This window comes from Streptomyces sp. BF23-19 (assembly GCF_041106355.1).
Taxonomy (GTDB): Bacteria; Actinomycetota; Actinomycetes; order Streptomycetales; family Streptomycetaceae; genus Streptomyces; species Streptomyces virginiae_A.
Genome location: NZ_JBGBPT010000075.1, coordinates 1 through 47,597, shown reverse-complemented (window position 1 = coordinate 47,597; position 47,597 = coordinate 1). Strand labels below are relative to the sequence as shown.

At 72.5% G+C, this 47,597-nt stretch carries 47 protein-coding genes, 1 tRNA gene and 2 pseudogenes; 18 read left to right on the top strand and 32 right to left on the bottom strand.

What is annotated here, in order from left to right:
- Both AB8A24_RS32765 and AB8A24_RS32760 read right to left on the bottom strand, forming a co-directional pair.
- The coding region (locus tag AB8A24_RS32765) for a DEAD/DEAH box helicase (RefSeq protein WP_369478305.1) at window positions 1-1,528 on the bottom strand (1,528 nt) is incomplete at its 3' end.
- 101 nt (window positions 1,529-1,629) lie between these two features.
- Window positions 1,630-1,833 carry a cold-shock protein gene (locus AB8A24_RS32760; RefSeq protein ID WP_030010141.1) on the bottom strand — a complete coding sequence of 68 codons (204 nt, stop codon included), beginning with the start codon at window positions 1,831-1,833 and terminating at the stop codon, window positions 1,630-1,632.
- Between the two features lie 436 nt (window positions 1,834-2,269).
- Between AB8A24_RS32760 and AB8A24_RS32755 the strand changes: the two genes are divergently transcribed.
- The gene (locus AB8A24_RS32755) at window positions 2,270-2,911 is read left to right on the top strand and encodes an SIMPL domain-containing protein (protein ID WP_266390426.1); all 642 of its coding nucleotides are present in this window, start codon (window positions 2,270-2,272) and stop codon (window positions 2,909-2,911) included.
- Window positions 2,912-2,923: 12 nt separating this feature from the next.
- Here the strand turns inward: AB8A24_RS32755 and AB8A24_RS32750 are convergent, their stop codons facing one another.
- The 4 genes from AB8A24_RS32750 to AB8A24_RS32735 are packed head-to-tail and all read right to left on the bottom strand — an operon-like array spanning window position 2,924 to window position 5,681.
- Complete coding sequence (locus AB8A24_RS32750; protein ID WP_328963737.1) at window positions 2,924-4,081, bottom strand: acetyl-CoA C-acetyltransferase; 1,158 nt, start codon at window positions 4,079-4,081, stop codon at window positions 2,924-2,926.
- Between the two features lie 26 nt (window positions 4,082-4,107).
- On the bottom strand, window positions 4,108-4,737 hold the full coding sequence (locus tag AB8A24_RS32745; RefSeq protein WP_266390432.1) for a TetR/AcrR family transcriptional regulator: 630 nt from the start codon (window positions 4,735-4,737) through the stop codon (window positions 4,108-4,110).
- 15 nt (window positions 4,738-4,752) lie between these two features.
- Entirely contained in the window at window positions 4,753-5,535 is a 783-nt protein-coding gene (locus tag AB8A24_RS32740) for an SDR family oxidoreductase (RefSeq protein WP_328963736.1), read from the bottom strand.
- The gene (locus AB8A24_RS32735; RefSeq protein WP_266390438.1) at window positions 5,532-5,681 is read right to left on the bottom strand and encodes a hypothetical protein; all 150 of its coding nucleotides are present in this window, start codon (window positions 5,679-5,681) and stop codon (window positions 5,532-5,534) included. Before AB8A24_RS32735 ends, AB8A24_RS32740 begins: the two co-directional genes overlap by 4 nt.
- A 38-nt stretch (window positions 5,682-5,719) precedes the next feature.
- Between AB8A24_RS32735 and AB8A24_RS32730 the strand changes: the two are divergent.
- From AB8A24_RS32730 to AB8A24_RS32720, 3 genes and pseudogenes are all read left to right on the top strand, one after another.
- Window positions 5,720-5,824, top strand: a pseudogene (locus AB8A24_RS32730) (enoyl-CoA hydratase); the annotation flags it as partial.
- Window positions 5,824-6,969, top strand: a complete 1,146-nt coding sequence (locus AB8A24_RS32725; protein WP_328963734.1) for an acyl-CoA dehydrogenase family protein — start codon at window positions 5,824-5,826, stop codon at window positions 6,967-6,969. The pseudogene AB8A24_RS32730 and the gene AB8A24_RS32725, both read left to right, overlap by 1 nt.
- The gene (locus AB8A24_RS32720; protein ID WP_369478304.1) at window positions 6,969-7,964 is read left to right on the top strand and encodes an acyl-CoA dehydrogenase family protein; all 996 of its coding nucleotides are present in this window, start codon (window positions 6,969-6,971) and stop codon (window positions 7,962-7,964) included. Before AB8A24_RS32725 ends, AB8A24_RS32720 begins: the two co-directional genes overlap by 1 nt.
- Here the strand turns inward: AB8A24_RS32720 and AB8A24_RS32715 are convergent.
- Together AB8A24_RS32715 and AB8A24_RS32710 are read right to left on the bottom strand one after the other, a co-directional pair.
- The gene (locus tag AB8A24_RS32715; protein ID WP_328963732.1) at window positions 7,945-8,670 is read right to left on the bottom strand and encodes a class I SAM-dependent methyltransferase; all 726 of its coding nucleotides are present in this window, start codon (window positions 8,668-8,670) and stop codon (window positions 7,945-7,947) included. The genes AB8A24_RS32720 and AB8A24_RS32715 overlap by 20 nt on opposite strands.
- Window positions 8,671-8,739: 69 nt before the next feature.
- Window positions 8,740-9,288: a hypothetical protein gene (locus AB8A24_RS32710; protein ID WP_328963731.1), complete on the bottom strand. Its 549-nt coding sequence runs from the start codon at window positions 9,286-9,288 to the stop codon at window positions 8,740-8,742.
- 42 nt (window positions 9,289-9,330) lie between these two features.
- Here AB8A24_RS32710 and AB8A24_RS32705 point away from each other — a divergent pair.
- Window positions 9,331-9,404 (top strand) — tRNA-Ser (locus tag AB8A24_RS32705).
- Here AB8A24_RS32705 and AB8A24_RS32700 read toward each other — a convergent pair.
- The 3 genes from AB8A24_RS32700 to AB8A24_RS32690 all read right to left on the bottom strand — a co-directional run bounded on the left by AB8A24_RS32700 (window position 9,359) and on the right by AB8A24_RS32690 (window position 12,177).
- Window positions 9,359-10,156: an alpha/beta hydrolase gene (locus tag AB8A24_RS32700; RefSeq protein ID WP_369478308.1), complete on the bottom strand. Its 798-nt coding sequence runs from the start codon at window positions 10,154-10,156 to the stop codon at window positions 9,359-9,361. The genes AB8A24_RS32705 and AB8A24_RS32700 overlap by 46 nt on opposite strands.
- A gap of 155 nt (window positions 10,157-10,311) precedes the next feature.
- Window positions 10,312-11,043: a glucose 1-dehydrogenase gene (locus AB8A24_RS32695; protein ID WP_328963730.1), complete on the bottom strand. Its 732-nt coding sequence runs from the start codon at window positions 11,041-11,043 to the stop codon at window positions 10,312-10,314.
- A 3-nt stretch (window positions 11,044-11,046) separates the two neighbouring features.
- A complete protein-coding gene (locus tag AB8A24_RS32690) occupies window positions 11,047-12,177 on the bottom strand; it encodes an LLM class flavin-dependent oxidoreductase (protein WP_369478303.1) in 1,131 nt (376 codons plus the stop codon).
- Window positions 12,178-12,290: 113 nt separating this feature from the next.
- Between AB8A24_RS32690 and AB8A24_RS32685 the strand changes: the two genes are divergently transcribed.
- The 3 genes from AB8A24_RS32685 (at window position 12,291) to AB8A24_RS32675 (ending at window position 14,241) form a co-directional block, all read left to right on the top strand.
- Window positions 12,291-12,896, top strand: a complete 606-nt coding sequence (locus tag AB8A24_RS32685) for a helix-turn-helix transcriptional regulator (RefSeq protein WP_328963728.1) — start codon at window positions 12,291-12,293, stop codon at window positions 12,894-12,896.
- 65 nt (window positions 12,897-12,961) lie between these two features.
- Entirely contained in the window at window positions 12,962-13,690 is a 729-nt protein-coding gene (locus AB8A24_RS32680) for a VWA domain-containing protein (RefSeq protein WP_328963727.1), read from the top strand.
- A 35-nt stretch (window positions 13,691-13,725) separates the two neighbouring features.
- Window positions 13,726-14,241: a pyridoxamine 5'-phosphate oxidase family protein gene (locus tag AB8A24_RS32675; RefSeq protein ID WP_266390471.1), complete on the top strand. Its 516-nt coding sequence runs from the start codon at window positions 13,726-13,728 to the stop codon at window positions 14,239-14,241.
- Window positions 14,242-14,255: 14 nt separating this feature from the next.
- Here AB8A24_RS32675 and AB8A24_RS32670 read toward each other — a convergent pair whose 3' ends face one another.
- The 4 genes from AB8A24_RS32670 to AB8A24_RS32655 form a co-directional block, all read right to left on the bottom strand.
- The gene (locus AB8A24_RS32670; RefSeq protein ID WP_369478302.1) at window positions 14,256-15,560 is read right to left on the bottom strand and encodes a DUF1906 domain-containing protein; all 1,305 of its coding nucleotides are present in this window, start codon (window positions 15,558-15,560) and stop codon (window positions 14,256-14,258) included.
- A gap of 243 nt (window positions 15,561-15,803) precedes the next feature.
- Entirely contained in the window at window positions 15,804-16,838 is a 1,035-nt protein-coding gene (locus AB8A24_RS32665; protein ID WP_369478301.1) for an ABC transporter permease, read from the bottom strand.
- Window positions 16,835-17,728 carry an ABC transporter ATP-binding protein gene (locus tag AB8A24_RS32660; protein ID WP_328963724.1) on the bottom strand — a complete coding sequence of 298 codons (894 nt, stop codon included), beginning with the start codon at window positions 17,726-17,728 and terminating at the stop codon, window positions 16,835-16,837. Before AB8A24_RS32660 ends, AB8A24_RS32665 begins: the two co-directional genes overlap by 4 nt.
- A complete protein-coding gene (locus tag AB8A24_RS32655) occupies window positions 17,725-18,132 on the bottom strand; it encodes a GntR family transcriptional regulator (protein ID WP_328963723.1) in 408 nt (135 codons plus the stop codon). The genes AB8A24_RS32660 and AB8A24_RS32655 overlap by 4 nt, the downstream gene beginning before the upstream one ends.
- A gap of 251 nt (window positions 18,133-18,383) precedes the next feature.
- On the opposite strand from AB8A24_RS32655, the gene AB8A24_RS32650 reads away from it, so the two are divergent.
- Window positions 18,384-18,800 carry a hypothetical protein gene (locus AB8A24_RS32650; RefSeq protein WP_328963722.1) on the top strand — a complete coding sequence of 139 codons (417 nt, stop codon included), beginning with the start codon at window positions 18,384-18,386 and terminating at the stop codon, window positions 18,798-18,800.
- Window positions 18,801-18,893: 93 nt separating this feature from the next.
- On the opposite strand, the gene AB8A24_RS32645 is transcribed toward AB8A24_RS32650, so the two are convergent.
- The 5 genes from AB8A24_RS32645 to AB8A24_RS32625 all read right to left on the bottom strand — a co-directional run bounded on the left by AB8A24_RS32645 (window position 18,894) and on the right by AB8A24_RS32625 (window position 27,235).
- Window positions 18,894-19,094 (bottom strand): DUF397 domain-containing protein, encoded by a 201-nt coding sequence (locus tag AB8A24_RS32645; protein WP_328963721.1) that lies wholly within the window; start codon window positions 19,092-19,094, stop codon window positions 18,894-18,896.
- Window positions 19,079-19,915 (bottom strand): Scr1 family TA system antitoxin-like transcriptional regulator, encoded by an 837-nt coding sequence (locus AB8A24_RS32640; RefSeq protein WP_369478300.1) that lies wholly within the window; start codon window positions 19,913-19,915, stop codon window positions 19,079-19,081. Before AB8A24_RS32640 ends, AB8A24_RS32645 begins: the two co-directional genes overlap by 16 nt.
- A 223-nt stretch (window positions 19,916-20,138) precedes the next feature.
- On the bottom strand, window positions 20,139-21,599 hold the full coding sequence (locus AB8A24_RS32635) for a glutamate synthase subunit beta (RefSeq protein ID WP_328963719.1): 1,461 nt from the start codon (window positions 21,597-21,599) through the stop codon (window positions 20,139-20,141).
- Window positions 21,592-26,130 carry a glutamate synthase large subunit gene (gene gltB, locus AB8A24_RS32630; RefSeq protein WP_369478307.1) on the bottom strand — a complete coding sequence of 1,513 codons (4,539 nt, stop codon included), beginning with the start codon at window positions 26,128-26,130 and terminating at the stop codon, window positions 21,592-21,594. The genes AB8A24_RS32635 and gltB overlap by 8 nt, the downstream gene beginning before the upstream one ends.
- A 373-nt stretch (window positions 26,131-26,503) precedes the next feature.
- Entirely contained in the window at window positions 26,504-27,235 is a 732-nt protein-coding gene (locus tag AB8A24_RS32625; protein WP_369478299.1) for a VIT1/CCC1 transporter family protein, read from the bottom strand.
- 259 nt (window positions 27,236-27,494) lie between these two features.
- Here AB8A24_RS32625 and AB8A24_RS32620 point away from each other — a divergent pair, with 259 nt between their 5' ends.
- The 6 genes from AB8A24_RS32620 (at window position 27,495) to AB8A24_RS32595 (ending at window position 34,925) form a co-directional block, all read left to right on the top strand.
- Window positions 27,495-28,481, top strand: a complete 987-nt coding sequence (locus AB8A24_RS32620) for an ADP-ribosylglycohydrolase family protein (protein WP_328963718.1) — start codon at window positions 27,495-27,497, stop codon at window positions 28,479-28,481.
- A 311-nt stretch (window positions 28,482-28,792) separates the two neighbouring features.
- A complete protein-coding gene (locus AB8A24_RS32615) occupies window positions 28,793-29,962 on the top strand; it encodes an ADP-ribosylglycohydrolase family protein (RefSeq protein WP_328966022.1) in 1,170 nt (389 codons plus the stop codon).
- Window positions 29,963-29,969: 7 nt separating this feature from the next.
- Window positions 29,970-31,115 (top strand): ADP-ribosylglycohydrolase family protein, encoded by a 1,146-nt coding sequence (locus AB8A24_RS32610; protein WP_369478298.1) that lies wholly within the window; start codon window positions 29,970-29,972, stop codon window positions 31,113-31,115.
- Window positions 31,116-31,246: 131 nt separating this feature from the next.
- Entirely contained in the window at window positions 31,247-32,824 is a 1,578-nt protein-coding gene (locus tag AB8A24_RS32605; protein ID WP_369478306.1) for an ADP-ribosylglycohydrolase family protein, read from the top strand.
- Window positions 32,821-33,732: a ribokinase gene (gene rbsK / locus AB8A24_RS32600; RefSeq protein ID WP_266357928.1), complete on the top strand. Its 912-nt coding sequence runs from the start codon at window positions 32,821-32,823 to the stop codon at window positions 33,730-33,732. Before AB8A24_RS32605 ends, rbsK begins: the two co-directional genes overlap by 4 nt.
- Window positions 33,729-34,925 carry a CaiB/BaiF CoA transferase family protein gene (locus tag AB8A24_RS32595; protein WP_369478297.1) on the top strand — a complete coding sequence of 399 codons (1,197 nt, stop codon included), beginning with the start codon at window positions 33,729-33,731 and terminating at the stop codon, window positions 34,923-34,925. The genes rbsK and AB8A24_RS32595 overlap by 4 nt, the downstream gene beginning before the upstream one ends.
- Here the strand turns inward: AB8A24_RS32595 and AB8A24_RS32590 are convergent.
- Window positions 34,894-36,183 (bottom strand): transposase, encoded by a 1,290-nt coding sequence (locus AB8A24_RS32590; RefSeq protein ID WP_328963714.1) that lies wholly within the window; start codon window positions 36,181-36,183, stop codon window positions 34,894-34,896. The two genes, AB8A24_RS32595 and AB8A24_RS32590, sit on opposite strands and share 32 nt — an antisense overlap.
- A 50-nt stretch (window positions 36,184-36,233) precedes the next feature.
- Here AB8A24_RS32590 and AB8A24_RS32585 point away from each other — a divergent pair, with 50 nt between their 5' ends.
- Together AB8A24_RS32585 and AB8A24_RS32580 are read left to right on the top strand one after the other, a co-directional pair.
- Window positions 36,234-36,392 carry a toxin-antitoxin system HicB family antitoxin gene (locus AB8A24_RS32585; protein ID WP_328963713.1) on the top strand — a complete coding sequence of 53 codons (159 nt, stop codon included), beginning with the start codon at window positions 36,234-36,236 and terminating at the stop codon, window positions 36,390-36,392.
- Window positions 36,393-36,476: 84 nt separating this feature from the next.
- Window positions 36,477-37,292, top strand: coding sequence for a CoA ester lyase (locus tag AB8A24_RS32580; protein WP_328963712.1), 816 nt, complete (start codon window positions 36,477-36,479; stop codon window positions 37,290-37,292).
- Window positions 37,293-37,489: 197 nt separating this feature from the next.
- On the opposite strand, the gene lgt is transcribed toward AB8A24_RS32580, so the two are convergent.
- The 11 genes and pseudogenes from lgt to hisI all read right to left on the bottom strand — a co-directional run bounded on the left by lgt (window position 37,490) and on the right by hisI (window position 46,675).
- The gene (gene lgt, locus AB8A24_RS32575; RefSeq protein ID WP_328966020.1) at window positions 37,490-38,482 is read right to left on the bottom strand and encodes a prolipoprotein diacylglyceryl transferase; all 993 of its coding nucleotides are present in this window, start codon (window positions 38,480-38,482) and stop codon (window positions 37,490-37,492) included.
- Window positions 38,483-38,804: 322 nt separating this feature from the next.
- Window positions 38,805-39,596, bottom strand: a pseudogene (locus tag AB8A24_RS32570) (DsbA family protein); the annotation flags it as partial.
- A gap of 108 nt (window positions 39,597-39,704) precedes the next feature.
- Window positions 39,705-40,520: a tryptophan synthase subunit alpha gene (trpA, locus tag AB8A24_RS32565; RefSeq protein WP_328963711.1), complete on the bottom strand. Its 816-nt coding sequence runs from the start codon at window positions 40,518-40,520 to the stop codon at window positions 39,705-39,707.
- Complete coding sequence (gene trpB / locus AB8A24_RS32560; RefSeq protein WP_161288391.1) at window positions 40,517-41,758, bottom strand: tryptophan synthase subunit beta; 1,242 nt, start codon at window positions 41,756-41,758, stop codon at window positions 40,517-40,519. The genes trpA and trpB overlap by 4 nt, the downstream gene beginning before the upstream one ends.
- Before the next feature lie 205 nt (window positions 41,759-41,963).
- Entirely contained in the window at window positions 41,964-42,173 is a 210-nt protein-coding gene (gene trpM / locus AB8A24_RS32555; protein WP_030724550.1) for a tryptophan biosynthesis modulator TrpM, read from the bottom strand.
- 8 nt (window positions 42,174-42,181) lie between these two features.
- Window positions 42,182-42,991, bottom strand: a complete 810-nt coding sequence (trpC, locus tag AB8A24_RS32550; RefSeq protein WP_030012837.1) for an indole-3-glycerol phosphate synthase TrpC — start codon at window positions 42,989-42,991, stop codon at window positions 42,182-42,184.
- 172 nt (window positions 42,992-43,163) lie between these two features.
- The gene (locus AB8A24_RS32545) at window positions 43,164-43,664 is read right to left on the bottom strand and encodes a DUF2752 domain-containing protein (RefSeq protein ID WP_328963710.1); all 501 of its coding nucleotides are present in this window, start codon (window positions 43,662-43,664) and stop codon (window positions 43,164-43,166) included.
- A gap of 84 nt (window positions 43,665-43,748) precedes the next feature.
- A complete protein-coding gene (locus tag AB8A24_RS32540) occupies window positions 43,749-44,000 on the bottom strand; it encodes an HGxxPAAW family protein (RefSeq protein ID WP_328963709.1) in 252 nt (83 codons plus the stop codon).
- A 111-nt stretch (window positions 44,001-44,111) separates the two neighbouring features.
- The gene (locus tag AB8A24_RS32535) at window positions 44,112-44,786 is read right to left on the bottom strand and encodes a TIGR02234 family membrane protein (RefSeq protein ID WP_369478296.1); all 675 of its coding nucleotides are present in this window, start codon (window positions 44,784-44,786) and stop codon (window positions 44,112-44,114) included.
- A 14-nt stretch (window positions 44,787-44,800) separates the two neighbouring features.
- Complete coding sequence (locus AB8A24_RS32530; protein ID WP_328963707.1) at window positions 44,801-46,291, bottom strand: anthranilate synthase component I; 1,491 nt, start codon at window positions 46,289-46,291, stop codon at window positions 44,801-44,803.
- Window positions 46,292-46,306: 15 nt separating this feature from the next.
- Window positions 46,307-46,675, bottom strand: coding sequence for a phosphoribosyl-AMP cyclohydrolase (gene hisI, locus AB8A24_RS32525; protein WP_030724538.1), 369 nt, complete (start codon window positions 46,673-46,675; stop codon window positions 46,307-46,309).
- A gap of 91 nt (window positions 46,676-46,766) precedes the next feature.
- On the opposite strand from hisI, the gene AB8A24_RS32520 reads away from it, so the two are divergent.
- A complete protein-coding gene (locus AB8A24_RS32520; protein WP_328963706.1) occupies window positions 46,767-47,399 on the top strand; it encodes a TIGR03085 family metal-binding protein in 633 nt (210 codons plus the stop codon).
- Window positions 47,400-47,597: the final 198 nt, after the last annotated feature.

Genomic DNA, 47,597 nt, shown 5'->3' with positions numbered 1-47,597 from the left:
CCGAACCGGAAGCCGCCGGGGCCTGCCCGGAGGAGGCGCCCCCACCGGTACGACGGCCGCGACCGCCGCCCGCCGGAGCGCCGCCCGTGGCGGAACCCGTGCGCGGCCCGCCGCCCGAGCGGCGGCGCGCGCCGGAGCCCGAACCGGAGCCGGAGCGCTGCTTGGGCGCGGTCGGCTGCGGAACCTCCAGCACCACCGGGATGCCCGAGGGCTCCTTGGCGCCGGTCAGTCGGGCCAGTTCCTCGTCGGAGGACTTGATCTGCGCGGTGCGCGGGGAGATCCCGGCGTCCGACATCAGGCGGGTCATGTCCCGCTTCTGGTCGGGGAGCACCAGGGTGACCACGCTGCCGGACTCACCGGCACGGGCGGTACGGCCGCCGCGGTGCAGGTAGTCCTTGTGGTCGGTGGGCGGGTCCACGTTGACCACGAGGTCGAGGTCGTCGATGTGGATGCCGCGCGCCGCGACGTTGGTGGCGACCAGCGCGGTGACCTCGCCCGTCTTGAACCAGTCGAGGGTGCGGTTGCGCTGCGGCTGGGAGCGGCCGCCGTGCAGGCCGGAGGCGCGTACGCCGTCCGCGAGGAGCTTCTTGACCATGCGGTCGACCCCGCGCTTGGTGTCGACGAACATGATCACCCGGCCGTCGCGAGCGGCTATACGCGTCGCCACGGCCTTCTTGTCGGTCTCGTCCATGACGTACAGGACGTGGTGCTCCATGGTGGTGACCGCGCCGGCCGACGGGTCGACGGAGTGGCCGACCGGGTCGGTCAGGAACATCTTGACGAGCTTGTCGATGTTCTTGTCCAGCGTCGCCGAGAACAGCATCCGCTGGCCGCCGGCCTCGACCTGCTTGAGCAGCGCCGTGACCTGCGGCATGAAGCCCATGTCGGTCATCTGGTCGGCCTCGTCGAGGACGGTGATCGAGACCTGCGAGAGGTCGGCGTCACCGCGGTCGATGAGGTCCTTCAGCCGGCCGGGGGTGGCGACGAGCACCTCGGCGCCGCGGCGCAGGGCGCCGGACTGCCGGTTGATCGACATGCCGCCGACGACGGTGGCGATGCGCAGGTTGACGGCCGTGGCGTACGGCGCCAGGGCGTCGGTGACCTGCTGCGCGAGCTCACGGGTCGGTACGAGGACCAGCGCGAGCGGCGCCTTCGGCTGCGCGCGGCGGCCGGCGGTACGGGCCAGCAGCGCCAGGCCGAAGGCCAGCGTCTTGCCGGAGCCGGTACGGCCGCGGCCGAGCAGGTCACGGCCGGCGAGGGAGTTCGGCAGCGTCGCGGCCTGGATCGGGAACGGCTCGGTGACGCCCTGGGCGGCGAGGGTCTTCAGCAGCGCCTCGGGCATGTCCATGTCGCCGAACGACTCGACCGGCGGCAGCGCCGGGGCGATCGGCTCGGGCATGGTGAATTCCTGGGGCCGGGCGACGGGCGCGGACTTCTGCCGTCCCGCGCCAGACTTCGGACGCCCCTGGGCCGCACCTCGACCCCGGGTGGGGCGGCGGCTGGGTCGTGCGGAGCTGGAGCTGGTCATGCGAGAAAGCCCTCCTGAAACCGACAGGTAAAACAAAGGTCGAAACAGCAGACAAGCCGGGGCCCGCACCTCGCGGTGCGGACCCCGGCATGCTGAAGAACTTAGGCGGGGATGATGTTCTCCGCCTGGGGGCCCTTCTGGCCCTGGGTGACGTCGAAGGACACGCGCTGGCCCTCCTGGAGCTCACGGAAGCCCTGGGTGGCGATGTTCGAGTAGTGGGCGAAGACGTCCGGGCCGCCACCGTCCTGCTCGATGAAGCCGAAGCCCTTTTCCGAGTTGAACCACTTCACGGTGCCAAGTGCCATTTTAAATCTCCTGAATAGGCGGCAAAGGGCCCCATCCGGAGATTCCGGCAAAACAATAAAAGCGCCTGCGGAGCATTCCCGTCAGGCGCACATAAAGTTCATGGGTACCACAACTGCAACGAGCTCTAAGCTAGCACACCTCGCTGCGGGGAGTCCCGGGGCGAAGGGTGTGACCTGCGCCCTCCGTCGCGTCGGCGGGTGGTGCGCCGACCTGCCCGGTAGGGCCGTCGGCGGGCCACAGGCCCCGTCCCCCTTGGGTCGTGGGCGGTCCCGGCCGCTCCGGGCGCTCACTCCGCCCCGGTGGCCCGCCTCCGCCCAGGGCGAAAAGATTCATCCCTAGGGGTCGGACCGGGCCGGCCGGCACGGGCGACCACGGGCGACCACGGGCCGGCGGAAGTCCCTGGCGGCCCCCCGCCCCAGCTGGTTTGATCATGGAATGGCAGCGATCAAGGAGCCCTGGGGGCTCAGTGTGCTCGGTGCGGGCAGTGTGTCCGCCGAACCCCGACTCGCCCACGTGGACCTGGCGGTCGATCTTCTCGCCCCGACCCCGAAGGCGGCCTTCGCCGAGGCGGGCACGGCCGTGACGCGGCTGCGGGGCGTCCTGCGCGAGCACGGCATACCGGACTCCGACGTGTCCGGCTCTCGGCTGCAGCTCACCTCGCAGTACCGGGGCTACGGCGCCGACCGGACCTTCCACGGCTACGCCTGCGTGGCCACGTACACGGTGCGGACGGAGGCGCTGGCCGGGCTGGAGCTGCTGATCGAGGACGCGGTCACGGCCGGCGCGAACCGCGTCGACGCCGTGCGGTTCGAGGTGGACGACAAGCCCGCGATGCGCGACGAGGCCCGGCGCCGGGCGGTGGCGGCCGCCCGGCGCAAGGCCGAGGTGTACGCGGAGGCGTGCGGACTGCGGCTGGGGCCGGTCGTCCACATCGAGGACGTCGACCCGGAGTCGGTGGGCGGCCACAGCCACGGCCGCCGCACGGGCGGGGACCCCGAGGACGACGGCGCCCTCACCCCGGGCTCGGTGCGCGTGGAGGCGGCCGTGCTCCTGGGCTTCTCCCTGCTCCCCGAGTGAGCGGTACCGCCGCTACAGCCGCTCGATGATCGTGACGTTGGCCTGGCCGCCGCCCTCGCACATGGTCTGGAGGCCGTAGCGGCCTCCGGTGCGTTCCAGTTCGTGCAGCAGGGTGGTCATCAGCTTCACCCCGGTGGCGCCCAGCGGGTGGCCCAGGGCGATCGCCCCTCCGTTGACGTTGACCCGCTCCGGGTCGGCGCCGGTCTCCTTCAACCAGGCGAGCACCACCGGGGCGAACGCCTCGTTGATCTCCACCAGGTCGATGTCGGCCAACGACATGCCGGTCTTCTTCAGCGCGTACGCCGTGGCCGGGATCGGCGCGGACAGCATGCGGATGGGGTCCTCGCCCCGTACCGAGAGGTGGTGGATGCGGGCGCGCGGCCGCAGGCCGTGTTCCCGCACCGCCCGCTCGGAGGCGATCAGCATCGCGGCCGCGCCGTCCGAGACCTGGGAGGAGACGGCCGCCGTGATGGTGCCGCCCTCGACCACCGGCTTCAGGGTGGCCATCTTCTCCAGGGTCGTGTCCCGGCGCGGGCCCTCGTCCACGCTCACGTCCCCGTACGCCACCGTCTCGCGCGCGAAGCGGCCCTCGTCGACGGCGCGGATCGCCCGCCGGTGGGAGCGGAGCGCGAACTCCTCCATGTCCTGCCGGGTGATCCCCCACTTCCGCGCGATGAGCTGCGCGCCGTGGAACTGGTTCACCGGGGCGTCCCCGTACCGGGCTCGCCAGCCCGCCGAGCCCGCGTACGGCCCCTCCGTGAGTCCCAGCGGCTCCGCCGCCTGCCGCGAGGCGAAGGCGATCGGGATCATCGACATGTTCTGGGTGCCGCCCGCGACCACCAGGTCCTGGGTGCCGGACAGGACGCCCTGCGCCGCGAAGTGCACGGCCTGCTGCGAGGAGCCGCACTGGCGGTCGACGGTGACCCCGGGCACCTCCTCGGGCAGGCCGGCCGCCAGCCAGGCCGTCCGGGCGATGTCACCGGCCTGCGGGCCCACCGTGTCGAGGCAGCCGAACACCACGTCCTCCACGGCGGCCGGGTCCACCCCGGACCGCTCGATCAGTGCCTTCAGGACGTGTGCGCCCAGGTCGGCCGGGTGGACGGCGGCCAGGCCGCCGTTCCGCCGCCCCACGGGGGTGCGTACCGCATCGACTATGTAGGCCTCGGGCATCGGGACTCCTTGGACGGTCGGGGCTGTCAGGTGGGGCGCAGTGCGATGCCGTCCAGCACCATCGACAGGTACTGGCGGGCGATCTCCTCGGGGCTGTGCTGTCCGCCCGGCCGGTACCAGGAGGCCGCCACCCACACCGTGTCGCGCACGAAGCGGTAGGTGAGGCGGATGTCGAGGTCGGCGCGGAAGACCTTGGCCTCGACCCCTCGCTCCAGCGTCCCCAGCCAGGCCTTCTCGAACTTCTGCTGCGAGTCGGACAGGTAGTGGAAGCGGGGCTGGGCGGAGAGGGTGCGGGACTCCTTCTGATAGATGGCGACGGCGGCGCGGTGCCGGTCGATCTCCCGGAAGGACTCGGTGACGAGGGCCTCGATGGTCTCCCGGGGGCCGAGACCCGCGGCGAGGACGGTGTCGTACCCGTCCCACAGTTCGGTCAGGAAGGCCGAGAGGATCTCGTCGAGCATCGATTCCTTGGAATCGAAGTGGTAGTAGAGGCTGCCGGCGAGCATGCCGGCGGCGTCGGCGATCTTGCGGACAGTGGTGGCGTTGTAGCCCTGCGCGGCGAAGACCTCGGCGGCGGTGTCGAGGAGTTCACGACGCCGTTCGGGGGAGGCCGTCACCTGTGGCTTCTTCTGGGATGTCGGCTTGTTCGTTGGCACGCGTCCATTCTCGGGCTACGCGTGCTGGCTGCTGACCGACACCGTCTCGCCGGTCATGTACGACGAGTAGGCGCTGGCCAGGAAGACGATGACGTTGGCGACCTCCCAGGGTTCGGCGTAGCGGCCGAAGGCCTCGCGGGCGGTCAGTTCGGCCAGCAGTTCCTCGCTGGTGACCTTCACCAGGTGCGGGTGCATGGCCAGGCTCGGGGCGACCGCGTTGACGCGTACGCCGAACTCGGCGGCCTCCAGGGCCGCGCAGCGGGTCAGTGCCATCACCCCGGCCTTGGCGGCGGCGTAGTGGGCCTGGCCGGTCTGGGCGCGCCAGCCGATGACGGAGGCGTTGTTGACGACGACTCCGCCGCCGCCGGACGCCTTGAACGCGCGCAGGGCGGCGCGGGTGCAGCGGAAGGTGCCGTTCAGGGTGACGTCGAGGACGCGGGACCACTGGGTGTCGGTCATGTCGACGAGGGCGGCGGTGCCGCCGAGGCCGGCGTTGTTGACGACGATGTCGAGGCGGCCGTGGGTGTGTTCGGCGAGTGCGAAGAGGGCCTGGACCTGATCCTCGTCGGTGACGTCGCAGGGCAGGGAGGTGACGCGGTCGGCGCCGAACTCGGCGGCGAGCGCCTCCTCGGTCTCCTTCAGGCGGCGGGCGTGGGCGTCGCCGATGACGATGCGGGCGCCTTCCTCCAGGAGGCGGCGGGCGGTGGCTCCGCCGATCCCGGCCCCGGCGGCGGCGGTGACGACGGCGGTGCGGTCCTTCAGCAGTCCGTGCCCGGGGACATAGTCGGGGGTGTTCACGCCCGTACCTCCTGGGGAAGGCCGAGGATCCGCTCGGCGATGAGGGCGAGGGCGCCGTCGGTGCGGGCGAGGGCGGCGAACTCGCCGGTGAGGTGGGCCCGTAGCCACCCCCGGACCTCGATGCGGAACTCCTCGACGCTGCTCATGGCCGTACGTTAACCTACCAAACACTTGTTAGGGAAGCTCGGCGTTCGGCCTGCACCACCTGGCGCACGCGCACAACGCGGAGAGCGCGGCGGACTCGCTCGGCGGCGTCGACATCGCCGCCCTGAAGGAGGCGAACACCTGATGGAACTCACGCACACGGCGGACGTGGAGGCCTTCCGGGCCGAGGCCCGGGACTGGCTGCGCGCCCACGTCCCGGCCCGGCCCCTGCCCTCCCTGGAGACGGCCGAGGGCTTCGCGGCGCACCGGGAGTGGGAGGCGCTGCTGCACGCGGACCGCTGGTCGGTGGTGTCGTGGCCCGAGGAGTACGGGGGCCGGGGCGTCGACATCGTCACGTGGCTGGTCTTCGAGGAGGAGTACTGGGCGGCGGGCGCGCCCGGCCGGGTCTCGCAGAACGGCATCAACCTCCTCGCCCCCACCCTCTTCGACCACGCGAGCGCGGAGCAGCGCTCGCGGGTGCTGCCGTCGATGGCGAGCGGCGAGGTGATCTGGGCGCAGGCCTGGTCGGAGCCCGAATCGGGGTCCGACCTGGCCTCGCTGACGTCGCGGGCGGTCCGGACGGAGGGCGGCTGGCTGCTGTCCGGGCAGAAGACCTGGTCCTCGCGGGCGGCCTTCGCGGACCGCGCCTTCGGGATCTTCCGTAGCGATCCGGACACCCCGAAACCGCACCAGGGGCTGACGTATCTGATGTTCGACCTGCGGGCGCCGGGGGTGACGGTGCGGCCCATCGGCCGGCTCGACGGCAAGCCGGCCTTCGCGGAGCTCTTCCTGGACGAGGTCTTCGTACCGGACGAGGACGTGATCGGGGAGCCGGGGCAGGGCTGGCGGATCGCCATGTCGACGACCGGCAACGAGCGCGGGCTGACCCTGCGCTCCCCCGGCCGTTTCCTGGCGGCGGCGGACCGGCTGGTCGGGCTGTGGCACGCGCAGGGGGACCCGTCCGACGGAGCGCTGCGGGACCGGGTGGCGGACGCGGTGGTCGGGGCCCGCGCGTACGAGCTGTTCACCTGGGCGAACGCCTCCCGCTTCGCGGCGGGCGAGACGATCGGCGCCGAGTCCAGCCTGAACAAGGTGTTCTGGTCGCAGTACGACATCGCCCTGCACGAGACGGCCCTGGACCTGCTGGGCGCGGACGCGGAGCTGGCGGAGGGCGAGTGGGCCGAGCCGTGGGTGTTCTCCCTGGCCGGGCCGATCTACGCCGGGACGAACGAGATCCAGCGCGACATCATCGCCGAGCGGCTGCTCGGCCTCCCGAAGGGCCGCCGCTGATGCGCTTCCTGCTGACCGACGAGCAGTCGGACTTCGCCCGTACGGTGCGCTCCCTGCTGGGTTCGGCGCGGGTCCCGGCGGCGGTACGGGCCTGGGCGGCCGGCGACGCCGGGCCCGGGCGGGCGCTGTGGGCCCGGCTCGCGGGTACGGGCCTGTTCGCGCTGGCCGCGCCGGAGGCCTACGACGGGGTGGGCCTGCTCCCGCTGGAGCTGTCCCTCGGCTTCGTGGAGCTGGGCCGGGCCGGGGTGCCGGGGCCGGTGGTGGAGAGCGCCGCGGCGGCGGTGCTGCTGGCGGAGCTGGCGGACGAGACGCTCGCCAAGCGGTTCCTGCCGGGGCTGGCGCGGGGCGAGGCGTCGGCCACGCTGACCCTGCCGGGCGGGAGCCCGTACGCCCTGGACGCGGACGCGGCGACGTACTGCTTCACCGTGTCCGCGGCCGGCGAACTGCGGCTGGCGGCCGGCCCCGGTGAGATCCTCCGGTCGACGGACCCCGCGCGCCGGCTGTCCCTGCCGCCGGCCGGCGGCGGTGAGTTGCTGGCGAAGGGCCCGGCGGTGGCCCGGGCGGCCGAAGTGGCCGGACGCTGGGCCCGGCTGCTGGCGGCCGCCCAGTGCCTGGGTGTCGGCGAGGCGCTGTTGGCCAGGACGGTGGAGTACGCGAAGCGGCGTACGCAGTTCGGGACGCCGATCGGGACCTTCCAGGCGGTCAAGCACCGGCTGGCGGACACCCTTCTCGACCTGGAGTTCGCGCGCCCGCTGGTGTGGGCGGCGGCCCTGTCGCAGGGGCCGGGTGAGGTCGCGGCGGCGAAACTGGCGGCCGGCGAGGCGTCGTACCGGGCGGCGATGACGGCGCTCCAGCTCCACGGTGCGGTGGGCTACACCGAGGAGCTGGACCTGTCGCTGTGGCTGCGCAAGGCCCGCCCCCTGCGCGATGCCTGGGGAACGCCGTCGGCCTGCCGGGCCGAGGTGCTGCGGTCCCTCACACCACCGCGACGTTGAGGCTCACGACGTACCGCTCCTCGACGATGCCGTCCGGGAAGAGCGGGCTCAGCAGTTCCCGCTCCGCCGCGAAGTACTCACGGGTGCGGGCCTCGCCCAGGACCAGGAAGGCGGAGTGGCTGGCGAGGTTGGCGAGGTGGTCGTCCAGCGTGATGCGCCGGGACCACGGCACCGAGCGGGTGGCGAACTCGCCGAGCCCCTCCGGCAGGGTGCGGTAGGTCTGCCCCTTGACCTCGAAGAAGACCCGGAGCCGCTCCTCCTGTTCGGCGGTCCACGGGACGGTGGTGTCCGTGTCGTTCCACCAGAGGGCGAGCGCGCCGCCGGGGCGCAGCACCCGCCGGGCCTCGGGCACGGAGCGGGCCGGGTCGGTCCAGTGCCAGGCCTGGGCGTAGGTGATCAGGTCGACGGAGCCGGTGGCCAGCGGCAGCCGGTCCCCGTCGCCGCGCACGATCGGGATGCGGGGGTAGGTGCGGCGGAACTCGGCGGCCATCCCGTCCCCGGGCTCCACGGCGACGACCTCGGCCCCGCGCTCGTGCAGGAGCGTGGTGGCGATGCCGGTCCCGGCTCCTACGTCGGCCACCCGGGTCCCGGCGAGCGGTCGACCGGTGAGGGCCTCGACGGCGTCGAAGAGGGCCGGGGGGTAGCTGGGGCGGTGGGCCGCGTACGAAGCGGCTGCTGCGTCGAAGGAACGGGCACGTGTCGTCATGCGTCCATTCTTTTCGATCACACAACCGGCAACAAGATCGGGGTACTTGCACCCTGCGATGGACACCCTTCAGGTCCGGGGGCGCAGGGAGAGCCGGCCGACGAGGACGGTCTGGAGCAGGATCAGGGCCCCGGTGCCGGCCACCGGCCAGAGCGGCCGGTCCGGGCGCCCGCCCACGGCCCAGGCCGGGCCGTCGGGGTCCACCGTCACGGTCAGTCGGGCGCCGACCGGGAGGTCCATGGCCACCGGGCCGGGCAGGTCCCGGCCGGCCGCCGTGCGCAGTCGCAGCGACGGGGTGGAGGTCGAGCCGCCCTCCTCCACGGTCCGCTCGGCGACGACCGCCTGTTCCTCCCGGCCACGGTCGTGGAGGGTGTGCCGGTCCCAGGTGATCCCGCCGGCCACCGCGATGCCGACCGCGAGGAGGGCGACGGAGGTGCGGGCGACGAACTCCGCGCCGGTGCCGTGCGGTACGGCCGCGCCGAGGACGAAGACGGCCAGCAGGACCGGGATCCAGGCGCCCTCGGGGCCCCGTAGCAGCCAGATCGCACCGAACTCCGCTGCCAGGAGAAGGCAGTTGCGCAGAACCGCGCCCGGCAGCCTCCGTATCAGTTCAGCCATGGACACATCATGCCCGGGGGGTCGGTGGGATCCGCCACCTGGGCGGGGTCGTTGCACAGAGGCGGTGCGCCTACTCCACTGCGGGAGGACGCCGGTTCGAATCCGGCCGCCCCGCCCTTCCCACCCCCGCCACCCAGGCCCCGGCCGCCCGGAGCGCGGCGGCGCCCGCCGGCAGCGGCAGGCCCAGGAAGCCGTGGAAGACCCCCGGGTGGAGCTGGAGCACGCAGTCGACGCCGGCCGCGGCCAGCCGGCGGGCGTAGCCGAGGCCCTCGTCGCGCAGCACGTCGCAGTCGGCGAGGACGATCAGTGCGGGCGGCAGGCCCGACAGGTCGGGGGCGCGCAGCGGCGAGACGTGCGGGTGCTCGGGGTCGCCGCCGTACTGGTCCCAGTACCAGGCCATGTGGGCGGCGGTGTGGAAGTAGCCCTCCGCGTACGTCTCCACGGAGGCGGAGTCCATCCAGGCGTCCAGCGGCGGATAGAACAGCACCTGGCCCGCGACGAGTTCGGGGGCGCGCAGGGCGGTCACGGCGGCGAGGTTGCCACCGTTGGAGTCCCCCGCCAGCACCACCCGGCCGGGGTCGCAGCCGAGCGCGCGGGCCCGGTCCCGGGCCCAGAGCAGGACGGTGAGCGCGTCGTCCGGCGCCGCCGGCCAGGGGTGTTCCGGGGCGAGCCGGTAGTCCACCGAAACGACCACCGCGCCCGCGGCCACGGCCAGGGAGCGGCAGGTCGCGTCGTGGGAGTCCGGACCGCACATGACCCAGCCGCCGCCGTGCAGGTACACGACCAGGGGCCGGTCGGCCGGGCCCGGCGCGGGATCGTAGATCCGGACCGGGACCCCGCCCGCGTCCGTGTCGGACACCGAGGCCATGGCCGGGCCCGCGCGGCCGGACCCGGACGCCGAGGCCGCCCGCAGGGCGTGGATGTCGCCCGGTCCGGGGAAGCCGGCGGCCATCGCGTCGCACAGCCGCCTGGCCTCGGGCGAGAGGGGGTCGGGGGTGTGGGGGTCGGGGGTGTGGGGGCCGCTCATGCCGTCGTCATCCCCCCGTCCACGGTGAACTCGCTCCCCGTCACGTACGAGGACGCGTCCGAGCAGAGGAAGAGGACCAGCTCCCCGACCTCCTCCGGGCGGCCCATCCGCCCCAGCGGTACGTGCGACCAGTCCCGGCCGGCCACCGCCTCGGCCACCATCGGGGTGTCGATGGCCCCCGGGTGCACCGAGTTGACCCGGATCCGGTCCCGGGCGAGGTCGAGCGCCGCCGACCGGGTCAGCCCGCGCAGCCCGAACTTGGTGGATCCGTAGGCGGCGTGGCCGGGTATCCCGACCAGTCCGGCGGTGGAGGAGATGTTGACGATCGAGCCGCCGCCGCCCGCGCGCAGCACCGGCGCGACCGCCTGGATGCCGTGGAACGGGCCGAGCAGGTTGACCCGCAGGAGCGCCTCGAAGTCCGCCGGCCGCTGCTGTTCCACGTGGGCGGTGCGCCACAGGGCCGCGTTGTTGACCAGGGCCGAGACCGTACCGAAGGCGCGGAGCGCCTCCTTCACCACCGTCGCCCAGCTCGCCGGGTCGGCCACGTCGTGGCGGACGTACAGCCCTTGGTCGCCGAGTTCGGCGGCCACCGCCCGACCCTCGTCCTCCCGTACGTCGGTGACGACGACCCGGGCCCCCGCCGCCGCGCAGGACCGGGCCTCGGCGGCGCCCTGGCCGCGCCCGGCGCCGGTGATCACGACGACCTTGCCGTCGAGCTGCTTCCCCATGGCTCAGCCCTCCAGGGCGCGGAAGTGCGGGATGACCTTCTCGCCCCACTGGCGGATGGTCTCCATGCACGCCTCCTGGGGGACGGTGCCCATCTGGATCAGGCACATCACCTCGTCGACGCCGATCCGGCGGAGCTGCTCGACGTAGGCGATGGCGGTCTCGGCGCTGCCGTACGCGTGCTCGGCGTTGTAGGTGCCGGTGTCGACCGGGCGGGCGGGGATGTTCGCCTCGTGCAGTCTGGCGACGAGTTCCTCCCGTCCCCTGGCCAGGGCCGCGACATGCGAGTCGGCGCTCTCGTCGTCCGCGTATCCGGTCGGCTCGGGGCCGTTGCCGTACCAATGGGCGATGGACTCGGCGAAGAAGCGTTGCCCGCGGGTGCCCAGACGCAGGGCCCGCTCGGCGTCGTCGAGGACGATGGTCGGGCAGAGGGCGGAGAAGTGGTCGTTGACCCCGGTCGAGACGAGGCGCTCGGCGCCGCGCGTGGCGATGGCCTCGTCGTAGACCTTGCGCATGGCGCGTACGTCGTCGGCGCCGGCGAAGCCCATCACCAGGGCGCCGATGCCGAGCTCGGCGGCCAGCTTGAGGGTGTCGTGCTTGGAGCAGGCCATGAACAGCGGCGGGTGCGGGTCCTGGACCGGGCGGGGCAGGATCGCGCCGGGGCCGATGTCGATGGAGCCGTGCCATTCGAAGGTCTCCTCCTTCCAGGCGGAGGAGAAGATCCGTAGCGCCTCCTCCGTCTGCGGGTAGGTGTCCTCGGGCCTGACCCCGTACATGGACATCTCCTGGCGGGTGGCACCGCGCCCGGCGCCGATGTCGACGCGGCCGCCGGAGAGCACGTCGAGCATGGCGGCGCGCTCGGCGACCCGCACCGGGTGCTGGTAGCCGAAGGGCATGGTGACGACGCCGTGGCCGATCCGGATCCGGCTCGTGCGGGCGGCCACCCAGGTCAGGAAGATCTCGGAGGCGCTCATGTGCGCGTACCGGGTCAGGGAGTGGTGCTCGACGGCCCAGATCCGGTCGAAGCCCATCTCCTCGGCGAGGACGGCCTGTTCGACGCAGTCGTGGATGACCTGGCGTTCGCGTTCGGGGGTGGGGTCGACGAGCTGCGCCTCGAAGATCATCGAGAACTTCACGGTGAGGTCCCTCCATCCGGTCCCTGCGGTCACTATTTCTAATAGAAATACTTCTAGCAGTCATACACCGCAGGGGGAAGGGTGCCGTCGGGGCCGGTCGTAGACTGCGCTGCGTGGCAGACGAGACGAACAAGCGCGCGCTCCCCGCGACCAGCTGGGCGGTGCTCGGGCTGCTCTCGTTCGGAGAGGAACTCTCCGGTTACGACCTGAAGAAGTGGTCGGACCGGTCGCTGCGGTTCTTCTACTGGAGCCCGTCGTTCAGCCAGATCTACAGCGAGCTCAAGCGCCTGGAGAAGGCGGGCTACGCCTCCTCGCGGATGGTCTCCCAGGACACCGGGACGCGCGACAAGCGCGTCTACCGGATCACGGACGAGGGCATGACGGCCGTACGCGAGTGGGCCCGCGAGGCCCCCGTCGACCCGCCCGTCCTCAAGCACGGGCCGATGCTGCGACTGTGGCTGGGCCACCTGCTGGATCCGGAGCAGATGCGCGCAGTCCTCGGCCGGCATCAGGAGTTCGCGGAGAAGATGCGCCGTCGCGCGATGGCCGACGCGGAGGGCGCGAAGGAGGAGAGCGCTTGGGCGTACCCGATGCTCACCCTCAAGTGGGCCGAGCGGTACTACGCCTCCGAGCGCGACCTCGCGGCCGCCATGCTCGACGACATCGACGCATCGGCCGCCGGGCGGGACGGGCACGAGCCGCGCGACAGGCGCCCGTAGGACCGCCGGAAGCGGAACAGCGGCTCTCGCCCGACGGGGCCGGCGCGCTGCCGTACGCTCGCCCCATGACGGGCAGTGCGATCAACCTCCGCAAGGTCGAGGAGACGGCTCCGGCGCTCGTGAGCCTCTACAAGAGCGCCGGGGTCTCCCTGCGCAAGTACGGCATGGAGGGCGGACGGGCCGCGGTCTACCTGGTCCTGGACTACTCCGGATCGATGAAGCCGTACTACGCCGACGGCAGCGTGCAGGCCCTCGCGGACCGGGTACTCGGACTGTCCGCGCACCTGGACGACGACGCCCGCGTACCGGTGGTCTTCTTCTCCACCGAGGTCGACGCGGTGGAGGAGATCTCGCTGGCCGGGCACGAGGGCCGGGTCACCGAGATCGCCTCCCGGCTGGGCCACATGGGCAAGACGGCCTACCACGCGGCGATGGACGCGGTCATCGACCACTACCTGGACTCGGGGGCGACGGCCCCGGCCCTGGTCGTCTTCCAGACCGACGGCGGCCCGATCAACAAGCTCGCGGCGGAGCGGTACCTGTGCAAGGCGGCCCGGCTGCCGCTCTTCTGGCAGTTCGTCGGCTTCGGGAACACGCGCAGCACGCAGTTCGACTTCCTGCGCCGGCTGGACGAGCTGCCGGTGCCGGCGCAGCGGGCCGTGGACAACGCGGGCTACTTCCACGCGGGAGCGGACCCCCGCACGGTGTCGGACGGGGAACTGTACGACCGCCTGGTCGGGGATTTCCCGGTGTGGCTGGCGGCGGCGCGGAGTGCGGGCATCGTGCGCGCCTGACCGGTGACCGCCGGTGCCCGCGCTTTGATGGACGTATGACGCATACCAGCTGGGCAGTCTTCGAGAAGGCGGAACCGGAGTTCGCTGCGGCCGTCCAGGCCCGTTTCGCGCAGTACCCGCACCACGTCCTGGCCACCCTGCGCAAGGACGGCTCCCCCCGCGCGACCGGACTGAATGTCGACATCCGGGGCGGGGAGCTGTGGCTCGGCATGATGTTCGGCTCGATGAAGGCCAGGGACCTCCAGCACGACCCGCGCTTCGCCCTGCACACCAACCCGGGCGCGGGCGAGGACATGCCGCACGGGGACGTACGGATCTCCGGGCGCGCGGTGGAACTCGTGGACCCGCCCGAACTGCACCGGTACGCGGAGGAGACCGCGACCCCGCACCCGTTCCACCTCTTCCACGCCGACCTGACGGAGGTCGTCCACGTTCACGTGCAGGGCGACGACCTGGTGATCCGCACCTGGACCCCGCAGCACGGCCTCCACACCCTGCGCCGCGGCGACGACGACGAACCCCCGCGCGAGGACCCGGCGCCGGACGCCTGAGCCGGAGAAACGGACTAGCTGAGCGGGGGGAGGCCGCCGACCGGGCCGAGTGCGGTGGGGTTCACGTCCACCCAGTTGCGGTCGATGGTGAGGGTGACCCGGCCGTAGGTGGCCTTGTGGTCGCCGCGGAACTGGTGGGCCCGGCGGGGGCCGGCCCACTTGGTGGTGCGCTTCGGCAGGCCCATGTCGGCGTCGCCGACGGTGGCCGAGAGGTTCCAGCGGGCGGCCCAGAGCACGTCGGGCATGGCCTGCGGGGCCTGGTGGTGGTGGGCGCTGAGCGCCTTGACCCCGGAGCTCACGGAGACGTAGGCGGCGGAGCGGTAGCCCAGCTCGTGCAGCCGCACCGTCCAGGCGGTCAGATAGGCGACGACCGGGGCGTCCCAGGTGGCGCGGTCCGTGTAGTTCTCCACGTCGTTGTAGAGCACCGTGCCCTCGGCCAGGCCCAGCGACCGGGCCGCGTCCACCGCGCCCTCGGCGGCCTCCCGGCCCTGCCCGTCGGCCTCGGAGGGGTCGGTGGACAGGCCGGTGCCGGCGTTGTACCAGGGCTGCGGGCCCACCCAGATCGGCATCAGGTGCCAGCCGGCGGGGGCCTGCCGCCGCACCCAGCGTGCCGTGAGCCGTGGTTGGGCGCAGGCCCGGGCCCGCCCGCCGATGTAGACGCCGATCGCGCCGAAGGGGGAATCGGCCCGCCAGGTGTCCATGGCCTTCTGGGTGGGGGCGGTGCAGGCGTCGAAGCCCTCGCCCTTGAAGGGTTCCTGGGCGCTACGGGGCTTCGGGCCACCGGTGGTGGGCACGGCGACGACGGGGGTCGGGACGGGCGGGGGCGCCACGGCGCGCGCCCGGGCCAGTACCCGGCGTACGGCGTCGGGCGTGGCCCCGTAGGAGACGGTGGCCATGACCCCGGACCGGCGCAGGGCGTAGCGCAGCTCGTTGCTGCCGGAGCGGGGCGGGGCCTCGCGCAGCGTGCTCGAGGAGCTCACCGTGACGGTCGGGACGTCGGCGCGCTCCGGGGCCTCGTCAAGGGGTTCGAGGTGCAGGGTGTCGGCGCGGCCGGCGACGGCCCGGCCGGTGCATTCGGCCTGGGTGCCGGCGGGGCCGAGGTACAGGGTGGGCAGGTCGAGGCGCACGCACGCGTCGGGGTTCTCGTCGAGGTCGACGACCCGCCAGTGGGCGGGGAGGGTGACGCGCAGGCCGCGGTAGTCGACGGTCCGGCCGATGTCGTCGTCGACGGCGTCGGCGGTACGGGCGGCGGAGTGCTGGACGGGCATCAGCAGGGCGGCGCCGAGCAGGCCGCTCAGCAGGGTTCGGACGGGAGCCATGATCCAGATGGGTACCAGACCGCGGCCGCCGTGAACTTCGCCCACGGTGCGCCCAGTTGGCCCGTCCGGCCCATCTCGACCCGGTCCGGCCGGTAGGGGTGGGTCACCTGCACGAGTGATGCGGGCCCGGGCCCGTCGCCGGGGCGACGGGCCCGCTGCCGCGGGCGAGTAGGGTCGAGGGGGCGGCCGAAGCCAGTTGCGTTGGCTTCGGCCGCCCCCTTTTTCTCCTTCTCCGCGACCCGGTCAGGTGGCCCGGCGGCGCAGCCACCAGGAGCAGAACCAGGCCAGCAGCCCGGAGAGCGCGAGGAAGATCCCCGTCTCGATCCACTGGAAGGTCCAGTAGCGGTCGGCGGGCTGGTAGTCGACCTCTATGTGGAGGTCCGACGTGGCGAAGCACTCGAAGGGTTCCTTCTCGCGCTGCGCGCAGCCCTCGGCGCCGCGGACCTCCTTGCCGGCGGGGTCGAGGACCGTACCGAGGTCGGACACGACCCAGACGCCGGGCCTGAGCACCCCGATCCGCAGGTGGGCGTCGTCCCCGGACCCCTTCAGCTGGATGTGGTTCCCGTTCCACGCGTCCTTCGGCGCACCGGACTCCTCTCCGCCGCCGACCGGCGCCGCGACGAGGGAGCTGAGCGCCACATCGGCGTGCTCCGCCGCCACGAAGTGCGGGCGGATCGCGAAGGGCACGAGGATCTGGATCGCGACGAAGGCGGCGAGGGTCGCGGCCATCGCGGGCACGGTACGCCGGATCAGGAGTCCGACGCAGGCGCCGAGGGTGAAGGCGAACGCCGCGTAGCCGAGGGGGACGATCCCGCGCCCGCCGAACATGAGGGCGGTGAACCGGTCCAGGTTGATCCGGTCGATGGGGCTCGCCCACCAGGTCACGAGGAGGCTGAGCACCCCGGTGACGGCGACGGCGATCAGACCGACGGCGCCGAGCTTGACCAGGAGCCAGCGGCCCCGGGTGATGCTCTGGTTCCAGATGAGCCGGTGGGTGCCGGTCTCCAGTTCACGGGCGATCAGCGGGGCGCCCCAGAAGATCCCGATGATGCCGGGGGCGGCGAGCAGCAGGCTCGTGACGTAGTAGGTCAGGGTCTGGTACTCGACGACCAGCGCGTTCCTGGCCGATTCGCAGTCGCTGCCGCAGCCGGCGACGGTGCTGTCGTAGACCTCGCGCATCCGCAGGCCGGTGACCACGAGGAATATGGCGATCGCGGCGAGGACGGCCAGGGCGGCGAGGGTCTGGACGCGGTATTGGCGCCAGGTCAGCCAGATCATCGCTGCTTCTCCCGGGTGGGTCGGGGGCCGGGGCCGGCCGCGGCCTGGCTCATGTAGGTGAGGACCAGGTCCTCCAGGTCGAGCGGCTCCAGGATCCAGGAGGGGTCCTGGACCGCCTTGTCGGAGCGCACGATGAAGGTGCTCTGCCGCTCGGTGTGGGTCTCCTGGATGACCTGCATGCCCGGGGGCAGGGTGGCCGCCTCGCGGCGGGCGGTGGTGAGCCGGAAGTGGGTGGCGAGCAGGTCGTCGACGTCGCCCGCGATCTGGACGCGGGAGCCCACGAGCGAGATCAGGTGGTCGCAGACCCTCTCCAGGTCGGACACCAGGTGCGAGGAGAGCACGACGGTGGTCCCGTGTTCGGCCACGACCTCCATCAGGCTCTGCAGGAACTCCCGCCGGGCCAGCGGGTCCAGGGCGGCGACGGGCTCGTCGAGGATCAGCAGCTCGGGCCGTTTGGCCACGGCGAGGGTCAGGGCCACCTGGGCACGCTGGCCGCCGGAGAGCTTGCCCGCCTTCTGGGCGGGGTCCAGGCCGAGCTGCCGGATCCGCTCCTCGGCCGGCTGTGCGTCCCAGCCCGGGTTGAGTCGGGCGCCGAGTTTCAGGTGGTCGGCGATGGACAGGCCCGCGTAGGTGGGGGTGTCCTGGGCGACGAACCCGACCTTGGCGAGCTGCCCGGGCCCGGAGGCGGGACGCCCGCCGAGCACCTCGATGCTGCCCGAGGTGGGGTCGATGAGCCCGCAGGCCAGTTGTAACAGGGTGGACTTCCCGGCCCCGTTGGGCCCGACCAGGCCGACGACCCGCCCGGACGGCACACTCAGGGTGCAGTCGCTCAGCGCCTCTTTGCGGCCGTACCGCTTGCCCAGCGCGCGGGCTTCCAATATGGCGGTCATTTCTCCTCTTCGGTGTGCGTGTCCGTGCCGGTGCGGGCGCGGAAGGTGCTCAGGAACAGGGCCTCGATGCTCTCCTCGCCCAGCCCGGCGGTCCGCGCCTTGTCGAGCCACAGCTGCAACTCCCGACGCAGCGGCTCGTGCTCGGCGATCGAGTCGTCGCCGAGCGTGCCGGAGATGAACGTGCCGACCCCGGGCTTCTTCGCGACGAGGCCCTCGTATTCGAGCTCCCGGTACGCCTTGAGCACGGTGTTCGGATTGATCGCCACACCGGCGGCGACGTCCTTGACCGTCGGCAGCCGATCTCCCTCGGACAGCAGCCCGAGCCGCAGGGCCTGACGCACCTGGTGGACGAGTTGCATGTACGGGGCGACACCGGAGCGGGCATCGAGGTGAAACTCGATCACTGTCCTCCTCTATTCATCTAGCTTCCTAGCACTATAGGACTATGCGTGTCCGATGGCTGTCAAGCGAGTGGGCGTCAACACAGCCGCGAGCAGCCTGGATCGGGGACGGAGCGGCTCGACGCGATCGCGGCCGCGCCGGGCGGGAAACAGGACCCTCCCGGCTGAGTACGCGTACTCAGGTGGATGTCAGTACCGCTGGATAGCGTCACGACTGTCCGACGAACGGACGACACGACAACCTGGGGGACGACATGAAGAAGCGCACGACCGCCCTGGCGGCCTTGGCCCCGGCTCTCGCGATGGCCCTGGCGGCGAGCCCGGCCCAGGCCGCGCCGACGGGCGAGGTCATCGGCTACCCGGGTCCCGACGGCCTGATCTGGATCGCCGACCAGGCCGGCACCAGCGGCTTCGTCTCGGGCGGCCTCTCCCCGCAGCTGGACACGTTCATCACGTTCGGCTGCGCCGACGGCGGAAGCATCGAGGTGTCGTTCCGGCTCCAGGAGCACCCGGACCGCGACCCGGCCCCCTTCACCGTCGACTGCCCCGGCACGGACCCGACGGTCGTCACGCTCCCCCTCGGCACCGGCATCCACGGCGGATTCACCGCGTGGGTGACAGCCTCGACCCCGACCACCCGCTGGGGCGCCACGGTCACCCAGCCCGAGTAACCCCGCACACGCCGCAGCGCCCGCCACCCCTGATCGGGGACGTGGCGGGCGCCGTGATTCCGCCGGCCGGACGCCAGGGGTTGCGGCCCGAGGTCAGGCTTGAGCCTTCACGTCGAGGATGAACGAGGACCACACGACGGCCGGGAACACCAGGACCGGGCCGGCGCCGCCTTGCTTGCTGTCGCGCACGGGGACCACGTCGAGGAGGTCGTCGGACACCTCGACGCAGTCGCCGCCCTCGCCGTTGCTGTACGAGGACTTGCGCCAGGACAGGGCGTTCACGTCTGCGCGCATGTCGCGTACTCCTCCGTCACCGACTCGATCAGGGTCAGGGACACCTCCGGCGACAGCGCAGCGGCCCTGGCAAGATCGTATGACCTCCAGTGACGCTGAACCAGGGCCGGATAGTCGAGCAATTGCCCCGCGTGGGGGCCCTCCGTATAGGCCACATCGGGCGCGTCCGGGAACTGGATGATGCGCACCAGCGAATTCAGGGCGCCGTGGGCGCCTGCCGCGAACGGCACCACCTGCACGGTGATCCGATGGGCCCGGACGTACGCCGAGATGTGCCGCAACTGTGCGGCCATCACGGCAGGCCCCCCGACTGCCGTCCGCAGCACCGACTCGTGGAGGACCACCCACACCTGGGGGGTCTCCGGATCAGCGAGGAGCCGTGCGCGTTGGATTCGTGCCGCGACCAGCGCTTCGACACGCTCGGCCAGCGCAGTCGGGCTGGTAGCACGGATCACGGCCCTGGCGTACTCCTCCGTCTGGAGCAGCCCGGGAACCAGCATGCAGGCGTACTCGTAGGTGGCCGTCGCCAGGCCCTCCAACTCGGCCACGGTGGCGAAGTATTCGATGTGCTTGGACTTGAGGGCCTTGGCCAGGCGGAAGAAGTAGTCCCCCGTGTTGAGCTCCCGGTCGATGAGCTTGGCGATCTCAGGGCGCAGCCGACGACGCCCGCTCTCCATCATCCCGACGTACGCCCCTGTGGCGAAGATGCGCTCGCCCAGCCCCTCCTGGGTCAGCCCCGCCGCCTCTCGCTTCCCCCGCAGTTCCTCACGGGCGAACTCCTCCGGCGTCTGCGCTCCAGCTTCGTCATTCGGCTTGGCCATGAGCCAACTCCCCGCTTCCGCAGTGCCCTCGCTCCGCGAAAGAGCGTAGTCCTCGCCGCGACGCAGGTTCAGCGGAACGCATTGATACGACTACAGAACGCCACAGCGCCCGCCACCCCTGGTCGGGGACGTGGCGGGCGCTGTGTCGGTGTGCCGTACACCGTTGTACGGGCCGTATGAGGGGTCCCACCCCTTCGCGGGGGCGGGGGCGCTGCCGGTGTTGTTACACCGTCAGCGAGCGGTCCGTCGGCTTGACCGGGTACGGGAGGGCGCTGCTGCCGGTCAGGAAGCGGTCCACGCCGCGGGCGGCCGAGCGGCCTTCCGCGATGGCCCAGACGATGAGTGACTGGCCGCGGCCCGCGTCGCCGGCGACGAAGACGCCGTCCACGTTGGTCGCGTAGGAGGCGTCGCGGTCGATGTTGCCGCGGGCGTCCAGTTCCAGGCCGAACTGCTGGACCAGACCGTTCGCCTGGTCCGTGCCCGTGAAGCCCATCGCCAGGGTGACCAGCTGCGCGGGGAGGACGCGCTCGGTACCGGGCTTCTGGACGAGCTTGCCGTCCTCGAAGGCGACCTCGACCAGGTGGAGGGCCTGGACGTTGCCGTCCTCGTCGCCCTCGAAGTGGGTGGTGGAGACGGAGTAGACCCGCTCGCCGCCCTCCTCGTGGGCCGAGGTGACCTTGTAGAGCATCGGGAAGGTCGGCCACGGCTGGTTGGCGTTACGGTCCTCGCCCGGCTTGGGCATGATCTCCAGCTGCGTGACCGAGGCCGCGCCCTGGCGGTGGGCGGTGCCCACGCAGTCCGCGCCGGTGTCGCCACCGCCGATGACGATCACGTGCTTGCCCTCGGCCGTGATGGGGGGCGCCATGAAGTCGCCCTCCTGGACCTTGTTGGCGAGCGGCAGGTACTCCATCGCGAAGTGGATGCCGTTCAGCTCGCGGCCCGGGACCGGCAGGTCGCGGGAGACGGTCGCGCCCGCCGCGATGACCACCGCGTCGAACCGCTTGCGCAGGTCGGTGGCGGTGATGTCGCGGCCGACCTCGATGCCGGTACGGAACTTGGTGCCCTCCGCGCGCATCTGCTCGATGCGGCGGTTGATGTGCACCTTCTCCATCTTGAACTCGGGAATGCCGTAGCGCAGCAGGCCGCCGATGCGGTCCGCGCGCTCGTACACGACCACGGTGTGGCCGGCCCGGGTCAGCTGCTGGGCGGCGGCGAGGCCCGCCGGGCCCGAGCCGATGACGGCGGCGGTCTTGCCGGACAGCCGCTCCGGCGCCTGCGGGGTGACGTCGCCGTTGTCCCACGCCTTGTCGATGATCGAGACTTCGACGTTCTTGATGGTGACGGCGGGCTGGTTGATGCCGAGCACGCACGCCGACTCGCACGGGGCCGGGCACAGCCGCCCGGTGAACTCCGGGAAGTTGTTCGTCGCGTGCAGGCGCTCCGACGCGGCGGTCCAGTCCTCGCGGTACGAGAAGTCGTTCCACTCCGGGATCAGGTTCCCGAGCGGGCACCCGTTGTGGCAGAACGGGATGCCGCAGTCCATGCAGCGGCCGGCCTGCTTGCTGATGATCGGGAGCAGCGAGCCCGGGACGTAGACCTCGTTCCAGTCCTGCAGCCGATCGGCGACGGGACGGGTGCAGGCGGTCTCGCGCGGGGTGGTGAGGAAGCCCTTCGGGTCAGCCATGGGTCGCCGCCTCCATCATCTTCTCCGTGGTCTCGGATTCCGAGAGTCCGGCGAGCTCAGCGGCGTCCTTGGCGGCGAGCACTGCCTTGTACGTGGTGGGGATGATCTTGCTGAAGCGGTCCACCGCGACGGACCAGTCAGCCAGGAGCTTCGCGGCCACGGTCGAGCCGGTCTCCTCCTCGTGGCGGCGCACCACATCGTGCAGCCACTGCTTGTCGGTGTCGGACAGGGCCTCGACGGCGCCCGCGTTGCCGACGTTGACGTTGTGCGGGTCGAGGTCGATGACGTACGCGACGCCGCCCGACATACCGGCCGCGAAGTTGCGGCCCGTCTCGCCCAGGACGACCGCCCGGCCACCGGTCATGTACTCGCAGCCGTGGTCGCCCACGCCCTCCGAGACGACCAGCGCACCCGAGTTGCGGACGCAGAAGCGCTCGCCGGTGCGGCCGCGCAGGAACATCTCGCCGCCGGTGGCTCCGTAGCCGATGGTGTTGCCGGCGATGGTGGAGTACTCGGCGAGGTGGTCGGCGCCGCGGTCCGGGCGGACCACGATGCGGCCACCGGAGAGGCCCTTGCCGACGTAGTCGTTGGCGTCGCCCTCCAGGCGGAGGGTGATGCCCTTCGGCACGAAGGCGCCGAAGGACTGGCCGGCGCTGCCGGTGAAGGTCAGGTCGATGGTGTTGTCGGGCAGGCCCGCGCCACCGAACTTCTTGGTGACCTGGTGGCCGAGCATGGTGCCGACGGTCCGGTTGATGTTGCGGATCGAGACCTGGGCGCGGACCGGCTGGGCCGCCTCGGCGGTCTCGGCGTTCAGCGCGTCGGCCGCGAGCTCGATCAGCTCGTTGTCGAGGGCCTTCTCCAGACCGTGGTCCTGCTCGATCAGGGCGTGGCGGACCGCGCCCTCGGGCAGCTCCGGCACGTAGAAGAGCGGCTCCAGGTCGAGACCCTGCGCCTTCCAGTGCGTGACGGCCGCGGTGGTGTCGAGGAGTTCGGCGTGGCCGACGGCCTCCTCGATCGTGCGGAAGCCCAGCTCGGCGAGGAGCTCGCGCACCTCCTCCGCGATGTACTCGAAGAAGTTGACGACGAACTCGGGCTTGCCGGAGAAGCGGTCGCGCAGGACCGGGTTCTGGGTGGCGATGCCGACCGGGCAGGTGTCCAGGTGGCAGACGCGCATCATGACGCAGCCGGAGACGACGAGCGGCGCGGTCGCGAAACCGAACTCCTCGGCGCCGAGCAGCGCGGCGATGACCACGTCGCGGCCGGTCTTGAGCTGGCCGTCCGTCTGGACGACGATCCGGTCGCGCAGCCCGTTGAGCAGCAGGGTCTGCTGGGTCTCGGCGAGGCCGAGCTCCCAGGGGCCGCCCGCGTGCTTGAGCGAGGTGAGCGGGGAGGCGCCCGTTCCGCCGTCGTGGCCGGAGATCAGGACGACGTCCGCGTGGGCCTTGGAGACACCGGCCGCGACCGTACCCACGCCGACCTCGGAGACCAGCTTCACGTGGATGCGGGCGACCGGGTTGGCGTTCTTGAGGTCGTGGATCAGCTGAGCCAGGTCCTCGATGGAGTAGATGTCGTGGTGCGGCGGCGGGGAGATCAGGCCGACACCCGGGGTGGAGTGCCGGGTCTTGGCGACCCACGGGTAGACCTTGTGGCCGGGCAGCTGGCCGCCCTCGCCGGGCTTGGCACCCTGCGCCATCTTGATCTGGATGTCGTCCGCGTTGACCAGGTACTCGCTCGTGACACCGAAGCGGCCGGAGGCGACCTGCTTGATGGAGGAGCGGCGCGCCGGGTCGTACAGGCGGTCCGGGTCCTCGCCGCCCTCACCGGTGTTGGACTTGGCGCCCAACTGGTTCATGGCGATGGCGAGGGTCTCGTGCGCCTCCTTGGAGATGGAGCCGTACGACATGGCGCCGGTGGAGAAGCGCTTGACGATGTCGGCGACCGACTCGACCTCGTCGATGGAGATGGCTTCGCGGTCCGACTTGAAGCCGAACAGGCCGCGGAGCGTCATCAGGCGCTCGGACTGCTCGTTCACCCGGGCCGTGTACTGCTTGAAGATGTCGTACCGGCGGTTGCGGGTGGCGTGCTGGAGGCGGAAGACCGTCTCCGGGTCGAACAGGTGCGGCTCGCCCTCGCGGCGCCACTGGTACTCGCCGCCGATCTCCAGCGCGCGGTGCGTGGCCGCGATGCCGGAGACGGGGTACGCCTTGGCGTGGCGCGCGGCCACCTCCTTGGCGACGACGTCCAGGCCGGCGCCGCCGATCTTGGTGGCGGTGCCGTTGAAGTAGGTCTCGACGAACTCGTCGTTCAGGCCGACGGCCTCGAAGACCTGGGCGCCGCGGTAGGAGGCGACGGTGGAGATGCCCATCTTGGACATGACCTTCAGGACGCCCTTGCCGAGCGCGTAGATCAGGTTCTTGATGGCCTGCTCCGGCTCCAGGCCGGACAGGAAGGTACCGGCGCGCAGCAGGTCCTCGACGGACTCCATGGCGAGGTACGGGTTGACCGCGGCCGCGCCGTAGCCGATGAGCAGCGCGACGTGGTGGACCTCGCGGACGTCACCGGCCTCGACCAGCAGACCCACCTGGGTGCGCTGCTTGGTGGCGATGAGGTGGTGGTGCACGGCGGAGGTGAGCAGCAGCGACGGGATCGGCGCGTGCTCGGCGTCCGAGTGACGGTCCGAGAGGACGATCAGGCGGGCGCCGTTGGCGATGGCCGCGTCGGCCTCGGCGCGGATCGCCTCGATGCGGGCGGCCAGGGCCTCGCCGCCGCCGGAGACCCGGTACAGGCCGGAGAGCGTGGCGGCCTTCATGCCCGGCATGTCGCCGTCGGCGTTGATGTGGATGAGCTTGGCCAGCTCGTCGTTGTCGATCACCGGGAACGGCAGGGTGACGCTGCGGCAGGACGCGGCGGTCGACTCCAGCAGGTTGCCCTGCGGGCCGAGCGAGGACAGCAGCGAGGTGACGAGCTCCTCGCGGATGGCGTCCAGCGGCGGGTTGGTGACCTGCGCGAAGAGCTGGGTGAAGTAGTCGAAGAGCAGCCGGGGGCGCTCGGACAGGGCCGCGATCGGGGAGTCCGTACCCATGGAGCCGAGCGGCTCGCCGGCGGTACGGGCCATCGGCGCGAGGATGACGCGCAGCTCTTCCTCGGTGTAGCCGAAGGTCTGCTGGCGGCGGGTGACCGAGGCGTGGGTGTGCACGATGTGCTCACGCTCGGGCAGGTCCGACAGCTCGATCTCGCCGGTCTCCAGCCACTCCGCGTAGGGCGCGGCGGCGGCCAGCTCGTTCTTGATCTCGTCGTCCTCGATGATCCGCTTCTGGGCGGTGTCGACGAGGAACATCTTGCCGGGCTGCAGGCGGCCCTTGCGGACGACCTTGGCCGGGTCGATGTCGAGCACGCCGACCTCGGAGCCGAGGACGACGAGGCCGTCGTCGGTGACCCAGTAGCGGCCGGGGCGCAGACCGTTGCGGTCGAGGACCGCGCCGACCTGGGTGCCGTCGGTGAAGGTGACGCAGGCCGGGCCGTCCCAGGGCTCCATCTGGGTGGAGTGGTACTTGTAGAACGCGCGGCGGGCCGGGTCCATGGAGGTGTGGTTCTCCCACGCCTCCGGGATCATCATCAGCACGCTGTGCGGGAGCGAGCGGCCGCCGAGGTGGAGCAGCTCCAGGACCTCGTCGAAGGAGGCCGAGTCGGAGGCGTCCGGGGTGCAGATCGGGAAGATCCGGTCCAGCACGCCGTCGCCGAAGGCCTCGGAGGCCAGCTGGGACTCGCGGGCCTTCATCCAGTTGCGGTTGCCCTTGACCGTGTTGATCTCGCCGTTGTGCGCGACGAAGCGGTACGGGTGGGCGAGCGGCCACGACGGGAACGTGTTCGTGGAGAAGCGCGAGTGGACCAGGGCGAGCGTCGAGGCGAAGCGGCGGTCGGAGAGGTCCGGGAAGAAGGGCTCCAGCTGGCCGGTGGTCAGCATGCCCTTGTAGACGATGGTGCGGGCGGAGAGCGACGGGAAGTAGACACCGGCCTCGCGCTCGGCGCGCTTGCGCAGCACGAAGGCCTTGCGGTCCAGCTCGATGCCCGTGCTCCCGTTGCTGACGAACAGCTGGGAGAAGGCCGGCATGGTGGCGCGGGCGCCGTTGCCGAGCAGGTCCGGGGTGACCGGGACCTCGCGCCAGCCGAGGACCGTGAGGTTCTCCTCGGCGGCGATGGCCTCGATCCGCTCCACGGCGACGGCCTGTGCGGAGCCGTCGGCGGGGAGGAAGGCGATGCCGACGGCGTAGCCGCCAGCATCGGGGAGCTCGAAGCCGGCCACCTCGCGCAGGAACGCGTCGGGGACCTGGCTGAGGATTCCGGCGCCGTCGCCCGAGTCAGGCTCGGAGCCGGTCGCGCCGCGGTGCTCGAGGTTCCGCAATACGGTCAGGGCCTGCTCAACGAGTGTGTGGGTGGCCTCGCCGGTGAGGTTCGCCACGAATCCGACGCCACAGGCGTCCTTCTCGTTGCGCGGGTCGTACATGCCCTGCTGGGCGGGGCGACCGTCCATGGGCGACCAGGCGGTGGTGCTGGGGCCGGTCGCGGAGTGCGTGGATGCGGAACGCATCGGCTCTCCCGTCGTCGTCGTGGCATATGTGCATAGCCGAGGGACGACGTTGGCCCTCTGCGAAATTTCGTGCAGATTACATGATGACGACAATCCCGAGAAGCGGATACGTCATTCCAGCATGCGGACACTGCACGAGGCAGAAAGAGCGGACTTCCGCGGCGCGCTAAGGATTTTTCGCGAGGCGGACGTCCGGATGCAGGGCGGGCATCGTTGCCCGGAGCCCTGGTGTGATTCCCGGCGGACACGGATTCGAAACCGCCGAGTAACGGACTACTTATGTTGCGTACCGCATAGTGTCTCACTCCAGCCGCGGTCAGCCTATGGCTCCACCGATCCAGGTTCCCAGGATGTACGTCACACCGGCGGCCGCGCCACCCAGGACCAGCTGGCGTACGCCGCTGTACCACCAGGACCGGGCGGTGACCCGGGAGACGATCGCGCCGCACGCGAAGAGCCCGGCCAGCGCGAGCAGCACCGCGGGCCACAGGGCCGTGGCACCGAGCAGGTACGGCAGTAGGGGGAGCAGCGCGCCCAGCGCGAAGGATCCGAAGGACGAGACCGCGGCGACCAGCGGCGAGGGCAGGTCGTCGGGGTCGATCCCGAGCTCCTCGCGGGCGTGGATCTCCAGCGCCTGCTCGGGGTCGCGCGACAGCTGCATGGCGACCTCGCGGGCGAGCGGCGGCTCGACCCCGCGGGAGACGTAGAGCTCGGCGAGCTCCTCCATCTCGTCGATCGGGTGCTTGCGCAACTGCTGACGCTCCACGTCCAGTTCGGCGAGGACCAGTTCGCGCTGCGAGGCGACGGAGGTGTATTCGCCGGCCGCCATCGAGAAGGCACCGGCCGCGAGACCCGCCAGCCCGGTGATGACGACGGTCTGCGGGGCGACGGCGCCGCCGGCCACGCCGGTCATCAGGGCGAGGTTGGAGACGAGCCCGTCCATGGCACCGAAGACGGCCGGCCGCAGCCATCCACCGTTGACGTCACGGTGGGTGTGGTTGTCACGGTGGGCGGTGTGCAGTGGTGCTTCGATGTCGATGATGGACATGCGTGAAATCTCCCCAAATGTGCGAACGGACGCCGAGACGCGCCCCGCTCCCCCTGAACACCTCGAAACTACGCACGATTTCCGTCGCCCGCCAGCAAGGAAGGCCGTACTTACCTGGGCTTTTGCGGGTCGGCGACCGGGTGACGGGGGTGTTCGCGGGGTGTTTCGCGGTGGGCGACAAACCACATGCCATGGCACAAATCCCCCAAGGGCTCATGATGAGCCCCATCGAATGTGGGAGAGGCGCGCCATGGAGCCGATGAAGCTGATTGCATGCAATCCGCAGGTCCTCCTCGAACGGGCCAGGGGCGCTCTTCTCGGACTCGCGGTGGGCGATGCGCTGGGCGCTCCCGCGGAGAACATGAAGCCGTCGGAGATCCGGGCGAAGTGGGGCCGCATCGAGGGTTTCGTGTCGGAGGACCCGGCGGGCACGGACGACACCGAGTACGCGATCTTCTCCGGGCTGCTGCTGGCCCGCCACGGCTCGGCGCTCACCGTCTCCCACGTGGAGCGGGCCTGGCACCACTGGATCGCCGACCTCGACGAAGGCCCGTTCCGGGGCGCCGGGTTCTCCGAGCGCGGCACGCTGGAGAACCTCCGCCGGGGCCTGGCCGCACCCATCTCGGCCCAGCACCGGCACGCCTGGTCGGACGGCCTGGCCATGCGGGCCGCGCCGTTCGGCGTGTTCGCCGCGGGCCGACCCGCGGAAGCGGCCCGGCTCGTCGCCATCGACGGCTCGGTCAGCCACGACGGCGAGGGCATCTACGGCGGCCAGGCCGTCGCGGCGGGCGTCGCCGCGGCCATGGCCGGCGGCTCCCCCGCCTCGGTGGTCTCGGCGGCCCTGTCCGTCATCCCGTCCGACTCCTGGACGGCCCGCTCCCTGCGCCGGGCGGTCACCGCCGCCCCGCGCGGCGAACGGGCGGTGCGCTCGGCGGTGGTCATCGGCGGCTACCCCTGGACCGACCTGGCCCCCGAGGCGGTGGGCCTGGCCTTCGGCGCCTTCGCCGCCTGCCGGGGCGACTTCCCGTCCTCCGTCCTCACCGCCGTGAACATGGGCCGCGACGCCGACACCACGGCGGCGGTGGCGGGCGCCCTGGCCGGTGCGCTGTCGGGCGCCGCCGCGATCCCCGCCGACTGGTCCTCGGCCATCGGCCCGGTCCGCGGCAGCTGCCTCCCCTCGATGCGGGGCTACCACGTCCTGGACATCGCGGACCTCCTCACCCCGGAATGCGAGGTCCCCAGGTGACCCTCTCCCCCGACGACCTGACCGCCGTCGCACCGAGCCCCGCCCCACCGGCCCCGACCCCGACCCCGCTCCCGCTGCCGCTGCCGCTGCCGCTGCCGACGGAATGGGCATCGGGGACCCTGCTCCCGGCCGGGCAGGCCCTGGCCGAAGCGCCCCCGCACGCGCTGCCGGCACTGCCCCCGGCGAACCTGACCCCGGATGCCGGTCCGGCCACGGGATGGGCCGGGTCCGGGGACATCGCCGCCCTCGCCCCCGCCCCCGACCCCGCCGCGGGATCCCGGATCGTGGTCCGGACCTGGTCCGCCGCGGCCCTGGTCCGGGCCCCGGAACAGCCCGTCGAGGTCCCGCCGGGGAACCGCCCGATCGAGGGGCTCCTCCTCGGGCTCGCCGCGGGCGACGCGGCCGGGTGGCCCGCCGCCCGCCACCGCGCCAGCCGGATGCCCGAGTGGACCCGCCGCCTGACCCGCGAGCTCGACACCTTCGCCGAGCAGAACGCCACCACCACCCTCCCCGTCCCCATCGCCCTCAACCAGCCCCCCGAACCGCTGCGCCTCGGCCCCTCCGATGACGCCGAATGGGCCGCCTTCGTCGCCGAGTCCGTGCTCACCGCCGCCGGCGTCCTGCTCAGCGACCTCAGCAGGTCGAGAAGGATGCGCGCGGCCATCGACCTCGCCTGGAACGCCCTCGCCTCCGAGGTCGCCGCGGCAGCCGAACGCGCCCCCGAGGTCGAGTCCGCCGTCCTCCCGCTGCGCGCCCGGATCTCCGTCCGCGCCGGCCTCGGCAATCTCGCCACCGGCCTGCGCCCGCCCGCCACCGGCCACGACAACCCGCACTACTTCGACGACGCCGCCTGCGTGCGCGCCTGCGTCCTCGCCGTCGTCCATCCCGGGGACGCCCGCGCGGCGGCCGACCTCGCCGAGTTCGACGCCCGCTACACCCAGGACGGCGACGGGGTGCACGGCGCCCGCGCCATGGCCGCCGCCGTCGCCACCGCCTTGAGCGCCACCGGTGCCGACGACGCCGTCGACGCCGCCGTGGACGCCGCCCTCGAACAGCTCCCCGAGGCCACCGAGATCGGCCGCAACGCCCGGCACGCCGTCCGCCTCGCCCGTACCCACAAGGACGGGGGCGCCTTCGCCATCGTCCCCACCCTCGAACACGAGATCGTCGACCACGTCTACAGCTACGGGATCGCCGCCGCCGAGACCGTCCCCGTGGCCCTCGCCCTCGCCACCGCCGCCCGCGGCAGGATGATCGAGGCCGTCCCGGCCGCCGCCTGCCTGTCCCGTGTCGCGGACTCCGCTCCCGCCCTGGCCGGCGCGCTGACCGGCGTCCTCGGCGGCGGCGACTCGATCCCCGCCGCCTGGCGCGAGGCCTGCCGCACCCTCTCCGGCTGCGCGCTCCCCCGCCTCGCCGGCACCGACCTCGTGGAACTCGCCGCGCTCCTCGCGGCCACGGAACTCACCTCACCCAAGGGATGATTCGGACATGACGCTCACGTTGGAGGACCGGGCCCGCGGCGCTCTCGTCGGAGCCGCCGTCGGTGACGCGCTCGGTGGCCCGGTGGAGGGCTGGACCCCGGACCAGATCGTGGAACGGCACGGCGGCCGCGTGCACGGCATCGTCGGCCCCTGGCACGAGGACTGGCGTACGGCCCGCCCCATCGCCCCGTACCACAAGGGCGACGGGCACGTCACGGACGACACCCTGATGACACATGCGCTGGTACGGGTCTACAAGGCGGTACGTGACCACCTCGACGCCTACTCCGTCGCCGAGCACCTGGTCCCGGACCTGATGACCAACCCCCGCTGGATCCCCGAACTCGAGGCCGAGGCCCTCCCGCTCCAGCGGATCTTCCTCGCCGAGAAGTGGATCGTGACCCGGCTGCACTACGCGCACGTCGACCCCCGCGAGGCCGGCAGCGGCAACATCGTCAACTGCGGCGCGGCGATGTACATGGCGCCGGTGGGCATCGCCAACGCGGGCAACCCGGCGGGCGCGTACGCGGAGGCACTGGACGTCGCCGGCGCGCACCAGTCCTCGTACGGGCGGGAGGCGGCCGGCGTGTTCGCGGCGGCGGTGGCGGCCGCGTGCGTACCTGCGGCGACGGCCGCCTCGGTGGTGGACACGGCCCTGTCCCTGGCCAAGGACGGCACGCGCGCCGCGATCGCCGCCGTCCGCGAAGTCGCTTTGCGCCACCGGGACTTCGAGTCGGCGCTGGCCCCGCTGCGGGCGGCGGTCGCCCCGTACGACTCGGTCGGCCCGGACTACCGCGCCCCCTCCCTGGACGCCCGCCGCCCGTCCCGCCTGCACGCCATCGAGGAGCTCCCGATCGCGCTGGGCATGCTGCTCGTCGCGGACGGACGGTACGAGACGGCCGTGCTCGGGGCGGTCAACTACGGCCGGGACTGCGACTCCATCGCCACCATGGCGGGGGCGATCGCCGGGGCCCTGGGCGGCGAGGCCGTGGTCCCGGCCGGCTGGGCCAAGCAGGTCGCCGAGGCCAGCCGCCTCGACCTGCACGCGCCGGCCGAGGCGCTGGCCGCGGTGGCCCGGGAGATCTTCGCGCTCGACCGGTCCCGCCGCCGGTCCCACGAGTCGGCCTTCACCGCGATCGCGGCAGACCGGTGACGGGCGGCTCCGGGTCCGCCCCGGCCGCACCCGCACGCCCGCCGGAATCCCACGACGCCCCGGGCCCGGCCCGCCGGCGCCCCCCGCGGGAGCCCGGGGCGGACCCGGAGCCCGGCCCGGCGTGCGGGCTCCTGCGGCTGACCTGGGCCCAGCCCGAGGACCTCGTCGGGCACGAACTGCGCCAGGCCGCGGAGGACGGCCGGGACCCGGCCCCCGCCCTCCGCGCCTGGCTCGCTGCGGGCGGCCACCCCGCCCCCGAACGCGCCGGCTCCTCCCCCACCCCGGCCCCACCGGAACTGCGCGCGCTGGCCACCCGCCTCCTCGACGACCTGGCGCAGCTCCCGCCTCACTCCCCCATCGACGAACCCCGGTCCTGGCCGGACATCACCGCGGCCTGCCGGACCGGCCCGGTGCCGGACGCCGACGGCCCGCCCACCCGCCCCGGCCCGGTCGGCTCCCGGACCGACGAACCCCGGTCCGGCCCGGACACCGGCAGGCCGGAACGGAATCCGCGGCCGGCCGGCCGGTCCGGCGGGCCGGACCGCGCAGGGCAGGAACTCCTGCGGCCCGCCGCGCCCGGCCGGCTCCGCCCGGAGCAGGAGCCCCACCCACGGACCGGGCCGGAGGCCGCCCCGCCGACCGGCCCGGAGGCCGCCCTGCGGGCCCGGCTGGAAGCCGCCTGGCTCGGGCGGGCCGTGGGGTGTCTGCTCGGGAAGCCCGTCGAGAAGCTGCCCCTGGAGGGGATCCGGGCACTGGCCCGCGGCGCCGGCAACTGGCCGCTGAACCACTGGTTCAGCGAACGCGGCGTCCCGCCGGAGCTGCTCGCCGCGTACCCCTGGAACCGCCGCTCCGCCCCGACCTCCCTCGCCGAGAACATCGACGGCATGCCCGAGGACGACGACCTCAACTACCCCCTCCTCGGGCTGCTCCTGCTCCAGCGGCACGGCAAGGGCTTCACCACCGCCGACGTGGCCCGCCTCTGGCTCGACGAGCTGCCGGCCGGGCGGACCTTCACCGCCGAGCGCATCGCCTACCGCAATCTCCTCCTCGGCCTGGAGCCCCCCGCCACCGCCACCCACCACAACCCCTTCCGCGAGTGGATCGGCGCCCTCATCCGCGCCGACGTCCACGGCTGGACCAACCCGGGCGACCCGGCCGCCGCCGCGGCCCAGGCCTACCGGGACGCCGCCCTGACCCATACCGGCAACGGCGTCTACGCCGCCCTCTTCGTCGCGGCGGCCACCGCCACCGCCGCCACCGGCCGGTCGGACGTCCACACCGCGCTCCGGACCGGGCTGGCCTTCGTACCGCCCCGCTCGCGCCTCGCAGAGGCCGTCCGGTTCGGGATCCGGGCGGCCGGCCAGGAGACGGACTTCGACCTCGTCGTCGACCGGCTGCACGCGCGCTACGGGCACTACCACTGGGTCCACGCCGTCCCCAACACCGCGCTGATCGCCGCCGCCCTCACCCACGCCGACGGGGACTTCACCCGCTCCGTCTGCCGGGCCGTGTCCGGCGGCTGGGACACCGACTCCAACGGGGCCACCGCAGGCGCCCTCGCCGGACTGCTCACCGGCTCCCCGGACGGCATCGGACACCGCTGGACCGCACCCCTGAAGAATCGCCTCGCCACCAGCGTCCCCGGCTTCGACGGCATCGGCTTCGACACCCTCGCCCACCTCACCGCACAGGAGGCAGCACGCTCATGACGGCCATCGCCGTGCTCGGCAGTACGAACATGGACCTCGTCGCCTACGTCCCCAAGGCCCCCCGCCTCGGGGAGACCGTCACCGGCCGGGCCTTCCGCACGGTCCCCGGCGGCAAGGGCGCCAACCAGGCCGTCGCCGCCGCCCGCGCCGGCGGGGAGGTGGTGATGATCGGCGCGGTCGGGGCCGACGAGTTCGGCGTACGGCTGCGCTCCGCGCTCACCGCGGCCCGGGTCGACACGGCGGGCCTGCGCACCGTCGAGGGCGCCAGCGGCACCGCCCACATCACCGTCGACGACGAGGGCGGCAACAGCATCATCGTCATCCCCGGCGCGAACGCCGCCGTCACCGGTCTGGAGGCGGGGGACGAGGCCCGCATCGCCGCCGCCGGTTCCCTCCTGCTGCAGCTCGAACTACCCCTCTCCGCCGTCCTGGCCGGGGCCCGCGCCGCCCGCGCGCACGGCGTCCGTACGGTGCTCACCCCGGCCCCCGCCCAACCACTGCCGGCCGAACTCCTCGCCGCGACCGACCTCCTCGTCCCGAACGAGCACGAGGCGGCCGCCCTCACCGGGCTCACCGACCCCCTCCAGGCCGCCGAGGCCCTGCTGGCCGAGGTGCCCGAGGTGGTGATCACCCTCGGCGCGGCCGGGGCGCTGTACGCCGCTCGCGGCGCGGAACCGCTGACCGTGCCCGCGCCCCGGGTGCGGGCCATGGACACGACCGCCGCCGGGGACACCTTCGTCGGGGCCCTCGCGGTGGCCCTGGGCGAAGGCCGGCCGATGCCCGCCGCCCTGCACCGGGCCTCGGCGGCGGCCGCGCTCTCCGTGCAGCGACCGGGCGCCCAGGACTCGATGCCGACGCGCGCCGAGACCGACGCCTTCGCCGCGGCGCGGCCCGGAGCCGCCTCGTGACCACCACCGGCGGGCCGCTGGTGGGGCTCCGGGTGCTCGACCTGGCCACCCTGTTCGCCGGGCCGCTGACCGCCACGCTGCTCGGCGACTTCGGAGCCGAGGTCGTCAAGGTCGAGCACCCCGACCGTCCCGACCCCTCGCGCGGCCACGGCCCCGCCAAGGACGGCATCGGCCTGTGGTGGAAGCTCCTCGGCCGGAACAAGCGGACGATGACCCTCGACCTGTCCACCCCGGGCGGCCGGGACACCCTGCTGCGGCTCGCCGCCACCGCCGACGTGATCGTCGAGAACTTCCGCCCCGGCACCCTGGAGAAGTGGGGGCTGGGCTGGCCCGAGCTGTCCACGGCCAACCCGCGCCTGATCCTGGCCCGCGTCACGGCCTTCGGCCAGCACGGCCCGTACGCCCACCGCCCCGGCTTCGGCACGCTCGCCGAGGCGATGAGCGGTTTCGCCGCGATCACCGGGGAGCCGGACGGGCCACCGACCCTGCCGCCGTTCGGGCTGGCCGATTCGATCGCCGCGCTGACCTGCGCGTACGCCGTGATGACCGCCCTCGCCGGGCGGGAGCGCACCGGGCACGGTCAGGTGGTGGACCTGGCGATCGTCGAGCCGATCCTCACCGTGCTCGGCCCGCACCCGCTCTGGTACGACCAGCTCGGCTACGTCCAGCCCCGCACCGGCAACCGCTCCACGAACAACGCCCCCCGCAACACCTACCGCAGCGCCGACGGGCGCTGGCTGGCGGTCTCGGCCTCCGCGCAGTCCATCGCCGAGCGGGTCGTACGGCTGGTCGGCCGACCCGAGTTGATCGCCGAGCCCTGGTTCGCGACCGGCACCGGGCGGGCCCGGCACGCGGACGTACTGGACGAGGCCGTCGGCGGCTGGATCGCCCGGCACAAGGCCGAGGAGGTGGTCGCGGCGTTCGAGGACGCCGAGGCGGCCGTGGCCCAGGTCTACGACGTACGGGACGTGATGGCCGACCCGCAGTTCGCGGCCCTCGACACGGTCACCGAGGTCGAGGACCCGGAGTTGGGCCCGCTCCGTATGCAGAACGTCCTCTTCCGGCTCTCCGAGACCCCGGGCGGGATCCGCTGGGCGGGCCGCCCGCACGGCGCGGACACCGAGGAGGTCCTGACCGAGCTCGGGCTGACCGGAGCCGAGATCACCGCACTGCGGACCGAGGGAGCCCTTTGACATCCTCCCCGCCCTGGAGGACGGGGATTCCTGGCTCACGTTGGCTGGGGACCAGCGGTCCACCAGCTCTTACACGATCAGCGCCAGCCGGGTTGAGACCAGCCCGGACAAGCATCACGCGGGCGGAGTTCTTGTCCCTGGGGGAGACGGCTCCGCACGTGGTGCAGGTGTAGGTACGTTCCGAAAGAGGAAGTGCGTGCTTGGTTCTCGCTCCGCACGACGCGCAGTCCATTGTGGTGTGCGCGGGATGCACGAGGCGGACGTCCCGCCTGTGTTTGCGGCCCATCTCGATCAGGGCCGTCTTGGTGACGCCGATCGCCGCGTCGGCGGCTCTGCGGGCCATGGTGGTCTTGGCGAGGAACTTCGGGCGGAAGTCCTCGACGGCGATCGCGTCGTGGTCGGTCACGACGCGTTTGGCCCACTTGCGGGCGGTGTCCTGCCGCTGCCGGGCGACCTTCCTGTGCAGCTTCGCCGTCTGCCGCTGGGCCTCGCGGTAGCCCTTGGACGCGGCCTGCCCGCGTGCGGGCTTACGGCGAGCCATCATCCGCTGATAGTGGGCCAGTTTCCGCGCGGCGTTCGTCCCGTGCTGGGCGTGCGGCAAGTCGTGTGCGTCGCTGGTGGTGGTGGCGGTTTCCTTGACGCCCCAGTCCACACCGAGCACACGGCCCGTCTCCGGGAGCGGCTGGGTCGCGGCCGCGACGGCGAACGACGCGTACCAGTGCCCCACGGAATCCTGGTAGACACGCACGCTGGAGGGTGCGGCCGGCAGTTCGCGGGACCACACGACCGTCAGGGCGATGCCGCCCGCCAGGTACAGGCGGCCGTCCTTCAGCCGGAACCCGCGCACGGTGTAGTTCAGCGTGGGCAGCGCGTCCCGCTTGCGCTTGACGCGGGGCATCCCGGCGCGCTGCCGGACCGGCAGCTTCGCCTTGATGTCCTTGAGCGCCTTGGCGCGGGATTTGGCGAAGTCGCGGATGGCCTGCTGCTGCGGCACCGACGCACCCTCACGCAGCCACGACATCGCGGTGCGGGCCGCGGTCAGCATCTTGTCGAGCTGGGCCGGGCCGCACGTTGTCTTCTCGGCCGCATCCCGGTTCAGGTGGTGGACCTTGCGGGACATGGCCACGCACTCGTTCCAGATCCACCGGCAGCGTGCCCACTCGGCTTCAAGGCCGGTGCGGGCGGTCGACGACACGCGAAGCCGGTAGGTGTACCGGGTGTGCCCAGCGTCCTCCGCAGCCTTCTGTAGTGTCGCCATGGTGTCACTCTACCACTCGTAGGACACTCGAAACCCACTAGTCTGGGGTCATGGATGAAGAGAAGCGCATCACGCTCCGGCTGCCCGCCGACCTGCACGCATGGCTGGCCGCTCAGGCCAAGTCCGCCCGCAGGTCCCTCAACTCCGAGATCGTCTATCGCCTGGAGGTCGAGCGCGCCGCCGCCGTGGCGGACGCCGAGTCGCCCTGACCGCGATTCGGCTTTCCCTGCTCTGCTCCGCAGGGGTCCGATTCCTCCCCGGCCTGAAGGCCTGGGCATCCTCGGAGGCACAAGGTGATCCTGACCTGGCTGTACGCGCCCGGCGACCGTCCGGAGGTGGTCGCCAAGGCCCTCGGCTGCGGGGCGGACGCCGTCATCGTCGACCTGGAGGACGCGGTACCGGCCTCGCGGAAGGAGTACGCCCGCGCGGCGACCGCCGAGCTGCTCACCGAGCGGCCCCCACTGCCCGTCCACGTCCGCGTCAACGCCCTGGGCTCCCCCTGGGGCGGCGCGGACCTCACCGCCCTCGGGGGGCTGCACGGGCTCGCGGGGCTGCGGCTGCCCAAGATCAGCGCCCCGGCTCAGATCACGGCCGTCGCCGACCGCACCGGCGGGGTGAGCCTGCACGCCCTGCTCGAATCGGCGGTGGGGGTGGAGCGCGCCTACGAGATCGCCCGCGCGCACCCCGCCCTGCGCGGGCTCTCCCTCGGTGAGGCGGACCTGCGGGCCGATCTGGCCGTCAGCGCGGAGACGGGCCTGGACTGGTGCCGCTCCCGGGTGGTGGTCGCGGCCCGGGCCGCGGGTCTGACGCCCCCGGCGCAGTCGGTGTTCCCCGACATCCGGGACCTGGAGTCGCTGGCCGTCTCGTGCGCCCGGGGCCGTTCCCTGGGGTTCCTCGGCCGGGCGGCGATCCACCCGCGCCAGCTCCCGGTGATCGAGCGGGCCTACCTCCCGGAGCCCGAGGAGGTCGACGCCGCCGTGGAGGTGCTGAGCGCGGCCCGGGCCACGCCGGGCGCGCTGGCCCTGCCCGACGGCCGGTTCGTGGACCCGGCGGTCGTGGCGGCGGCGCACCGCACCCTCGCGCTCGCCGCGCGCGAGGCCGCCCGCTGACCCCGCCCTCCGCCGCCTCGGACCCCGCCCAGGGGCTCCGGCCCCGGACCCCGCGCCTCAAACGCCGGCGGGGCTGAATTCGGCGGCTCCGCCTCCTGGGGGCCGGCACCGGCGCCGGCCGGCTGCTGGAGTGGCGGCGGGGAACGCGAAGGGGGGTGCCGCGGTCTGCGTGGCACCCCCCTCATGGACCGTTGCGGTCAGCGCTTGCCGGCCTCCGGGGCCTCGGCCTCGGAGGGCGCGTCCTTCGTGAGGACCGGCGTCTTGGCCTCGGCCGGCTCGGGCTTCGCCGCGTCGGCGGCGTCCGAGGGCTTGGCCTCGGCAGCGGTGTCGGCGTCGGCCGGAGCCGCGTCGTCACCGTCCTTGTCGCCGGAACCCTCCCGGTCCGGTTCGACGACCGTCTCGCGGCCCGGCCGCAGCTTCGCCGACAGCACCAGGTAGACGACCGCCAGGACGAAGACGACGATCGAGGTCCAGACGTTCAGCCGGACGCCCAGGATGTGGTGCGCCTCGTCGACGCGCATGTACTCGATCCAGCCGCGGCCGACGCAGTACGCGGCGACGTACAGGGCGAAGGCCCGTCCGTGGCCGAGCTTGAAGCGGCGGTCGGCCCAGATGACCAGCAGCGCGACGCCGACGCACCACAGCGACTCGTACAGGAAGGTCGGGTGGTAGGTCCCGGCGTCCCGGTTCGGGCCCGCGGTGATCTGCACCGCCCACGGCAGGTCGGTGGCCCGGCCGTACAGCTCCTGGTTGAACCAGTTCCCCCAGCGGCCGCAGGCCTGGGCCAGCGCGATACCGGGGGCCAGGGCGTCCGCCCAGGCCGGCAGCGGGATCCCGCGCAGGCGACAGCCGATCCAGGCACCCACGGCGCCGAGCGCGATGGCGCCCCAGATGCCGAGTCCGCCCTCCCAGATCTTGAAGGCGTCGACCCAGTTGCGGCCCTCGCCGAAGTAGAGCTGGTAGTCGGTGATCACGTGGTACAGGCGACCACCGACCAGGCCGAAGGGCACGGCCCACACGGCGATGTCCGCGACCGTGCCCGGCTTTCCGCCGCGCGCGATCCATCGCCTGTTGCCGAGCCAGACGGCGACGAAGACGCCGATGATGATGCAGAACGCGTAGCCGCGGAGCGGGATCGGTCCGAGATGGATCACGCCGGTCGACGGACTGGGGATGTAAGCAATGTCCATGGCAGACATGACGCTACCTTGCCGGGCGGTGCCTACCGCAACCCGCCCGGCAGGACGAAACCAAATCCAGACATGGAACGGGCCTCGGTCAGTCCTCCGAGGACCCGCTGGAGGAGGAGGTGGAGGAGCCGCCGGAGGCCCCACCGGTGGACCGGTTCGCGGACCCGCCGGACGACCCGCCGGACGACCCGCCGGACCCGCCCGACCCGGTGCGCGAGGCCGACGGCGAGGCCTTCGCCCCGGCCTTGGTCCCGGATCCGGGGGTCGAGCTCGTCGACGGTGAGGCCTTCCCGCCCCCGGCTCCGGCGTCCGCGCCTCCCGTGCCCTTGGCCGCGGCTTCCACCTGCTCCTTCAGCTTCTGCGGGGTCACCTGGTTCGCCTGGTCGGAGAGGATGTCCTTGCCGTTCAGCAGCACGGTGGGGGTGCCCCGGAACTGTCCGGCGGTGAAGGCGCCGTCCGACTTGGCCACCCAGCTGTTGTGCGTGCCGTCCTCGAGGCACGAGCGGAACTCGGGGGTGTCCAGCCCGTCGACCTTGCCCGCCAGTTCCAGCAGCTTCGCGTTCTTGCCGAAGGCGTCGTCGATCTCCTGCGGCTGGTTCTGGAAGAGGAGGTCGTGGTAGGCGGTGAACTTGCCGGCGTCCTGCGCGCAGGCGGCCGCGTTGGCCGCCTTCAGCGAGCCGCTGCCGCCCATCCTCCGGTCGATGAGCGTGACCAGGTGGTAGTCGACCTTGAGCAGCCCCTTGGCCTCCAGGTCGTGGATGACGTCGCGGTAGTTGTCCTCGAAGAACTTGCAGGAGGGGCAGCGGAAGTCCTCCCACACGGTGAGGGTGGACTTCGCCTCGGGCGGGCCCGAGCGGATGGCGAGGGCGTCCTTGCCGGTGGCCCCGGAGGGGGCGACCACCGGGCCCGCCTTGGCGGAGCCGCTCTTGCCGGTGTTGGCCGCGATCACGCCCACGACGGTCGCCAGGGCGAGGACGCCGACCACCGCCGACGCCACGACCAGGGTCCGTCGGCGCTTGTCCCGGGTCTTCTGCCGCTCGCGCTCCACGAGGAGTCGTTCCCGGGCCGATCGTTTCGTCGCATCGCGGTTCGCACCGTCGTTCTTCTCGCTCACGTTCCGCCAAACGAAGCAGGGAGGCACTCGCGTGCCTCCCTGCCCGCACTTCCACCCGATCGGGCTACAGAACCCGATCAGACATCCGTGCCCGTGCTCGAACGCGCGTCAGCTCCGGCGTACGCCTTCCGCGAGTTCGCCCGCGAGCGCGCGTACCGCGTCCAGCCCGGCCGGCAGGTCCGGCGCGTCCAGGAGCAGCTTCACGAAGGCCGAGCCGACGATGACGCCGTCGGCGAAGCCCGCGACCTCCTTGGCCTGGACGGCGTTGGAGACGCCGAGGCCGACGCAGACCGGCAGGTCGCTGGTGGCGCGGGTGCGGCGCACCAGATCGGCGGCCTGGTCACCGACGGACTCGCGGGTGCCGGTGACTCCCATGAGGGAGGCGGCGTAGACGAAGCCGGAGCCGGCCGCCGTGATGGTGGCCAGGCGCGCGTCCTTGCTGCTGGGAGCCACGACGAAGACGGTCGCCAGACCGTGCTTCTGCGCGTGCTCGCGCCACAGCGCGGACTCCTGCACCGGCAGGTCGGGCAGGATGCAGCCGGCGCCGCCGGCCGCCGCCAGCTCGGCCGTGAACCGCTCGACGCCGTAGCGGTCGATGGGGTTCCAGTAGGTCATCACCAGGACCGGGGCCCCGGTGGCCTCGTGCGCTTCGCGGACCGTGCGAATCACGTCGGCGATCTTGACGCCACCGCGCAGGGCGATGTCGTCGGCGGTCTGGATGATCGCGCCGTCCAGCACCGGGTCGCTGTGCGGGAGGCCGATCTCGACCACGTCCGCGCCGCCCTCGATGACGGCCTTGACCGCCTCGATGGCTCCGTCGACCGTCGGGAAGCCCGCCGGCAGGTAGGCGACGAGGGCCGCGCGGTCCTCGGACTTCGCCTTGGCGAGGGTGTCGCTCAGCAGCTGGAGGTTGCCGGTACTCACTTGTTCTCCCCCTCGCCGTCGTACAGCCCGAAGTAGCGGGCCGCCGTGTCCATGTCCTTGTCGCCGCGACCGGACAGGTTGACGACCAGCAGGCCGTCCTTGCCCAGTTCCTTGCCCAGGTCGAGGGCGCCCGCGAGGGCGTGCGCCGACTCGATCGCCGGGATGATCCCCTCGGTGCGCGAGAGCAGGCGCAGGGCCTGCATCGCGGCGTCGTCGGTGACCGCGCGGTACTCGCCGCGGCCGGAGTCCTTGAGGTAGGAGTGCTCCGGGCCGATGCCGGGGTAGTCCAGGCCGGCCGAGATGGAGTACGGCTCGGTGATCTGGCCCTCCTCGTCCTGGAGGACGTAGGAGCGGGAGCCGTGCAGGATGCCCGGCTCGCCGGCGGTCAGCGTGGCCGCGTGCTCGCCGGTCTCGACGCCGTGCCCGGCGGGCTCGAAGCCGACCAGGCGGACGTCGGCGTCCGGGATGAAGGCGTGGAAGAGGCCGATGGCGTTGGAGCCGCCGCCGACGCAGGCCGCGACGGCGTCGGGCAGCCGGCCGGCGCGCTCCAGGATCTGGCGGCGGGCCTCGACGCCGATGACCCGGTGGAAGTCGCGGACCATGGCGGGGAAGGGGTGCGGGCCGGCGACCGTACCGAAGAGGTAGTGGGTCCGGTCCACATTGGCGACCCAGTCGCGGAACGCTTCGTTGATGGCGTCCTTGAGCGTCCGGGAGCCGGACTTCACCGCGATGACCTCGGCGCCCAGCATGCGCATGCGGGCCACGTTGAGGGCCTGGCGCTCGGTGTCGATCTCGCCCATGTAGATGACGCATTCGAGGCCGAAGAGCGCGCAGGCGGTGGCGGTGGCCACGCCGTGCTGACCGGCGCCGGTCTCGGCGATGACGCGGGTCTTGCCCATGCGCTTGGTGAGCAGCGCCTGACCCAGCACGTTGTTGATCTTGTGCGAGCCGGTGTGGTTCAGGTCCTCGCGCTTGAGGAAGATCCGGGCGCCGCCGGCGTGCTCGGCGAAGCGGGGCACCTCGGTGAGGGCGCTCGGCCGGCCGGTGTAGTTGACCATGAGGTCATTGAGCTCGGCCGCGAAGGCCGGGTCGCCCTTGGCCTTCTCGTACTCGACGGCGACCTCGTCCACGGCGGCGACGAGCGCCTCCGGGATGAACTTGCCGCCGAAGTCGCCGAAGTAGCCCTCGGCGTTGGGAACGTGACCCTCCGGGTCCGGGATGAAGAACTCGCTGGACATGTCCAGTGCTCCTACGGGTGCGAGATGCGGCGGGGTGGATTCACCGTATTGCGCCGTCCGCCCGTGGCGCGCACACCCCGCTGGGGGATGTCGTGCGGACGGTGCGGAGCGGCCCGCGTCCGGAGCCGGCGGCTCGGGACGTCAGGCCGTACGAGAGCTGCGTGCGGCACGGTACGTCTCGCGTACCGGGCCGCGGCGGCCCTCGTTACAGCGCGCCTCCGCGGCGCCATCGCATGCCGTTGACCTGACCGGGCTCGGAGCCGATCACGTACCGGACCCGCCGCCCGTGCACACGCCGGGCCGGGGCGCGGCAGCCGCGGGGGCGGCAGCCGCGCGCCAGGGGCGCGTGCGCCGTCGGCACGCCGACCGGGCGGGAGCCCGGTCGGTTGCGGACGGAGGAGCGGTCGTGGGTCATGGGTGGGGTCAGCTCCGCCCGTGGCGCAGGGCGGGGTGGGCGCCGGCGGCGACGAGGTCGGCCACGGCCGCCTTCGGGTCGCGTCCGGTCACCAGGGACTCCCCGACGAGGACGGCGTCGGCGCCCTCGTTGGCGTAGGCGATCAGGTCGTGCGGGCCACGGATGCCGGACTCGGCGATCTTGACGATGTGGTCCGGGATCTCGCCGACGACGCGCTCGAAGGTGGAGCGGTCGACCTTGAGGTCCTTGAGGTTGCGGGCGTTGACGCCGATGATCTTGGCGCCGGCGGCGACCGCGCGCTCCACTTCCTCCTCGTCGTGGACCTCGACGAGCGGGGTGAGACCGATGGACTCGGCCCGCTCGATGAGGGAGACGAGGGCCTCCTGCTCCAGGGCCGCGACGATCAGCAGGACGAGGTCGGCGCCGTAGGCGCGGGCCTCCCAGAGCTGGTACGCCGTGACGATGAAGTCCTTGCGCAGGATCGGGATGTCCACGCGGGCGCGGACGGCCTCCAGGTCGGCCAGCGAACCGCCGAATCGGCGCTGCTCGGTGAGGACGGAGATGACCGCCGCACCGCCAGCCTCGTAGTCGGCGGCGAGCCCGGCCGGATCGGCGATGGCGGCCAGCGCACCCTTGGAGGGGCTGGACCGCTTGACCTCGCAGATCACCTTGACGCTGTCGCCGCGCAGGGCAGCGACGCCGTCCTTGGCCTGGGGCGCCTTGGCGGCACGCTCCTTGAGCTCGTCGAGGCTCACGCGGGCCTGCCGTTCGGCAAGGTCTTCGCGGACCCCTTCGATGATCTCGTCGAGCACACTCACGCGAGCGGCCCCCTTCCGGGTCGATGACGGTCGGCCGCCTTGCAGACACGTACAACAGCAAGGTCGACATTCAAATGGTATCCGCAGGAGGCGTTGCCCTCCGCACGCGGTTGACGACGTCCCAGTAACTGGACATTCGGAATCCGTGCTTCATAGGGCCTGCCCAGGGGGCTCAGGGTGCCAGTGCGGAGCCGAAAGAGAGATTTCGGACAATGACGAAAACCAGTGCCAGGGCTCCGAGCGCCCACCAGGCCTTGGGGCGCAGGACGATCCTCGGGGTCGACCCGCCGCGGAAGGCGCGGACCAGCCACAGGGCCATGAACCCGGCGAAGACGAAGTAGCCCACGACCGCGAACGCGTTCGCCCCGAGGGCGGTGACCAGGTCGCCGTGCGCGAAGGCGTGCGCGCTGCGCAGGCCGCCGCAACCCGGGCACAGGACGCCCGTCATCCGGAACAGCGGGCACACCGGGTAGTGGCCGGGCTCGTTGGGATCCACGGTCCCCACGTACGCGAAGGCGGCGGTGACCCCGGCCAGGTAGAACGCCGGGACGGCGAGCCGCCGGGCCCGGGACGGCCGCACGACGGGCCGCCCCGGCGCCTCGGGTACGGGCGCCGGCGACGGCGGGGCATCGGGGGTACGGAAGGCGTCCACCTGCTGATTCTCTCCGCTCATGACAAAAGGCGCAGCCCGGCGGGGCCGCGCCTTTCGGTCGCGTTGCTTCGAACCGCGTCGCTACGAACCGCGCCGCTCGCGCGCTCAGACCTTGGCGGGAACCTTGGAAGCGGCGATGACCTCGGCGAGGTCCTTGTGGGCGGCCTTCGGCGCACCCAGGCCCGCGGCCCTCATCCCGAGACCGACGACACCGCCGAGCGCGACGACGACGAGGCCGGCCCAGAAGCCGAGCGGGTTCGCGATCACCATGAAGGCGCCGGAGATGCAGAAACCGATGAAGGCGATGATGACACCGGTCCAGGCGGCCGGGGTGTGTCCGTGGCTAGTGCCCGCCATGAGTTGCTCCTCGTTGCTCTGTCGCGCTGCTGTGTCGAACGTGCCGTCCGTGTCGGACGCTCGGCGACCATTGTCCCGCACCGGGCGGCCTCGCCGTCCAGGGGGGTCGGGTCAGTGGGCCCGGTCGGCGCCCGGGTCTCCGGTCGGGTCCTCGCCGCGGTCCAGAGCCTTCCACAGATCTTCCGGCCGGTCCGGATCAACCGCCGCGACAGTCCGGGCGCGCGGGCTGCCGTCACGCTCGTAGCGGCCTCCCATCGCGGGCCAGGTCCGGCCGAAGCGCAGGGCCAGCACACCGGCCGCCAGGATCAGGACCGCGCCGGCGGCCGTGACGTAGGGCCAGGTCGTCTGGGTCAGCCCGGCCACGTGCGCGGCACTGTCGGCGGTCGTCCGGGCGGCCTGCGCGTCCAGGACCCGGCGGCCGTCGCTGCCGAGGACCGCGGACAGCGCCGCCCCCAGACCGCTGAGCGCGAGCAGCCCGGACACCAGCAGCCGGCTCCTGCCGCGTACGGCGAAGACGGCGACCAGTGCGGCCAGGCCCACGATGGCCAGCGCCGCGGGCAGGCCGGTGACGGCCCGCCCGTCGGCGGTCAGCTGGAGGGAGTCGCTGCCGATGGCGGCGGTGCCCCGGGCCCAGGTCCGGCCGGAGGCGAGCAGGACGACGGTGGCGCCGAGGGCGCCGAGCAGCAGGGCGACGGCCACGCTGCGGCGGCCGCCGGGGCCGTGGGTCGCCTCGGGTTCGGCGTCGGCTTCGGTTCGGGGTGGGGGTACGGCACTCACGTACCCCACTATCCCCTACGCCCTCAGGCGCTGTGGAGGCGGTTGGCCGCTCCCACCGCGCGCAGCACGGCGGCCGCCTTGTTGCGGCACTCCTTGTCCTCCAGCTCCGGCACCGAGTCGGCGACGACACCGGCCCCGGCCTGCACGTACGCCGTGCCGTCGCGCAGCAGCGCGGTGCGGATGGCGATGGCCGTGTCGGAGTCCCCGGCGAAGTCCAGGTAGCCCACGCAGCCGCCGTAGAGGCCGCGGCGCGAGGGCTCCAGCTCCTCGATGATCTGCATGGCCCGCGGCTTGGGCGCGCCCGAGAGGGTGCCGGCCGGGAAGCAGGCGGTGAGCACGTCGAAGGCGGTCTTGCCCTCGGCGACGCGCCCCGTCACGGTGGAGACGATGTGCATGACGTGGGAGTAGCGCTCGATCGACATGAAGTCGACGACCTCCACCGACCCTGGCTCGCAGACCCGGCCGAGGTCGTTGCGACCCAGGTCGACGAGCATCAGGTGCTCGGCGCGCTCCTTGGGGTCGGCCATCAGCTCGTCGGCGAGGTCGTTGTCCTCCTGCGGGGTCGCGCCGCGGTGGCGGGTGCCGGCGATGGGGTGGACCATGGCCCGCCCGTCCTCGACCTTGACCAGCGCCTCCGGGCTGGAGCCGACCACGTCGAAGCCGTTCTCGAAGCGGAAGAGGTACATGTACGGGGACGGGTTCGTGGCGCGCAGCACCCGGTAGACGTCCAGCGCGGAAGCCTGGCAGGGGGTCTCGAACCGCTGCGAGGGCACCACCTGGAAGGCCTCGCCGGCCCGGATGCGCTCCTTGATGTCCTCGACGGCGTCCTGATACTTCTCGCCGCCCCAGAGCGCGGAGAACTCGGGCAGCTCGGAGGCGGGCAGCGGCGTGGGGGTGTACGGGGCGGGGCGCGCGAGGTCGGCCTCCATCGCGTCGAGCCGGGCCACCGCGTCCGCGTACGCCTCGTCCACGCCGGTGTCGAGGTCGTTGTGGTTGATGGCGTTGGCGATGAGCTGAACGGTGCCGTCCCAGTGGTCCATGACCGCCAGGTCGGAGGTGAGCAGCATGGTCAGCTCGGGCAGCTCCAGGTCGTCGGCGGTGTGCTCGCCGATGCGCTCCAGGCGGCGCACGATGTCGTAGCCGAGGTAGCCGACCATGCCGCCGGTGAAGGGGGGCATGGCGCCCGCGAGGTCGCGGGGGGTGTGCAGCGCCTCGACGGTGGCGCGCAGGGCCTCAAGGGGATCGCCGTCGGTGGGGACGCCGACGGGCGGGGTGCCGATCCAGTGCGCGCGGCCGTCCCGCGAGGTCAGGGTGGCGTCGCTGCGGACCCCGATGAAGGAGTACCGGGACCAGGAGCGGCCGTTCTCGGCGGACTCCAGGAGGAAGGTGCCGGGGCGTTCGGCTGCCAGCTTGCGGTAGAGCCCGACGGGGGTGTCCCCGTCGGCCAGCAGCTTGCGGCTCACGGGGATGACGCGGCGGTCGGCCGCGAGCTTGCGGAACGTCTCAAGATCCATTTCGGGGGACCCTACCTAGTCGGCTGCGCGGAGGAGGACATCTTCGTCGAAACAGGTGCGTGCCCCGGTGTGGCAGGCCGCTCCGACCTGGTCGACCCGGACGAGCACGGTGTCGGCATCGCAGTCGAGCGCGACGGATTTCACGTGCTGGAAGTGGCCGGACGTGTCCCCCTTCACCCAGTACTCCTGGCGGCTGCGGGACCAGTAGGTGCAGCGGCCGGTGGTCAGGGTGCGGTGCAGGGCCTCGTCGTCCATCCAGCCGAGCATGAGCACCTCACCGGTGTCGTACTGCTGGGCGATGGCCGGGATCAGGCCGTCCGCGGAACGCTTGAGGCGCTCGGCGATGGCGGGGTCGAGATTGCCGGGGCGGGGGGACGTACTCATGTGGACATTGTGCCGGGCCGGGGCGGGAGTGATGATCCCCGTCCGTCTGATGAGCGGGTGTTCGGCGGGTTCCCGCCGTAGGCTGGCCCGCATGTCTACCCATGCGAAGCGTGAACGCCTGCTCCTGGCGGACCTGTTGGAGGCGGCCGGTCCGGAGGCCCCCACGCTGTGCGACGGCTGGACCTGCCGCGACCTGGCCGCGCACGTGGTGGTGCGCGAACGGCGGCCCGACGCGGCGGGCGGCCTGCTGCTGAACGTGCTGAAGGCCCGCCTGGACAAGGCGATGGAGGAGTACACGGCCAAGCCGTACGAGGAACTGATCCAGTTGATCAGGACCGGTCCGCCGAGGATGTCGGTGTACGCGCTCAAGCAGATCGACGAGGCGGCGAACGCGGTCGAGTTCTACGTCCACGCGGAGGACGTCCGGCGGGCGCAGCCGGACTGGTCCCCGCGGGACCTGGACCCGGTGTTCTCCGACGCGCTGTGGTCCCGACTGGAGAAGCTGGCACGGCTGACGGGGCGCCGCTCGCCGGTGGGCCTGGTGCTGAGGCGCCCGAACGGGCAGACGGCGGTGGCGCACAAGGGCGCGCCGGTGGTCACCGTGACCGGCGAGCCGGGCGAGCTGACGCTGTTCTGCTTCGGCCGACAGGCGGCGGCGTCGGTGACGCTGGACGGCGACAAGGAGGCCGTGGCCAAGCTGACGGTAGCCGCCCTGGGCATCTGACCCGGCCGCTGCCCTGGCCGGGCGGGTGCGGGTCCCGTCCCGGGTGCGGTCCGGTGGCCGCCGTTGCCCTGGCCGGGCGGTGCGGGTCCCGTCCCGGGTGGTGCGGGTTCGTTGTCCGGGTGCGGCTCGGTGGTCGCGCCTCAAGCGCCGGCGGGGCTGGGTTTGGCCGTCCTGGGCGGGGTCGGGGTGTGGAGGTGG

Coding starts and splice junctions, on each gene's coding strand:
- AB8A24_RS32760 (WP_030010141.1), bottom strand. CDS start 1,833: ATGGCACTTGGCACCGTGAAGTGGTTCAACTCGGAAAAGGGCTTCGGC.
- AB8A24_RS32755 (WP_266390426.1), top strand. CDS start 2,270: ATGGCAGCGATCAAGGAGCCCTGGGGGCTCAGTGTGCTCGGTGCGGGC.
- AB8A24_RS32750 (WP_328963737.1), bottom strand. CDS start 4,081: ATGCCCGAGGCCTACATAGTCGATGCGGTACGCACCCCCGTGGGGCGG.
- AB8A24_RS32735 (WP_266390438.1), bottom strand. CDS start 5,681: ATGAGCAGCGTCGAGGAGTTCCGCATCGAGGTCCGGGGGTGGCTACGG.
- AB8A24_RS32725 (WP_328963734.1), top strand. CDS start 5,824: ATGGAACTCACGCACACGGCGGACGTGGAGGCCTTCCGGGCCGAGGCC.
- AB8A24_RS32720 (WP_369478304.1), top strand. CDS start 6,969: ATGCGCTTCCTGCTGACCGACGAGCAGTCGGACTTCGCCCGTACGGTG.
- AB8A24_RS32715 (WP_328963732.1), bottom strand. CDS start 8,670: ATGACGACACGTGCCCGTTCCTTCGACGCAGCAGCCGCTTCGTACGCG.
- AB8A24_RS32710 (WP_328963731.1), bottom strand. CDS start 9,288: ATGGCTGAACTGATACGGAGGCTGCCGGGCGCGGTTCTGCGCAACTGC.
- AB8A24_RS32700 (WP_369478308.1), bottom strand. CDS start 10,156: ATGGCCTCGGTGTCCGACACGGACGCGGGCGGGGTCCCGGTCCGGATC.
- AB8A24_RS32695 (WP_328963730.1), bottom strand. CDS start 11,043: ATGGGGAAGCAGCTCGACGGCAAGGTCGTCGTGATCACCGGCGCCGGG.
- AB8A24_RS32680 (WP_328963727.1), top strand. CDS start 12,962: ATGACGGGCAGTGCGATCAACCTCCGCAAGGTCGAGGAGACGGCTCCG.
- AB8A24_RS32675 (WP_266390471.1), top strand. CDS start 13,726: ATGACGCATACCAGCTGGGCAGTCTTCGAGAAGGCGGAACCGGAGTTC.
- AB8A24_RS32670 (WP_369478302.1), bottom strand. CDS start 15,560: ATGGCTCCCGTCCGAACCCTGCTGAGCGGCCTGCTCGGCGCCGCCCTG.
- AB8A24_RS32665 (WP_369478301.1), bottom strand. CDS start 16,838: ATGATCTGGCTGACCTGGCGCCAATACCGCGTCCAGACCCTCGCCGCC.
- AB8A24_RS32660 (WP_328963724.1), bottom strand. CDS start 17,728: ATGACCGCCATATTGGAAGCCCGCGCGCTGGGCAAGCGGTACGGCCGC.
- AB8A24_RS32650 (WP_328963722.1), top strand. CDS start 18,384: ATGAAGAAGCGCACGACCGCCCTGGCGGCCTTGGCCCCGGCTCTCGCG.
- AB8A24_RS32645 (WP_328963721.1), bottom strand. CDS start 19,094: ATGCGCGCAGACGTGAACGCCCTGTCCTGGCGCAAGTCCTCGTACAGC.
- AB8A24_RS32640 (WP_369478300.1), bottom strand. CDS start 19,915: ATGGCCAAGCCGAATGACGAAGCTGGAGCGCAGACGCCGGAGGAGTTC.
- AB8A24_RS32635 (WP_328963719.1), bottom strand. CDS start 21,599: ATGGCTGACCCGAAGGGCTTCCTCACCACCCCGCGCGAGACCGCCTGC.
- gltB (WP_369478307.1), bottom strand. CDS start 26,130: ATGGACGGTCGCCCCGCCCAGCAGGGCATGTACGACCCGCGCAACGAG.
- AB8A24_RS32625 (WP_369478299.1), bottom strand. CDS start 27,235: ATGTCCATCATCGACATCGAAGCACCACTGCACACCGCCCACCGTGAC.
- AB8A24_RS32620 (WP_328963718.1), top strand. CDS start 27,495: ATGAAGCTGATTGCATGCAATCCGCAGGTCCTCCTCGAACGGGCCAGG.
- AB8A24_RS32610 (WP_369478298.1), top strand. CDS start 29,970: ATGACGCTCACGTTGGAGGACCGGGCCCGCGGCGCTCTCGTCGGAGCC.
- rbsK (WP_266357928.1), top strand. CDS start 32,821: ATGACGGCCATCGCCGTGCTCGGCAGTACGAACATGGACCTCGTCGCC.
- AB8A24_RS32590 (WP_328963714.1), bottom strand. CDS start 36,183: ATGGCGACACTACAGAAGGCTGCGGAGGACGCTGGGCACACCCGGTAC.
- AB8A24_RS32585 (WP_328963713.1), top strand. CDS start 36,234: ATGGATGAAGAGAAGCGCATCACGCTCCGGCTGCCCGCCGACCTGCAC.
- lgt (WP_328966020.1), bottom strand. CDS start 38,482: ATGGACATTGCTTACATCCCCAGTCCGTCGACCGGCGTGATCCATCTC.
- trpB (WP_161288391.1), bottom strand. CDS start 41,758: ATGTCCAGCGAGTTCTTCATCCCGGACCCGGAGGGTCACGTTCCCAAC.
- trpM (WP_030724550.1), bottom strand. CDS start 42,173: ATGACCCACGACCGCTCCTCCGTCCGCAACCGACCGGGCTCCCGCCCG.
- AB8A24_RS32545 (WP_328963710.1), bottom strand. CDS start 43,664: ATGAGCGGAGAGAATCAGCAGGTGGACGCCTTCCGTACCCCCGATGCC.
- AB8A24_RS32540 (WP_328963709.1), bottom strand. CDS start 44,000: ATGGCGGGCACTAGCCACGGACACACCCCGGCCGCCTGGACCGGTGTC.
- AB8A24_RS32530 (WP_328963707.1), bottom strand. CDS start 46,291: ATGGATCTTGAGACGTTCCGCAAGCTCGCGGCCGACCGCCGCGTCATC.
- hisI (WP_030724538.1), bottom strand. CDS start 46,675: ATGAGTACGTCCCCCCGCCCCGGCAATCTCGACCCCGCCATCGCCGAG.
- AB8A24_RS32520 (WP_328963706.1), top strand. CDS start 46,767: ATGTCTACCCATGCGAAGCGTGAACGCCTGCTCCTGGCGGACCTGTTG.